This is a genomic window from Streptomyces sp. NPDC058195 (genome assembly GCF_042883525.1).
In the GTDB taxonomy this organism is placed as follows: domain Bacteria; phylum Actinomycetota; class Actinomycetes; order Streptomycetales; family Streptomycetaceae; genus Streptomyces.
The window spans coordinates 1-57,671 of sequence record NZ_JBHVVM010000039.1; the positions used below are offsets into that span (position 1 = coordinate 1).

The window sequence follows — 57,671 nt, forward strand, 5'->3', positions numbered from 1 at the left end:
GAACGGCTCTTGAACGAGTCGAACGCCACCCGCCCCGCACCGTGGAACTTCCCCTCCAACGGCGCCGCCGCCTGCACCAGCTGACGGATCAGCGTTCCCAGGTCATCACTCGACCCACGCGACTTCGACGACAGCGTCGTCAGAACCTGCGACCCCATATCGAACTTCATCCAGTCCCCCTACCGAGCCCGATCAAACAAACGTACTACGCATGCCTATCAACTCCGGGGGCGCTGAGGCAATCGAGGCCGTCGGGGCTGTGGACAGGCTGTGACATGCCCACCGCGGCAGCGCAGGGTCAACGAGGTGCGGAAACGAAGCGCTTGACCGGACGGCCGTGCGCGGGAGCCCTCCCGGCGCGACCGGGCTCCCGGGGATCTTCCGCGGATCTTCACACCGCGCACAGACAGCGGGCGGCAGGAGCCGTGCCGGTGCTGGTCTCGATGCCGGTGTCGGGCGGTCGCGGGAGCGCGGCCGAGCCGCGGGATGAACTCCCGCTCGCTCCCGCGCGACTGGGCGTCCCCGGTACCGGGCACCGGGCGCCGACGTGACCGGGCGGACCGGTCCGCCGCCGGAGCGATGCGGCAGACGGCCGTGCGGCCGTGCGCGCTGCCCGGCCGCCGGGAGAGGCCGGTGACGAACGCGTTCTCGGCGCGTGCAAGGTTCGTAACAAAGGTTCCTCTCCATATCGACCCGACGCGGCGCCCGGTTACGCTCGCCCCGCATATTCGAACTAGCGGAAATGAAAGGAAATTGAATTGAGAAAGACAGCAATAGCGTTCGCCGTATCAGTGATGGCCGTGACCGGCTTCATGTCAACTGCGGGCTCAGCAGCGGCGGTGGACTCTGAAACCCGCTGGGGCTGCAAGGCGAAGTACACGGCCCTGGACGCGGACCAGGGCGGTGGCACCGGGTATTCGTCCTGCCCGCAGCTTCCGTCCAACCGCCGCCATGCGGTCGGTCTCTACTGCAACGGCAAACATGCCGGAATCGGCCCCTGGGTAAAGGCTGGAAAGCTCTCCACTAATCATTGTCCCGGTGGAGTGAAGGCCACGGCCGCCTACGTGAGAACCATTACCGTGTAGGTGCTGCCGAGAACCGCTGACCCAGAGGCAGGCGCCGACGTCGGCGCCTGCCTCTGCCGTTGGGCGATCGGCAGGTCATGCCGTGACGCCGGACAGCACGGGGCCACCGCGCCGTGGCGGGTCCGGCCTGTACCTGGCTCGGCGCTGCTGACCGACCCGAATACTCCCGGCCGTCCCACCCGCGGTGGTGCCGAACTCACGGATCCGCCCCGCTGATACGCGCGGATCGAACCGCGGGCCACCGCTGGACACGCTGCGGATTCCCTGAGAGCCCGCGGGCCGCCCCGATCCTGGGAGAGGCTGGGCGGTACGAGGCCGCTGGCCACCGTGAGGGAGGCGGTGGCCCGCGCCCACGGGGCCGCACGGCGCATGCGCTCACGCGTCAGCGTGGTGCGCGAACGCGCGTGGACGAAGGCCGCTTTCCGGACCGTCCCGGTCGACGGCCCGCAGCCGTCCGGGAATGGCCTCCAGCGATCCGCTGTTCATCCGACATCCACCCCGGATCGCCGCCCCCGCACCGCCGACAGGCTACTGTCCCCTGCTCGCGCCCGTCGCGTGCCCGAAGCCGCGCCCCGCCGCCGGCCGGTTCCGGTCGTCGCGCCGGGCCGGAACCAGCGCTCGGCGTCAGGAAACGCCGCCCGTACGTCGGTCCGGCCGGGGCGGAGGGACTCAAGGGCAGGGACGAAACGGACACCGGGTGCGTGAACGGGGCACGTACGCACGGCAGCCGGACCGCTCCGGTACCGCAGAGGCACCGCCCGTTCACGCTCTGGGTCAGAATGCCGTGCGGCGAAAGCAGGGCCGTTATGGCCATCGAGCGCATCCCGACCTGCCGTTCGTACGTCCTTATCCATGTCCGCACGCGTTTTCCGTTTCCGATTTCCCCATCCGTTCTTCCTCCGTCCGTACCCGGTGCACGGGGCGCACGACAACCACTGGAGTGCAGATTGACTACGACGTTCCGCTCCCGTATCACCGCCCGGATCGGGCGCGGCTACCTGTCCCGTATCCAGAAGTACGGGATCGGGTCCTCCACGGTCCGGCTGCTCCCCGACGACCTGCTGATGATGCTGCGCAGGGACGGGCTCGACCCGGTGGACAAGCTCGCCAGGACCCGGGCGAAGCGGCCCGTGCACAAGGTCTCGCTGCCGTTCGGAATGGACGCCTGGGTGGTCACCGGCTACCAGGAGTCGAAGGCCGTCCTCGGTTCGGCGGACGGCTTCAGCACCGACTTCGCCCATCTCGCGACGAACGCGGGGGTGGCCGCCGAACAGAGCCCCGGCGGGCTCGGCTTCAGCGACCCGCCGGTGCACACCCGGCTGCGCCGCATCCTGACCCCGGAGTTCACGATGCGCCGGCTGCGGCGGCTGGCGCCCAGGATCGACGCCATCGTGGCGGAGCGGCTCGCCGCGATGGAGTCCGCGCCGGGCCCGGTCGACCTGGTGAAGGAGTTCGCGCTGCCTATCCCGTCGCTCACGATATGCGAGCTGCTGGGCGTGCCCTACGAGGACCGTGCGGACTTCCAGCAGCTCGCCATGGACCGCTTCGACCTCTTCGCCAGCCCCACCGCCCCGTTCGGCGCGATGTCGGAGTCGATGGAGTACTTCCGGGGTGTGGTCCGGGCCCAGCGGCGCAATCCGGGGGACGGGCTCCTGGGCATGATCGTGCGGGAGCACGGCGACGACATCGGCGACGACGAACTCGCGGGCCTCGCCGACGGGGTGCTCACCGGCGGCTTCGAGACCACCGCCAGCACGATCGCGCTCGGCTCGCTCGTACTGCTCCAGAACGCGGACGCGCGGGAGCGGATGCGGACCGACGACGCGGTGGCCGCTCCGTTCGTCGAGGAGGCGCTGCGCTACACCTCCGCGGTGCAGATCGCCTTCCCGCGGTTCGCCCGCCGGGACATCGAGATCGGCGGCGTGGTGATCCCCGAGGGCGACATGGTGCTCTGCTCGCTGAGCGGTGCCAACCGCGACGCCGGGTACGTCACGGACGACGGCCGCTTCGATCTGGACCGCGTCACCTCGGCTGGCCACCTCGCCTTCGGCCACGGCATCCACCGCTGCGTCGGCGCCGAACTGGCCCGCATGGAACTGCGCGTCGCCTACCCGGCCCTGGTCCGGCGCTTCCCGGCGATGCGGCTCGCCGTCCCGGCGCAGAACCTCGCCTTCCGCAAACTCTCCATCGTGTACGGCATCGAGGCGCTGCCCGTGCACCTGCGCTGAGGGACCGGCGGTGCGACGACCACGCCAGCCACGGTCACGAGCACGACGAGAGCCTCCCCGGCGGGCGTCCGCCGGAGGGCCCTCGGCGCGCGCGATCCCCTCCGGGGCAGGTCTTCGCCTCCCCGGCCGATGACCGGCACCGCACGGACCGTGTGCGCATGGCGACCGCGGGATGACAGAGCCGGGGCATGGGCAGTGATGAGGCGGGCGTGACGGGGTCGGTCCCCGGCTTCGCCCGGGAGCGGTGGGGCGTCGCGCTGGGCGGAACGTTCCCGGCACGGTTCGCGGAGCCGGGATGGAGCTATGAGGCGGAGCCGGGATGGAGCTAGGAGAAGGAAGTGGACCGGCGCTGACCGCGATGCGACGGCGCGCCGCACGCTCTGCGCAGACCGTATGAGTCCCAGGGCCGCACCTATCAGTACTCGGCGCTCGTCTGCCCCGGTTGCCCGGCCGCCCTCGCCCTCGCGGATCTCGGGGTGAAACGGGACGACCAGCTGGGCGGTGGCGCCGTGGCGCGCGAGGCGGCGCGGGCGGCCCCGGCCGTCAGCGTCCCGGCGTCCGGCCGCGCCCGCGGGGCCCGGCGCCTGTGGAACGGGGCGGCCACGGCCTCGTCCTCCGCCCACGGTGAGGAGACCACGCTGCCCCTTCCGCCCGCCGGACCGGCCGACCCGTCGGCGGGGCGCAGCGGTGCGGCGGTCTTCACCCGTGGCGACCGGGTGGCCTCGGGCTGGCTCGGCGCGTACGCGGCGGCGGGTTCCTGACCCCCGCTCCAGGGGGCCAGGCCCGTCCGGAACTGTCCCCGCACCGGCGGGAACGGCTGTGGACGTGCGGCGAAGAGGGTCACACGCGGGTGAGGTCCGGGGCCCTCAGCACTCGATGATGTTCACCGCGAGCCCGCCGCGCGCGGTCTCCTTGTACTTCACGCTCATGTCGGCGCCGGTCTCCTTCATGGTCTTGATGACCTTGTCGAGGGAGACCTTGTGGCTGCCGTCGCCGCGCAGCGCCATCTTCGCCGCCGTGACGGCCTTGACCGCGGCCATGCCGTTGCGTTCGATGCACGGGATCTGGACGAGACCGCCGACCGGGTCGCAGGTCAGGCCCAGGTTGTGCTCCATGCCGATCTCGGCCGCGTTCTCCACCTGCTCGGCGCTGCCGCCGAGCACCTCCGCGAGGGCCCCGGCCGCCATGGAGCAGGCGGAGCCGACCTCGCCCTGACAGCCGACCTCGGCGCCCGAGATGGAGGCGTTCTCCTTGAAGAGCATGCCGATGGCCCCGGCCGCCAGGAGGAAGCGGACGACGCCGTCCTCCTTCTCCGCCTCGGTGGCGCCGCCCGCCGCGAAGTTCATGTAGTAGTGCAGCACCGCCGGGATGATGCCCGCGGCGCCGTTGGTGGGCGCGGTGACGACCCGGCCGCCCGCCGCGTTCTCCTCGTTGACCGCCATCGCGTAGAGGGTGATCCACTCCATCGCGTGGGTCTGCGGGTCGCCCTCGGCGCGCAGCTGGCGGGCGGTGGTCGCGGCGCGGCGGCGGACCTTGAGGCCGCCGGGGAGGATGCCCTCGCGGGACATGCCGCGCGAGACACAGGCCTGCATGACGCGCCAGATGTCCAGCAGACCGGAGCGGATCTCGTCCTCGGTGCGCCAGGCCTTCTCGTTCTCCAGCATCAGCGAGGAGATGGACAGGCCGGTCTCCCTGGAGAGCCGCAGCAGCTCGTCCCCGGTGCGGAAGGGGTGCGTGAGTACGGTGTCGTCGAGGACGATCCGGTCCTCGCCCACCGCGTCCTCGTCGACGACGAAGCCGCCGCCGACCGAGTAGTAGGTCTTCTCCAGGAGCAGGGCGCCCTCGTGGCCGTAGGCGTGGATGCTCATGCCGTTGGCGTGGTACGGGAGGGCCTTGCGGCGGTGCAGGATCAGCTGCTCGTCGGCGTCGAAGCCGATCTCGTGCATGCCGAGGAGGTTGATCCGGCCGGTGGCGCGGATGCGCTCCACCCGTTCGTCGGCCGACTCGACGTCCACCGTGCGGGGCGATTCGCCCTCCAGCCCGAGCAGGACCGCCTTCGGCGTGCCGTGGCCGTGGCCGGTCGCGCCGAGTGAACCGTACAGCTCGGCACGTATCGAGGCGGTGTGGGCGATCAGGCCCTCGTTCTTGAGCCGGCGAGCGAACATACGGGCGGCGCGCATCGGGCCGACCGTATGGGAGCTGGACGGGCCGATGCCGATCGAGAACAGGTCGAAGACCGAGATGGCCACGGGGACTCCTCAGGGGCTGGTAGACGTCGTTGTCTGCCGGTGGTGCGGTGGGACAAGGACGGGGGCACCGCGCTCACGACACGTGCGCGCGGTGCCCCGCCCCCGATGATGACGAACCGCGTCCCTAGCCGAGGCCGGGGTACAGCGGGTACTTCTCGGCCAGCGCGACGACACGGGCCTTCAGCGCGTCCGCGTCGTAGGACGGCTTGAGCGCGGCGGCGATGATCTCCGCGACCTCGGTGAAGTCCTCGGTCAGGAAACCGCGGGTCGCCAGGGCGGGCGTGCCGATCCGCAGACCCGAGGTGACCATCGGCGGGCGCGGGTCGTTCGGAACGGCGTTCCGGTTGACCGTGATGCCGATCTCGTGGAGCCGGTCCTCGGCCTGCTGGCCGTCCAGCTCGGAGTCGCGCAGGTCGACCAGGACCAGGTGCACGTCCGTGCCGCCGGACAGCACGGAGACACCGGCCTCGGTGACGTCCGGCTGCACCAGGCGCTCGGCGAGGATGCGGGCGCCGTCCAGGGTGCGCTGCTGGCGCTCCTTGAACTCCTCGGACGCGGCGACCTTGAAGGAGACCGCCTTGGCCGCGATCACGTGCTCCAGCGGACCGCCCTGCTGACCCGGGAAGACCGCGGAGTTGATCTTCTTGGCCAGCTCCTGCGTCGACAGGATGACACCGCCGCGCGGACCGCCGAGGGTCTTGTGCGTGGTGGTCGTGACGACATGGGCGTGCGGCACCGGGTTGGGGTGCAGGCCCGCGGCCACCAGGCCCGCGAAGTGGGCCATGTCGACCATCAGGTACGCGCCGACCTCGTCCGCGATCCGGCGGAAGGCGGCGAAGTCCAGCTGGCGCGGGTACGCGGACCAGCCGGCGACGATCAGCTTCGGCTTGGACTCCTTGGCGAGCCGCTCCACCTCGGCCATGTCCACGACACCGGTCTCGTCGACGTGGTACGGGACCACGTTGTAGAGCTTGCCGGAGAAGTTGATCTTCATGCCGTGGGTCAGGTGACCGCCGTGGGCCAGGTTCAGGCCCATGATCGTGTCGCCCGGCTTGAGCAGCGCGAACATCGCGGCGGCGTTGGCCTGCGCACCGGAGTGCGGCTGGACGTTCGCGGCCTCGGCGCCGAAGAGCGCCTTGATCCGGTCGATGGCGATCTGCTCGACGACATCGACGTGCTCGCAGCCGCCGTAGTAGCGGCGGCCGGGGTAGCCCTCGGCGTACTTGTTGGTGAGGACGGAGCCCTGGGCCTCCATGACCGCGACCGGAGCGAAGTTCTCCGAGGCGATCATCTCGAGGGTGGACTGCTGACGGTGGAGCTCGGCGTCGACAGCGGCGGCGACGTCCGGGTCCAGCTCGTGGAGGGAGGAGTTGAGAAGCGACATCAGGTGGTCCCTTGGGGTCTCTTTAGTTGCCGGAGAACTCGGTGTACTCGTCAGCGGAGAGCAGGTCCCCCGGCTCCTCCGCGACACGTACCTTGAACAGCCAGCCGCCCTCGAAAGGAGCGGTGTTCACCAGCGACGGGTCGTCCACGACGTCCTGGTTCGCCTCGGTGACCTCACCGGTCACCGGCGAGTACAGGTCGCTCACGGACTTGGTGGACTCCAGCTCGCCGCAGGTCTCGCCCGCGGTCACCGTGTCACCGACCGCGGGGAGCTGGGCGTAGACGACGTCACCGAGAGCGTTCGCCGCGAATTCGGTGATGCCGATCGTGGCCACGCCGTCCTCGACGGCCGACAGCCACTCGTGCTCCTTGCTGTACCGCAGCTGCTGGGGGTTGCTCATGACCTGAATTCTCCTGTACGCGGGGGAGTGCTGATGAACGGTGGTCTTACGGTGTGAGACGCGACTACGTCACTTCTGCGACGCGGACGCGGCCTTTCTTCCGGGTGCCGGTGCCGGATCCCGGGGACGCCGGTGTGCCTTACGGCGCCTGACGTCGCTTCCGGGCCCGGACGTTGCTTCCGGCGCCCGACGTCACTTCTGGCGCTTGTAGAACGGCAGCGCCACGACCTCGTACGGCTCGTGGCTGCCCCGGATGTCCACGGCGACGCCCTCGGTGCCGGGCGTGGCGTGCGCGGCGTCGACGTAGGCCATGGCGATCGGCTTGCCCAGGGTGGGAGAGGGGGCGCCGGAGGTGACCTCGCCGACGACCTCGCCGCCGACGGTCACGGGGAAGCCGGCGCGCGGCACCCGGCGGCCCTCGGCGACCAGCCCGACCAGCTTGCGCGGCGGGGCGGTCTCGGCGCGCTCGGCGGCGGCCTCCAGGGCCTTGCGGCCGACGAAGTCGCCCTCCTTCTCGAACTTCACGACCCGGCCGAGACCGGCGTCGAACGGGGTCAGCGCGGTGGTCAGCTCGTGCCCGTACAGCGGCATGCCCGCCTCCAGGCGCAGCGTGTCGCGGCAGGACAGCCCGCACGGGACCAGGCCGCGCCCGGCGCCCGCCTCGGTCAGCGCCTTCCACAGCTGCTCGGCGTGCTCGGGGGCGACGAACAGCTCGAAGCCGTCCTCACCGGTGTACCCGGTACGGGCGATCAGCGCGGGAACCCCGGCGACCGTGCCCGGCAGGCCGGCGTAGTACTTCAGACCGTCCAGGTCGGCGTCGGTGACCGAGGCCAGGATCGCGGAGGACTCCGGGCCCTGGACGGCGAGCAGCGCGTACGCGGCGCGGTCGTCGCGCACCTCGACGGCGAAGCCCCCGGCCCGCGCGGTCAGCGCGTCCAGCACGGTCTGGGCGTTGCCCGCGTTGGCCACGACCATGTACTCGCTCTCTCCGAGCCGGTACACGATCAGGTCGTCCAGGATGCCGCCGTCCTCGGCGCAGATCATCGTGTAGCGGGCGCGGCCCACGGCGACGGTGCCGATGTTGCCGACCAGGGCGAAGTTCAGGAACGCCGCCGCCCCGGCGCCGGTGACGGTGATCTCGCCCATGTGCGACAGGTCGAAGAGCCCGGCCCGGGTGCGCACCGCGTGGTGCTCGTCGCGCTCACTGGCGTACCGCAGGGGCATGTCCCAGCCCGCGAAGTCGGTCATGGTCGCGCCCAGCGAACGGTGCAGGGCATCGAGGGCGGTGAGGCGGGGTGCGGTGCTCATGAGTGTGACTCCCGGAACATGACGACATGGACGAACCCTCCCCATCTGTCATCGGAACCTGAGAGGTTCGCCGAGAGCCCCGGAAGGGTTCGGCTTGCACCTTGGGTGGAGCCGCGAAGCGGCCCGCTTTTCAGATCTGCCTCATCCACGCGGTACGGGGCCTGAGAGATTCAAGGGAGGAACTTGCTCCTTCGGCGCCCGGCACGGACAGTGACCGGAACTCTCCCGCGCGGATTCAAGCGGCCTTTATGCAGTTGGCCGGGTCATCATCGCACGCATCGCGTCGGAATGGTCCCCCGGTCCCCCGGTGGAAATAACCGGCGCGGGCGGTTGTATCGCATTACCTTTTCTTTACACTTCATGGGCAGGGGGTTGGGGTGAGCCGACCATGGGGGAGGGCGATGACGTTGCAGCGGTACGCGACGACCGCGGGGGTCGCGCACGGCGCGGTGGCCGCGCGGTCCGGGGCTCCGGCGCGGGAGGCGTCCGGCGGGCTCGCGCCCGTCGTGCGGGATCTGCGCGAACGGGCCGGGCGCAGCCCGCGAGGGCTGCACTTCGCCGCGGGGGACGTGGTGGTGGTCTCCGGGCTTCCCGGCAGCGGGAAGTCCACGCTGATCCGGCGGGTGGTGAGGACGGCCCACGCCATCGACTCGCAGGACACCCGGGACCGCTGGGCGCGGGTCATGCCCCGCTTACTTCCCTACGCCCTCTACCGCCCGCTGGTCCGCGTCGCCCACTACTGGGGGCTGTGGCGGGTGCTGCGATCCGGGGAGTCGGCCGTCGTCCACGACTGCGGAACCCAGGCGTGGGTCCGCGGCTGGCTGGCGCGGTCCGTCCGGCGCCGGGGCGGGCTCCTGCACCTCGTGCTGCTCGACGTCAGCCCGCAGACCGCCCGGGAGGGCCAGCGCGAGCGCGGGCGCGGGGTGTCCGCGTACGCCTTCGCCCGGCACCGCAGAGCGGTGGGCCGGCTGCTGGCGGCGACGGCCGACGGCGTGCTCCCGGCCGGCTGCGCCTCGGCGGTACTGCTGGACCGGGAGGCGGCGGGGCGGCTCGGGCGGATCGCCTTCACGGCCGGGCGGCCCGGGGCCGGGCGCTAACCTTCTGCGCGGAAGCGCGGAAGCGTGGGTGAGAAGGGGAAGCAGGGGAAGCAGTGGACATTCCGGCGCAGGCCCAGGCGCATCCGCAGAGCGGGTGGCCGGCCAATGAGCTCGAAGAGGTGCTGATGGCCTCGGTGGGCAACCCGGAGGCGGGCGGACGCCTCGTCGAGGTGCTCGGCCGCAGCCAGGTCTGGGTGCCGCTGCCCAACGGCGGCGGACCCGACTCCCCGTCCCTCGACCTGCCCACGCTGGAGCTCGACGGCGCCGCGTACGTCCCCGTCTTCAGCTCCGAGCAGCAGTTCCTCGCCTGCGTCGGCGGCCCCATGTCCTTCACGGTCGCGCCCGCCCGCGAATTCGCCCGCGGCCTGCCGCCCCAGCTCGGCATCGTGGTGAACCCGGGCGGCGCGGTCGGGATGCCGCTGCCGTCGCCCGCCGTCGCCGAGCTCTGCCGGATCGGCCGCACCCCGCTGGACGGCCCGGCCAGTGGCGGCCGGGTCCGGCTGTACGAGCCGGACTGGCAGGAGGAGCCCGTCGACTTCCTCGCCGCGGCGGCCGGGGAGTTCGAGGAGAGCGGCGTCGTGCTCTCCGCCCGCCGGGCGCTGGCCAGCATCGAGGGCGGCGAGCCCGTTCTCTTCGTCGGCGTGGAGTTCTCCACCTGGGAGGGCGCGGGGCGCAACGCCCCGATGGACGCCCTGGGCCGCGCCCTGGGCCGGGTCGCGGTGCCCTGGCCGGTCAACCTGGTGCTGCTCGATGTCGCCCAGGACCCAGTCGGCGACTGGATGCGCGAGAAGGTCCGGCCGTTCTACCAGCGGGCAGGCCAGTAGACGGCCGGTAGACGCCCGCCGGACGGGCCGCCGGACGGTCCGCTCAGGGGTGTCATGTACGTTTCCGGCCGTGCCGGAGCCGGGTGCCGCCGCGGACCATGGCGTCAAGTCGGTGTCATGACCGGCGCATAAGCTGGTTTCATGGCGGGTGCCTCGGCACCGGCCGCGCCCGTGTGCCCGGGAGCGGCCGACCGGCACAGTGGATCGAAGAGGGGCGGGACCAGGTGAGTGCGTCAGGCACCGCGGCGGCCGGGCAGGTCGAGCACATGCTGCGCCAAGTGACGCCCGGACGCTACGACGCGTACGAGGCGCTGCTCCAGGCCCTCGCCCACGGCCGGATCTGGATGCTGCTGTGGCAGGGCCAGGCCGGATCGCCCGACGCGCAGTACGGGAACATGGAGGTCGACGGCCTCGGCTACGCCCCCTGCGTGACCTCCGCCCAGGAGCTCTCCGCCAGCGGCTGGAACCGCGCCCACGAACTGGTCGACGGCCTGGACATCGCCCGCGCCCTCTTCCCCGACCGCTGGGGCATCTGGCTCAACCCGCACGCCCCCGGCGGCGGCATCGGCATCCCCTGGCTGGACCTGCGCCGGATCGCCACGGGCCTTGACCGGATGCCCGCGGGGCCGCTGCGCCTGACCGAGCCGGCCATCGAGATCCCGCAGTTCTACGCCCTGCTCACGCAGAACGCCCACCGCACTCCCGCGGTCCGCTCGCTGCGCCGCGCCTGGGTGCAGCCCGCGCTCGGCGCCCCGTACCTCACGATCGGGCTCGACCTCTACGACACCGGCCCGTCCTCGGTGGACGCGGCGCGCACGATGATGCAGCAGTCGATCTCCGCCGTCCCGGACGGGCTGCCCGTCTCCACCGTCGCGATGTCCGACGACTACGACCCGGTCGCGATGTGGCTGCGCGCCAACGCCCGCCCGTTCTACGACCGCGAGGCGCACGCCCCGGTGGCTCCCGCCGCGGGATACGGCTACCCGCCGCAGTCCACGTACTGAGACCCGCCGCGCCCCGCGCACTGATACCCGCCGCAGTGCACGCACTGATGCCCGCCTCGGGCCGCGCACTGATGCCCGCCGCGGGCCGCGTACAGGCGAAAACGCCCCGAAGGCGAAGAAAACCGGAATGGCACGTTACGTTTCCAGATTTCCGCAACGTGCGCATAAGACGCCAACTCCTCATGATCTGATGCGTGTTCACCCCCATCCGGGCCCATCGGGCCTTCAATGTCCGGGAATTGCGCACTGCGCACCCCTGGTGACGATTGCGCCGTGATTCTGCGCGACTGCCCCCTTACGCCTCAACTGACCAGTGTTCGGCGGTCGTTCGCCCGCGTCCGGATAACGGAACACCCAGGACCGCATCACGGTTAGGCATCCATTCGCCTGCCGGTATGGCTCCCTGTAGTGACGGCAATGAAGACTCCCGCAGCAAGGGCGTCTTGCCGCTCCGCGTACGACTGACTGATCCGCGCCGCCACAGCGGCCAGTTCGGCCCGGCCACCGCCGGTTGAGAGGGGTCCTTGCCACGATGACGGCACCACTGCACGAGCCGACCAAGGAAGCGGATCCGGACGCGGTCGGCGGCCTTGCGGTCGACTCCGGGGCGAAGAAGGTCGAGGGACGGTCGCTCAAGCAGATCGCCTGGAGCCGTCTGAAGCAGGACAAGGTCGCGCTGGCCGGCGGCATCACCGTCCTCGTCCTCGTTCTGGTGGCAATCTTCGCGCCGCTGATCGTCAGCCTGTTCGGACACCCGCCGAACGAGTTCCACCAGGACATGCTCGATCCGCTGACCAACCTCCCCCAGGGCAGCCTCGGCGGGGTCAGCGGCGACTACCTCTTCGGCGTCGAGCCGAACAAGGGCCGCGACATCTTCAGCCGGATCGTCTACGGCGCCCGGATCTCCCTGCTGGTGGCCTTCCTGGCGGCGCTGGTCGCCGTCGCGCTCGGAACCCTGTTCGGGATCATCGCCGGATACTTCGGCGGCTGGGTGGACGCGGTGATCAGCCGGGTCATGGACGTGCTGCTGTCGTTCCCGCAGCTGCTCTTCATCATCTCCCTGGTGTCGGTGCTCCCCGACGACCTGCTCGGCCTCACCGGCAGCGGCGTACGCATCGCCGTGCTCATCGCCGTCATCGGCTTCTTCGGCTGGCCCTACGTGGGCCGCATCGTCCGCGGCCAGACGCTCTCGATGCGGGAACGGGAGTACGTGGAAGCGGCCCGCAGCCTCGGCGGCGGACGGACCTACATCCTCTTCCGCGAGCTCCTGCCGAACCTGGTGGCGCCGATCACCGTCTACGCGACGCTGATGATCCCCACCAACATCCTCACCGAAGCCGCGCTCAGCTTCCTCGGCGCCGGTGTCCGCCCGCCCACCGCCTCCTGGGGCGGCATGCTCCGAGACGCGCTGGAAACGTACGAGCACGACCCGATGTTCATGGTCTTCCCCGGCGTGACGATCTTCATCACCGTGCTGGCCTTCAATCTCTTCGGGGACGGGCTGCGCGACGCCCTGGACCCCAAGGGAACCCGATAGCCCACGATTTGCCCCTGCCGCATCGTCAGGTGGCTCTTCCCATGGTTCTTTGGCAAGCAACTGCCTGGGACCGCGATCTCGGAGGTTGCGAGAAAATGTCCACAGTCACCTCGAAACGACGGCTCACCGCGGGTGCGGCCCTCGTGGTCGCGGCGCTGATGACCACCTCGGCGTGCGGCGGCGGCGACAGCGAAGGCGGCGGCAAGTCGAAGGGCGCCGGTTACAACGCGGCGTTCAACAAGGTCGCCAACCCGTCCGCCAAGAAGGGCGGGACGCTGAAGTTCGTCGGCAAGCAGGACCTCGACTCCGCCGACCCCCAGCGTGCCTACTACGGCATGGCCTGGGACTTCATGCGCTTCTACACCCGTCAGCTGGTCAGCTACGACACCAAGCCGGGCGAGGCGTCCACCAAGCTGGTCGGCGACCTGGCCACCGGCCCCGGTGAGATCACGGACGGCGGCAAGACCTACACGTACAAGCTGCGTGACGGCCTGACCTGGGAGGACGGCTCCAAGCTGACCTCCAAGGACGTCAAGTACGGCATCGAGCGCATCTGGGCGACGGACACCATCACCGGTGGCCCGCAGTACCTCATGCAGACGCTGGACCCCAAGGGCGAGTACAAGGGCCCCTACAAGGACAAGTCCGCGGACAAGCTCGGCCTGAAGGCGATCGAGACGCCGGACGACAACACCATCGTCTTCAAGCTGCCCAAGCCCAACGGTGACTTCGAGCAGTTCCTCGCCATGCCGTCCGGCACGCCCGTGAAGGCGGACAAGGACACCGGCACGAAGTACACCCAGCGCCCGTTCTCCTCCGGCCCGTACAAGTTCGAGTCGTACAAGCCGGGCAAGAGCATCGTGCTCGTCCGCAACGACAAGTGGCAGAAGTCCTCGGACCCGCTGCGTGCCGCGCTGCCGGACAAGATCACCGTGACGATCTCCGCCAACCTGGAGGAGAACGACAAGAAGCTGATGGCGGGCGACTACGACGTCGACCTCAACGGCACCGGCATGACCCAGTCCGGCCGCGTCACCGCCGTCCAGGACCACAAGGACAGCGTCGACAACATGCAGACGTCCTTCGTCCGCTACGTCGCGCTGGTCCACACCGCGAAGCCGTTCGACAACGTCCACTGCCGCAAGGCCGTCTTCTACGCGACGGACTTCGCCGGTCTCCAGCAGACCCGCGGTGGCGAGCTCGCGGGCGGTGCGATCGCCAACAGCACCCTGCCGGCCTCCATCAAGGGCCACAGCGACTACGACCCGTACGGCGTCCTCGCCCGCAAGGGCAAGCCGGACCTGGCCAAGGCCAAGGACGAGCTGAAGCAGTGCAACCAGCCGAACGGCTTCTCCACCAAGCTCAGCGCCCGTAACAATAACCCGGGCGAGGTCGACACCGCCGAGGCGCTCCAGGAGCAGCTCGGCAAGGTCGGCATCAAGGTCGAGGTGGACCCGATCGACGGCGCCGAGTCGTCCAGCATCACCGGCTCGCCGTCCGTCGTGAAGAAGCGCGGCTACGGCATGACGATGAGCGGCTGGGGCCCGGACTTCCCGTCCGGCCAGGGCTTCGGCCAGCCGCTGTGGGACAGCCGCTTCCTCGCGGAGACCGGCAACTACAACGAGTCGCAGCTGAACGACCCGAAGATCGACGGGCTCTTCGACAAGGCGATCGCGGAGACCGACCCGGTCAAGGCCGGTGAGGTCTACAAGGAGCTCGACAAGCGGATCCTCGACCAGGCCGACTGGATGCCCTTCATCTACGAGAAGAACATCACCTGGCGCGGCAGCCGTCTGACGAACGCCTACATGTCCGACGCGTACAACGGCCGTTACGACTACGTCTCGCTCGGCGTCGTCAAGTAGTCGCTTCAGCCGACAGCATTCGCAGTCAACGCGGTTGACTGCACCTCCGCCGCCGAAACCCGCCAGTCCGAAGGGCAGGTGATGGCCGGGGCGGTGGCCGGGAGCCCCGCAAGGGGTTCCCGGCCACCGCCGGGCCGCGCACAGTGCTTGCTTATCTCATCCGGCGCCTGTTCGCCGTAGTCATCATGGTGCTCGTCGTACTGCTCGCGACGTTCACCATCTTCTTCATGCTGCCCAAGTGGGCGGGTCAGGACGTCGCAGTCCTCTTCGCCGGCAAGGCCACAGGGGCCGAGCAGCTCCAGGGCATCCGGATCAAACTGGGTCTCGACGACCCGCTCCTCGTCCAGTTCTGGGAGTTCGTCAAGGGCATCCCGATGGGTCGCGACTACGCGAACGGTGCCGACGTCACCCACTGCGCCGCGCCCTGCTTCGGCTACTCCTTCCGTACCGAGGTCCCGGTGTGGACCACCCTGAAGGACGCGCTGCCCGTCACCGGCGCGCTCGCCGCGGGCGCCTGTGTCCTGTGGCTCCTCGGCGGTGTCGCCACCGGCGTGGTCTCGGCGCTGCGGCGCGGCACCATCTGGGACCGGGCCGCGATGACCACGGCGCTGGCCGGTGTCTCGCTGCCGATCTTCTTCACCGGCATGGTCGCCATGGGCCTGTTCGTGCACACCTTCGGCTGGGTGCGCCTGGCCGACAACCTCTCCACCGACGACGGCATCGGCGTCTGGTTCCAGACCCTGATCCTGCCGTGGATCGTGCTCGCCTTCCTGAACGCCGCGATGTACGCCCGGCTCACCCGGGCCACCATGCTGGAAGTGCTCGGCGAGGACTACATCCGTACCGCCCGCGCCAAGGGTCTCGGCGAGGGCACCGTCATCACCCGGCACGCCCTGCGCTCCGCGATGACGCCGATCCTCACCGTCTTCGGCCTCGACATCGGCGTGCTCCTCGGGGGCGCCGTGCTCACCGAGTCCACGTTCAACCTGCCCGGTCTCGGGCTCGCCGCGGTCCAGGCGATCAGCAGCAAGGACCTGCCGGTGATTCTCGGCGTCACCCTGTTCGCGGCCCTCGCGATCGCGGTCGCCAACCTCGTCGTCGACATCATGTACGCCGTCATCGACCCGCGAGTGAGGCTGGGATGACCGAACCGAACAAGAGCGGTGCCGCGCTGGGCGAACCCACGCAGGCCGGCTCGCCCGCCCCCACCGCCTTCCTTGAGGTGCGCGACCTCAAGGTGCACTTCCCGACCGACGACGGCGTGGTCAAGTCCGTCGACGGGCTCAGCTTCCAGCTGGAGAAGGGCAAGACCCTCGGCATCGTCGGCGAGTCCGGCTCCGGCAAGTCCGTCACCTCGCTCGGCATCATGGGCCTGCACACCACCGGCCAGTACGGCAAGCGCAAGGCCCGGGTCTCCGGCGAGATCTGGCTGGACGGCAGGGAACTGCTCTCCGCCGACCCGGACGAGGTGCGCAAGCTGCGCGGCCGCGACATGGCCATGATCTTCCAGGACCCGCTGTCCGCGCTGCACCCGTACTACACGATCGGCAAGCAGATCGTGGAGGCGTACCGGGTCCACCACGACGTCGACAAGAAGACCGCCCGCAAGCGGGCCGTCGAGATGCTCGACCGGGTGGGCATCCCGCAGCCCGACAAGCGCGTCGACAGCTACCCGCACGAGTTCTCCGGCGGAATGCGCCAGCGCGCGATGATCGCCATGTCGCTGGTCAACAACCCCGAACTGCTGATCGCCGACGAGCCGACGACCGCACTGGACGTGACCGTCCAGGCGCAGATCCTCGACCTGATCCGGGACCTGCAGAAGGAGTTCGGCTCCGCGGTCATCATCATCACCCACGACCTGGGCGTGGTCGCCGAACTGGCCGACGACCTCCTGGTCATGTACGGCGGACGCTGTGTGGAGCGCGGACCGGCCGAGAAGGTGTTCTACGAGCCCCGGCACCCCTACACGTGGGGGCTGCTGGGCTCCATGCCGCGCCTCGACCGCGAGCAGACCGACCGGCTCATCCCGGTCAAGGGCTCCCCGCCGTCGCTCATCAACATCCCGTCCGGCTGCGCCTTCAACCCGCGCTGCACGTACGCGGACGTGCCCAAGGACGACGTCACCCGCACCGTACGGCCCGAGCTCCAGGAGGTCGGGAGCCGGCACTGGGCGGCCTGCCACATGTCGCAGGAGCAGCGGGAGCGTATCTGGACCGAAGAGATTGCGCCCAAGCTGTGAGCGAGGACAAGGCCGTGACGAGCGAGGACAAGGGCGCGGACGTGCCCGCGCAGAGGTCCGCCGGAACCGTTGCCCCGGCCGACGGCACCGCCTCCCGCGAGGTGCTGCTCAGGGTGACCGGGCTGCGGAAGCACTTCCCGATCAAGAAGGGGATGCTCCAGCGCACCACCAGTGCCGTGAAGGCGGTCGACGGGATCGACTTCGAGGTGCGCTCGGGCGAGACCCTGGGCGTCGTCGGGGAGTCCGGCTGCGGGAAGTCGACGATGGGCCGCCTGATCACCCGGCTGCTCGAACCCACCGCGGGAAACATCGAGTTCGAGGGCAGGGACATCACGCACCTCGGCGTGGGCGGCATGCGCCCGATGCGCCGGGACATGCAGATGATCTTCCAGGACCCGTACTCCTCGCTGAACCCCCGGCACACGATCGGCACGATCGTCGGCGCCCCCTTCAAGCTCCAGGGCGTCACGCCCGAGGGCGGTGTGAAGAAGGAGGTGCAGCGGCTGCTGGAGGTCGTGGGCCTCAACCCGGAGCACTACAACCGCTACCCGCACGAGTTCTCCGGCGGCCAGCGCCAGCGCATCGGGATCGCCCGCGCGCTCGCGCTCAAGCCCAAGCTGGTCGTGGCGGACGAACCGGTCTCCGCGCTGGACGTGTCGATCCAGGCGCAGGTGGTGAACCTGCTCGACGACCTCCAGACCGAACTGGGCCTCACCTACGTGATCATTGCCCACGACCTGTCGGTGGTCCGGCACGTCTCGGACCGGATCGCGGTGATGTACCTGGGCAAGATCGTGGAGCTGGCCGACCGGGAGTCGCTCTACAAGGCGCCCATGCACCCGTACACCAAGGCGCTGCTCTCCGCGGTCCCGATCCCGGACCCGAGGCGCCGTTCGGCCAAGAGCGAGCGCATCCTGCTCAAGGGGGACGTCCCCTCGCCGATCTCGCCGCCCAGCGGCTGCCGCTTCCACACGCGGTGCTGGAAGGCCACCGAGGTCTGCACGACGCAGGAACCGCCGCTGGCCGCGCTGAGGACCGGGCACCAGGTGGCCTGCCACCACCCGGAGGAGCAGCCGGCCGCCACCGCCGCCTCGCCCGGTACGCCGGAGGACAGCACGAAGGAGTAGTACCGGCACAATTGCCCGGTGCTCAACGAACTGTTCACGCCCTCCGTCCAGCATGCGCTCGACATCGTCGGAATCTTCGTCTTCGCGATCTCCGGCGCTCTGCTCGCCGTACGCAAGAACTTCGATGTCTTCGGCATCGCGGTCCTCGCCGAGGCGACCGCGCTGGGCGGGGGGCTGTTCCGTGACCTCGTCATCGGGGCGGTCCCGCCCGCCGCGTTCACCGATCTCGGCTACTTCACCACCCCGCTGCTCGCCGCGGCGCTGGTGTTCTTCCTCCATCCGCAGGTCGAGCGCATCCAGGTGGGCGTCAACGTCTTCGACGCGGCGGGCCTCGGCCTGTTCTGCGTCACGGGCACGGTCAAGGCGTACGACTACGGACTCGGCCTCACCGCGTCGGCGGCGCTCGGGCTCGCCACCGCGGTCGGCGGCGGTGTGCTGCGCGACGTACTGGCCAACGAGGTGCCCTCGCTGCTGCGCTGGGACCGCGACCTGTACGCGGTGCCCGCGGTCGCCGGTGCCGTGATGACCGTCCTGTGCATCCGCTTCGGCGCGCTGAACGCCGTCACCAGCGGCACCGCCGTGATCGCGGCCTTCGCGCTGCGGCTGCTGTCGATGCGCTACCACTGGCGGGCCCCGCGCGCCTACAACCGGAAGTCCGCCACGGCCGAGGAGAGCTCCGCGACCGCCTGAGCCGGTCGGCGCGGACCGCTGCGACCACGGTGATCCGCTTGGCTGCTGCTGCGACCGCCGCCACCCGTGTGACCCGTGTGAGGCGCATCAAAAAGCTACCGCTCAGTAATGCAATCGGTGTACGGTGCGGGGCATGGCACAGGCAACAGAGCAGGCGGCGCACCCCGGACCGGCGGCCGCCGGGAACCCGGCGACCATCGGCGACAGCGAGTTCGACCGCGACACCGCCGTCACCCTTCGCGAGGAGGGCGTCTACGACGCCGAACTCTCCGCGGGCTGGACGATCATCCACGCCGTCAACGGCGGCTACCTGCTCGCCATGCTCGGCCGTGCGCTGGGCCAGGCCCTGCCGCACCCCGACCCGTTCTCGGTCTCCGCGCACTACCTCACCGCGTCCGTCCCGGGCCCCGCGGTGATCCGGACCCAGGTCGTCCGTACCGGCCGCACCCTCTCCACCGGCCAGGCGTCCCTCTTCCAGTACGCGCAGGACGGCACCGAGGTCGAGCGCATCCGGGTCGTCGCCACCTACGGTGACCTGGACGCGCTGGCCGACGAGGTCCGCACCACGGCGAAGCCGCCGGCCATCCCGCCGCTGGAGCACTGCCTCGGCGCGAACGACGGCCCGGCCATGATCCCCGGCAGCTCCGCCATCACCGGCCGCCTCGACATCAGGCTCGACCCGGCGACGGCCGGCTGGGCGGTGGGCGCGCCCTCGGGCAAGGGCGAGATGCGCGGCTGGTTCGGCCTCGCCGACGGCCGCGACGCCGACGCGCTCTCGCTGCTGCTCACCGTGGACGCGCTGCCGCCCACCTCCTTCGAGCTGGGCCTCAAGGGCTGGACGCCCACCATCGAGCTCACCACCCACATCCGCTGCCGCCCGGCCCCGGGCCCGCTCCGGGTCTCCATCACCACCCGCAACCTCGCGGGCGGCTTCCTGGAGGAGGACGCGGAGGTCTGGGACAGCGCGGACCGCCTGGTCGCCCAGTCCCGTCAGCTTGCCCGCGCCCCGCGTTCCTGACGCTCCTCGGCGTGCCCGCCCGGTGAGTCCTCCCGGGCGGGCCGCCGGTCCTCGTCGTCCAGCCAGTGCGCCCGGCCGAGGGTGACCAGTCTGAGCCGGCGGCGGGCCACCTCGGCCACCTCCCGCTCGCCGTCGGGCCCCGCGTCCAGTAGTGACGAGGCGATGACCACCATGTGGTCGACGTAGAAGCCGCCCAGCATCAGCAGGTCCTCGCCGCTCCACCCCCGGGACTGCGGCTCCTCGGCGAGCGCCGCCGCCACCTCCTTCGCGAACCGCCGCAGCTCGGCCGCGATGGCTTCCCGCACCGGGCCCACCCCGCCGTGCTGCTCGCGCGCGATGAAGCGGAAGTGGGCGGGCTGCTCCGCGACGTGGCGCAGTATCAGCCCGATGCCACGCCCCAGGCGCTCCTCGCTGTCCCCGCTCTCGGCGAGGACCGCGCCGATCATCCCGTGCAGGCTGCCCAGCGCCTCCTCGACGAGCGCCACGCCGAGCGCCGCGGTGTCGGCGAAATGCCGGTAGAACGCGGTGGGCGTGACGCCCGCGGCCCGGGTCACCTCCCGCAGGCCGAGGCTGCTGAGGCTCTGGTGCTCCAGGAGGCCGAGCGCCGCGTCCAGCAGGGCCTGACGGGTTCTCATCTTCTGCGCCAGACGCGTGCCGGTGGTGTGACTCATGCCATTGAGTAAACAACTGTTCTCCGGAGCGGGGAAGCCCCGCACGGGTCTAGACTGAGCAGTCAGTGAACAGTCGTACTCTCAAGTGCTCGTGGAGAGCCCGCGGAAAGGCTGAACATGGTCGTCCTCGTTGCCGTACTGCTTCTGTTCGGGGTCGTGCTCGGAGCGGTGGCCCAGATTCCGCTGCCCCTGAGCTTCGCGCTCGCCGCCGCGATCGGCTGCTGGCTGCTCGTCTTCGCCGTACGGGAGAGGGCCGGGGCGCAGCGCCGTTCCCGCTGACCGCCCGGCCGTCCTCCGCCGCAGATCCGAAGGAGCCCGCACCATGACGCTCACGCACCGGTCCGCCGCTCCGAGGCGGGGGGCGGGCCCGCCCGGGACGCCGACGCGCTGGCCGTCGCCTCCTTCGTGCTCGGGCTCGTCGGCCTGCTGGTGATGAACGTCCTGCTCGGCCCGGCCGCGATCGGCATGGCGCTCGTCGCCCTGTCCCGCGCCACCTCGCGGCGCGGCCGTGCCTGGCTCGGCCTCGTTCTCGGGGTCGCCGATCTCGTCGTGCTGGCCTGTCTGATGACCGGCTCGGGCGCCGTGTCCTGGGGCTTCACCGGCTGACCGGGCCGCCGGTCCCGCGGGCGCGCGCGGCGCGAGCGGGCCGAGTCGCGGTGCGCCCGCCATACGCCCCGCCCGGGGCTCGTAGAATCGAGCTCACCATGGCTTACCTCGACCACGCCGCGACCACGCCGATGCTTCCGGAAGCGATCGAGGCGATGACCGCCCAGCTCGCCGTCACCGGCAACGCGTCCTCACTGCACGCCGCCGGGCGCCGGGCCCGCCGTACCGTCGAGGAGTCGCGGGAGACCCTCGCCGAAGCCCTCGGCGCGCGCCCCAGCGAGGTGGTCTTCACCTCGGGCGGCACCGAGGCCGACAACCTCGCCGTGAAGGGCCTGTACTGGGCCCGACGCGACGCCGACCCGCGCCGTACCCGGGTGCTGGCCAGCCCGGTCGAGCACCACGCGGTGCTGGACGCCGTCGACTGGCTCGCCGGGCACGAGGGCGCGCACGTCGAGTACCTCCCGGTCGACCGGCACGGACGCGTCCACCCGGACGTGCTGCGCGAGGCGGTCCTGCGTGACCCCTCCGATGTCGCGCTGATCACCGTGATGTGGGCCAACAATGAGATCGGCACCGTCCTTCCGGTTCACGAACTGGCCGCAGTGGCCCAGGAGTTCGACGTGCCCATGCACGCGGACGCGGTGCAGGCCGTCGGGCAGCTGGAGGTCGATTTCGCCGCTTCCGGGCTGGCCGCCATGACCGTCAGCGCGCACAAGATCGGCGGACCGTTCGGCATCGGCGCGCTGCTGCTCGGCCGCGAGCACACCCCCGTGCCCGTGCTCCACGGCGGCGGCCAGGAACGGCACGTCCGCTCGGGCACGCTCGACGTGCCCGCCGTCGCCTCCTTCGCCGTCGCCGGGCGGCTGGCCGCCGAACGGCGCGAGGACTTCGCCCGCGAGATCGGCGGACTCCGCGACGGCCTGGCGGACGCCGTGCTGGCGGCCGTGCCCGACGCGATCCTCGGCGGCGACCCGGCCCCCGGCGGCCGGCTCCCCGCCAACGCCCACTTCACCTTCCCGGGCTGCGAGGGCGACTCCCTGCTCCTGCTGCTGGACGCCCAGGGCATCGAGTGCTCCACCGGCTCCGCCTGCACCGCGGGGATCGCCCAGCCGAGCCACGTGCTCCTGGCCACCGGCACCGATCCGGACCTGGCCCGCGGCACCCTGCGCTTCTCGCTCGGCCACACCTCCACCAGGGAGGACGTCGACCACGTGGCCCGCGCGATCGGACCGGCCGTGGAGCGGGCCCGGACAGCCGGGCTCAGCTGACCGTCAGCGCGTGCCCGCCGCCCGGACCAGCTTCAGGTAGCGGGCCCAGTCCCAGTGCTCGCCCGGGTCGGTGTGGTCGGCGCCGGGCACCTCGGCGTGCCCGATGATGTGCGTGCGGTCCACGGGTATCCCGTACCGCGCGCAGACCGCCGCCGTGAGCCGGGCCGAGGCCCCGTACATCTGCGCCGTGAAGTCCTGCGGGCGGTCCACGAAGCCCTCGTGCTCGATGCCCACACTGCGCTCGTTGTACGACCGGTTGCCCGCGTGGAACGCCACGTCCAGCTCACGGATCATCTGGGTCACCCGGCCGTCGGCGCGCACCACGTAATGCGCCGCCGCCCCGTGCGCCGGGTCCTGGAAGACCTTCACGGCGCTCGCGTAGCTGCCCTGGGTGACATGGAGGACGACCCGGTCGATCGTGTAGTCGTCGGGGCGGTCGGCCCGCCGCCAGTTCGCCGGGGAGGCCTCTATCCAGCGGGCCCGGCCGTAGTCCACCTCGCCGGGCCTGCGGGGCTTCTCCACCCCGGGCAGCCGCCACCAGGCGCGCTCCAGATCGTCCCGCGCCAGCACCGCCGCGCCCACGGCCGTGGCGGCGGCGCCGATCAGCAGCCCGCGGCGGCCGATGCCGCGCCCGGACTTCCCGCCGCCGCTCCCGGCATCCGATGTCCCCTTGCTCCCCATGTGATCCACAACGCATATCGGAGAGCGTTCGGTTCCCGGCGCCCCGTACTCTGGTGGAGCTATGACTGAGACTTCCCAGCGCCCCCTCCGCGTGCTCGCCGCCATGTCGGGCGGTGTCGACTCCGCCGTCGCCGCGGCCCGTGCCGCCGAGGCGGGGCACGACGTGACGGGTGTGCACCTCGCCCTCTCCGCCAACCCGCAGTCCTTCCGTACCGGGGCACGCGGCTGTTGCACGATCGAGGACTCGCGCGACGCCCGCCGTGCCGCGGACGTGATCGGTATCCCGTTCTACGTCTGGGACCTGGCGGAACGGTTCCGCGAGGACGTCGTGGACGACTTCGTCGCCGAGTACGAGGCGGGCCGCACGCCCAATCCCTGCCTGCGCTGCAACGAGAAGATCAAGTTCGCCGCGCTCCTCGACAAGGCACTCGCCCTCGGCTTCGACGCCGTGTGCACCGGCCACTACGCCACGGTCGTGCTGAACACGGACGGCAGCCGCGAGCTGCACCGTGCCTCGGACATGGCCAAGGACCAGTCCTACGTCCTCGGTGTCCTGGACGAGAAGCAGCTCGCCCACGCGATGTTCCCGCTCGGCGACACCCTCACCACCAAGGACGAGATCCGCGCCGAGGCCGAACGGCGTGGGCTCGCCGTCGCCAAGAAGCCCGACAGCCACGACATCTGCTTCATCGCCGACGGTGACACCCAGGGCTTCCTGGCGAGCCGGCTCGGCACCGCCGAGGGCGACATCGTCGACGAGTCCGGCACGAAGGTCGGCAGCCACGAGGGCGCGTACGGCTTCACCATCGGCCAGCGCAAGGGACTGCGCATCGGCCACCCCGCGCCCGACGGCAAGCCGCGCTACGTCCTGGACATCTCCCCGGTGGACAACACCGTGACGGTCGGCCCGGCCGAGTCCCTCGACGTCACCGCGCTCACCGCCATCAAGCCCCGCTGGTGCGGCACCGCCCCGTCCGGACCCGGCGCCTACACCGCCCAGCTCCGCGCCCACGGCGGCGAGACCGGGGTCACCGCCGAGCTGCTCGACGGCACCCTGCACGTCACCTTCACCGAGCCGGTCCGCGGCGTGGCCCCGGGCCAGGCGGTCGTGCTCTACGACGGCACCCGGGTGGTCGGCTCCGCGACGATCGCCACGACGGCCCGCCGCCAGAAGGCGGCCGTCTCCGGCTGACCCGGGCGTACCCCGCCGCGCGCGCTCGCGTCCGACCCCCGTACGGGCGGGAGCGCGCGGCGGCGGAGCCGCGGTCTCAGCAGGCCCGGCGGGCGTACAGGTCCCGCGCGAAGAACTCCGCGAGGACCGGGGCCACGGCCTGCGGCGCCAGGTCGCGGGTCTGGCCGGTCAGGGTGCGGTGCCGGGCACGGGGCAGGGCGTCGGCCAGGGCGCGGGTGGACATCCGCGCCGGGGTCGGGCTGAAGCCGCCGCAGATCACCAGCGTGCGCGCGGTGACGGCGGCGAACCGCCCGGCGGGGATCGAGCCGTCGCCGAGCAGCGCGTCGTCGTACGCCAGGGTGTGGGCCATCGCGACCAGGCCGCTCCACAGCGGGGCGCGGCGCATCCGGGCGATCAGGTCGGCCGGTACCCCCGTCACGGACAGGTACAGCTCGACGGCTCCCGCGCGGTCCCCGCCGCTCAGCAGCTGATGCAGCCGGGAGGTGCAGCACGCCTTGTAGCGCAGACCCGCGGCGCCCGGGGTGTACGGCGGCTCGTACACCGCCAGCAGGTCCATGGGAACCCCGGCCGCCTGCGCCTCCAGGGAGAGCGCCCCACCGGCTCCCACCCCGAACACCGAGGCCTCGCCGCCGACCGAGGCGATGAGCGCCGCCAGGTCCTCGATCTCGCGCTCCCGCGCGTAGGGACCGCTGTCGCCACTGGCACCCCGGCCGCGCCGGTCGTACGTCACGACGTGGAAACGCGGCGCGAGCAGGCGCGCGAGCGGTGCCTCGGTCGCCGCCGTACCCAACGAGCCGCCGACCAGGACCACCGGCGGGCCTTCGCCCCGGTGCCGGTACGCGATCAAGGTGCCGTCGCGGGAGAGAATCTTGTCCATACGAGGGTGGACCGCCGGTCCCCGGGAAACTCATCGCTCCCGCCCAAGTTTTTTTGAGATTCCATGAACCAGCAGGTCAGGGCTTTGGAACGGGTACTGATGGCCGGTCGGGGGCAGCGGGTGCACCGGCTGTCAGCGGTGGCGCCTACGGTGGTCGCATGAAGATCTGTGTCTTTCTCTCCGCCGCCGACCTCGATGAGCGCTACACCCAGCCCGCCCGTGAATTCGCCGAGCTGCTCGGCAGAGGCGGGCACACCCTCGTCTGGGGCGGCTCGGAGAGCGGGCTGATGAAGGTCGTCGCCGACGGCGTCCAGGAAGCGGGCGGGCGGCTGGTGGGGGTCTCCGTCGACTTCCTCGCCGCGTCGGCGCGCACCAACGCGGACGAGATGGTGATCGCCCGCGATCTCGCCGAGCGCAAGGCGCTGCTCCTGGAGAAGGCGGACGCGGTCGTGATCATGGTGGGCGGCACCGGGACGCTCGACGAGGCGACCGAGATCCTGGAGCTGAAGAAGCACGGCAAGCACGCCAAGCCGGTCGTCCTGCTCAACACCGCGGGCTTCTACGACGGGCTGCGCCAGCAGTTCCAGCGGATGGAGGACGAGGGCTTCCTGCCCGTGCCCCTCACCGAGCTGGTGTTCTTCGCCAAGGACGGGGTGGGCGCTCTGGCCTATCTGGAGGAGTGGTCCGGCCTGCAGTGACGGGGCGGCGGGGTGCGATCATGAGGCGCATGTCCACTCATGTCATCACCGGCGCCGGCTCCGGCATCGGAGCCGCAGTCACCCGCCGTCTGCTGGAGCGCGGCGACGAGACCGTGCTGATCGCCCGTGACGCGGGCCGGGCCCGGGAGCTCGCCGAGCTCCACCCCGGCGCGCGCACGCTCGTCGGCGACCTCTCCAACCCCGACCGGCTCTCGTGGGCGCTCGCCCACCAGAAGATGCCCGACCGGGTCGACTCGCTGCTGCACGTCGCGGGCGTCGTGGAGCTGGGACCGGTCGGGGAGCTGACGCCCAAGGCCTGGCACCTCCAGCTCAACGCCAACCTCGTCGCCCCCGCCGAGCTGACCCGGCTCCTCCTGCCGCAACTGCGGGTCGCCCAGGGCCATGTCGTCTTCGTCAACTCGGGTGCCGGTCTCGCCGCGCACGCCGAGTGGAGCGCCTACGCCGCGAGCAAGCACGGTCTGAAGGCGCTCGCCGACGCGCTGCGTCAGGAGGAGCACGGCAACGGCGTCCGGGTGACCTCCGTCTACCCCGGCCGCACCGCCACCCCGATGCAGGTCAAGGTGCACCGCCAGGAGGGCAAGGAGTACGACGCCTCCCGCTGGATCGACCCCGAGTCGGTGGCCACCACGATCCTGATGGCCGTCGACCTGCCCCACGACGCCGAGGTCAACGACCTGACGGTCCGCCCTGGCCGCTGACCGCGATCCGCCGCGCTTAGGCTTCCCGTGTGAGCGAGAAGAGCGAGTTCAGCGGTTGCCCGGCCACCGGGATCGGGTCCATGCCCGGAGGAGACGCCCGGGAGGCGGCGAAGACCGTCACCGGTTCCCTCGCGGGCGGTGAGGGGCTGCCCCACCTGGCGGAGCTGCCCGCCCGCGGGCCCGGCGCGGACATGATCGGGCGGACGGTCGGGCTGCTCGTCGACCTGTACGGGCACGTCGAGCCCAGCGGCTGGCGGATCAGCGACCGGCCGGGCCGTGACACCCGCCGGGCCCGGTCCTGGCTGGGCGAGGACCTCGACGCCCTGGAGGAGTTCACCCAGGGGTACGAAGGCCCCCTCAAGGTCCAGGCCGTCGGGCCGTGGACGCTGGCCGCCGCGCTGGAACGCCGGGGCGGCGAGGCCGCGCTCGGCGACCCGGGGGCCTGCCGCGATCTGGCGGACTCACTCGCCGAGGGGCTGCGCGCCCATCTCGCCGAGGTGCGGCGCAGGGTGCCCGGCGCCCGGGTGATCCTCCAGCTCGACGAGCCGTCGCTGACCGCCGTACTGCGCGGGCGGATCAAGACCGCCAGCAGCTACCGCACGTACCGCGCGGTGGACCGCCAGACCGTGGAGGGCACGCTGCGCGACGTCCTCGCGGCGGCCGGGGACGGGGCGACGACGGTGCACACCTGCGCCCCCGAGGTGCCGTTCGCACTGCTGCGCCGGGCCGGGGCCGGCGGCATCTCCTTCGACTTCTCGTTGCTCACCGAGCGTGAGGAGGAGGCGGTCGGGGAGGCCGTCGAGGGCGGCACCCAGCTCTTCCTCGGAGTAGTGCCGGGCACCGACCCGGCCTCGGCCGGATTGTCGGACCCGGGCGGTAGCGTCATGGGTGTCAGGACGCTGTGGCGCAGGCTGGGGCTGAATCCGGGGACTCTGCCGGAGTCCGTGTCCCTCACCCCGTCGTGCGGGCTGGCGGGTGCCTCGCCCGCGTACGCGCGCGCCGCGCTCGCCCACTGCGTCCGGGCGGCGAGATCACTCGCGGACAACCCTGAGTAGCGGGGCAACGGGTAACGGGAGGACAGGACGATGGCCGGCGAACAGCAGACGGCGGTGCCCGCACAGGCGCAGGAGCGGCACGCGCTCCTTGCCGAGCAGGTCGAGGAGCACCGCTTCCGGTATTACGTGAACGCACAGCCGACCGTGAGCGACGCCGAGTTCGACCGGCTGCTGCGCGAGCTGGAGGCACTGGAGGAGAGGTACCCCTCGCTGCGTACGCCGGATTCGCCGACCCAGAAGGTCGCCGGGCCGTACCGCACGGAGTTCACCTCCGTCGAGCACCGCGAACGGATGCTCTCGCTGGACAACGCCTTCGACGACGCGGAACTGGCCGCCTGGGGCGAGCGGATCGTCAGGGACGTCGGCACCACCGGCTACCACTTCCTGTGCGAGCTGAAGGTCGACGGCCTGGCGGTCAACCTCACCTACGAGGACGGAAGGCTGACCCGGGCCGCCACCCGCGGCGACGGCCGCACCGGCGAGGACATCACGCCCAACGTCCGTACGATCGCCGAGATCCCGCACCGGCTGAAGGGCGACCGGGTGCCGCGGCTGGTCGAGATCCGCGGCGAGGTCTTCTTCCCGATGGAGGCCTTCGAGGAGCTGAACGCCCGGCTCGTCGAGGCCGAGGAGAAGCCGTTCTCCAACCCGCGCAACGCCGCGGCGGGCTCACTGCGCCAGAAGGACCCCAAGGTCACCGCCACCCGTCCGCTGCACATGGTGGTGCACGGCATCGGTGCCCGCGAGGGCTTCGGCATCGACCGCCTCTCGCACGCCTACGAGCTGCTCCACGCGTGGGGCCTGCCCACCGCCAAGTACAACAAGGTGGTCGGCTCCCTCGACGAGGTGCGGGAGTTCATCGCGTACTTCGGCGAGAACCGGCACTCGGTGGAGCACGAGATCGACGGTGTGGTCGTCAAGCTCGACGAGATCCCGCTCCAGGGGCGGCTCGGCTCCACCTCGCGCGCCCCGCGCTGGGCGATCGCCTGGAAGTACGCCCCGGAGGAGGTCAACACCAAGCTGGTCAACATCCGGGTCGGCGTCGGCCGGACCGGCCGGGTCACGCCGTACGCCCAGGTCGAGCCGGTCGAAGTGGCGGGCTCTGAGGTGGAGTTCGCCACCCTGCACAATCAGAACGTGGTGAAGGCGAAGGGCGTCCTCATCGGGGACACGGTGGTGCTCCGCAAGGCCGGTGATGTGATCCCGGAGATTCTCGGGCCGGTCGCCGATCTGCGCGACGGCACCGAGCGGGCGTTCGTGATGCCGACGCACTGCCCCGAGTGCGGTACGGAGCTGCGGCCCATGAAGGAGGCCGACATCGACCTCCGCTGCCCCAACGCGCGTTCCTGCCCGGCCCAGTTGCGTGAGCGCCTGGCCTATCTCGCGGGGCGCAAGTGCCTCGACATCGACCACTTCGGCTATGTCGCCGCCGCGGCCCTGACCAGGCCGCTGGAGCCCGCCGAGCCGCCGCTGGGCGACGAGGGCGACCTGTTCGGGCTGACGATCGAGGAGCTGCTGCCGATCCGGGCCTATGTCCTGGACCAGGACAGCGGGCTGCCCAAGCGCGATCCGAAGACGGGTGAGGAGAAGACCGCCTGGGTCTTCGCCAACCAGCAGGGCGAGCCGAGGAAGAACGCCCTGGCCATGCTCGACGCCATCGCCGCGGCCAAGGCCGCCCCGCTGGCCCGGGTCCTCACCGGGCTCTCCATCCGCCATGTGGGCCCGGTCGCCGCCGCGGAGCTGGCCCGTCAGTTCCGTTCCATCGACCGGATCGACGAGGCCACCGAGCAGGAGCTGGCCGACGCGGACGGGGTCGGCCCGATCATCGCCGCCTCGGTGAAGCAGTGGTTCGCCGAGGACTGGCACCGGGAGATCCTGCGCAAGTGGCGCGAGGCCGGGGTCCGGATGGAGGACGAGCGGGCCGCGGAGGACGAGGGGCCGCGCCCGCTCGAAGGGCTCACCGTCGTCGTCACGGGCACGCTGGCCGACCACACCCGGGATGGCGCGAAAGAGGCGCTCCAGAGCCGGGGCGCGAAGGTCACGGGTTCCGTTTCGAAGAAGACCTCCTTCGTGGTCGTCGGCGACAACCCCGGTTCGAAGTACGACAAGGCCATGCAGCTGAAGGTTCCGGTACTGGACGAGAGCGGCTTCGCCGTCCTGCTCGGACAGGGGCCGGACGCGGCGCGTGAGGCGGCGGTGCCCGTGGAGGAAGCGGCGCAATAGGGCAGAACCCCGCCGCCGGGCGGCAGAAGGACCGGCGCGGGGATCTCCGGCGGGTGCCGGGGGCGGTCGGCGGCCGTCCGGGACCGGCGGTCGGCGGTGGCCGGCCACCAGGGCCAAAAGGGTGGATTGAGGGCCCGTCGGGGCAGAGCGGGGCGAGTGTCCCGACAGGTGACCGGTTCACTCGATCGGTGCATAGCAGATGGTGACGGACGGTCGGTTCGCATTCGGGCAAGAGCGTCCGAGCGCTGCCCGTAAGCACCTTCCGCGCCCTACTGTTGAGACGTGCACCCGCCGTGCCCGGCCGCGGGGTGGCAGACCGGGCCGTGGCGGCGGGGGGAGCGGAACAACAGGTGACATCGGCATCGCCGGCTGTGAGAGGGACGGAATGAAACCGACCGAGAGCGCCGCACCGGTGTCGCGGCTGCAAGGTTTCACCGGCCTCACGCCGAAAGTGGGGGCCGTTCTCATCGCGATCGCTGTTGTTCAGATCGCGACCGGTTTCTATCGCACGGTGAGCGAAGGCGCCGCGCTCTTCCCCGACGGCAGGGTCGGCTGGTCCCTCGCCGTCCTGACCGGGATCATCGTCGGCCATCTCGTCGCGCTCGGCCGCGACCGCTGGTGGGGAGGGACCGGTTCCGGCGCCTCCCTGACCCTGGCCGTGCTGCTGCTCTACGGCTGGGTGTCCGCCGGTCTGGTCAGCCTGGTCGTGGTCGTCCTCGTCGGCATCGCCCGCAGACACCGCTGGTACCAGGGGCTGTTGCACGGCGCGGTGGACATCCTGGGCATCGGCGCCGCGGGCCTGGTGCTCACGGTGTTCGGCGAGACGCAGAGCGTCGAAGCGCCCTGGCACCCACTCGACTGGGGCATCGGCGCCGTCCCGGAAGTCCTCCTGGCCGCCTCCACCTACCTCCTGGTCACCCGGGTCCTGCTCTGGTACGCGCGGACTCCGCAGGGCGGCGGGCTGCCGACCATCGCCCGCACCGCCCTGCTGCGGCAGGGCCTGGTCGCGCTCGGCCTGGTCGCCATCGCGCCGCTCATCTGCGTCGTCGCGATGGCCACCCCGCTGCTCCTGCCGCTCTTCGCCGTTCCGCTGATCGCCCTGGACTCCGCGCTCTGGATCGCACGGGCCCGCGCCGAGGAACAGCTACGCGATCCGTTGACCGGGCTGCCCAACCGGCAGTGGCTGCTGGAGCGCACCTGGACGGCCCTGGAGGAAGCCGAGTCCGTCGGCGCCAGGGCCGCTCTGGTTCTGATCGATCTCGACCGTTTCCGCGCGGTCAACGACACCCTGGGGCATCTCGCGGGGGACCGGCTGCTGCTGCAGATAGCGGACCGGCTCCGGCTCGCGCTGCCCCGGGGCGCGGAGGTCGCGCGGCTCGGCGGCGACGAGTTCGCGGTGCTCCTGCCGACCGCCGACTCCACCACCAGCGCCCAGCGGGTCGCCCGCCACCTGGTCGCGGAGCTGTCCTCCCCGCTGGACCTCGACGGCCTGACCCTGGTGCTGGAGGCGAGCGCCGGAGTCGCCGTCCACCCCGATCACGCGCTGGACGCCGAGGGATTGCTCAGACGCGCCGACGTGGCGATGTACCAGGCCAAACGCGACCGTACGGGCGTCGAGGTCTACGAGTCGAAGCGGGACAGCAACACCCCGGACCGGCTCGGGCTGCTGGGCGATCTGCGCCGCGCGCTGGACGCCGGCGAGGTCGAGCTGCACTACCAGCCGAAGGTCCGCTTCGACGGCCAGGTCGCCGGGCTCGAAGCGCTGGTGCGCTGGGTGCACCCGGAGCGCGGACGAGTCCCCCCGGACGAGTTCATCGCCATCGCCGAGTCGTCCGGCCTGATGCCCCACCTCACGGAGTACGTGCTGGAGACGGCGCTGGCCCAGGTTGCCCGGTGGCGGGCCCAGGGCCTGTTCGTCCCGGTCGCGGTGAACGTCTCCCCGCGCGACGTCCACACCCCGGGCTTCGCGGGCGGCGTCGCGGCCAGGCTCGCCCGGCACGGCGTCCCGGCCGGGGCCCTCCAGCTGGAGATAACGGAGCACGTGCTGCTGGAGGACCCGCAGCGCGCCGCCGACACGCTCGCCGGGCTGACCGGGCACGGCGTGAAGATGTCCCTCGACGACTTCGGCACCGGCTACTCCTCACTCGTCCACCTGCGGCGGCTCCCGGTCAGCGAGCTGAAGATCGACCGCTCGTTCGTGGCCCGGCTCGCCGTGGACAACGAGGACGCGGAGATCGTCCGCTGCACGATCGACCTGGCCCACTCGCTCGGACTGCTGGTCGTCGCGGAAGGGGTCGAGGACGACGAGACCTGGGAGCGGCTGCGGGATCTGCGCTGCGACGCGGTGCAGGGCTGGCTGGTCGCCGCCGCGATGCCGCCGCAGGAGACCACGGCCTGGCTGCGGGCGCGCGGGCGGCACGGCTGGCGGCGTCCGGCCGAGCTGGCGGCTGCCGCCGCGGCCGCGGCGGCAGCCGCAGCAGCGGCACCGGAGCTGGAACAGCGCCCGGGTGCCCGGACGGCCGCGCCCCGTCCGGCCCCCCGCCCCGCGACGCCCCGGGGACACGCCACCACCTGAGCCGACGGGCCTGGCCGGGGCCGGGCGGGCGGCGCCCCGGGCCCGTACGCGGCGGCCGGGGCCGACCCGCGGCGGGCCGCCCCCAAGGGCCGTCCAGGGGCCCGGCCCCGTGCCGGAAATCCCTCTCCGGCCGGCACCTTCGCCCGGGTGGCGGAACCGGTGGCGAGCGACCCCATAGGATTGGGCCAAAACCACACACCAACCCCTGAGGATCGCTGCATGCCTGGCATCACGCGCGAGGAGGTCGCCCACCTCGCCCGGCTGGCGCGTCTGGAGCTGAAGGGCGAAGAGCTCGATCACTTCGCCGGTCAGCTCGACGACATCATCGGCGCGGTCGCCCGCGTCTCCGAGGTCGCCGACCAAGACGTACCGCCGACCTCCCACCCGCTGCCGCTGACCAACGTCATGCGCGCGGACGAGGTCCGTCCGTCGCTCACCCCCGAGCAGGCGCTCTCCGGCGCCCCGGCCCAGGAGCAGCAGCGTTTCAAGGTGCCGCAGATCCTGGGGGAGGACTAAGAAGCCATGACGGACAACAGCATGATCATCAAGCTCACCGCCGCCGAGATCGCCGGGAAGATCGCCTCCGGCGAGCTCACGGCCGTCCAGGTCACCGAGGCCCACCTGGCCCGGATCGACGCGGTCGACGAGAAGGTCCACGCCTTCCTGCACGTCGACCGCGAGGGTGCCCTCGCGCAGGCCCGCGCCGTCGACGCGAAGAAGGCCGCCGGTGAGAAGCTCGGCCCGCTGGCCGGCGTCCCGCTCGCGCTGAAGGACATCTTCACCACGAAGGACATGCCGACCACCGTCGGCTCCAAGATCCTTGAGGGATGGGTTCCCCCGTACGACGCGACCCTCACCCAGCGTCTGAAGGCCGCCGACGTCATCATCCTCGGCAAGACCAACATGGACGAGTTCGCCATGGGGTCCTCCACCGAGAACAGTGCCTACGGCCCGACCGGCAACCCGTGGGACCTCACCCGTATCCCCGGTGGTTCCGGCGGCGGCTCCTCGGCCGCCCTCGCGTCCTACGAGGCCCCGCTCGCCATCGGAACGGACACCGGCGGCTCCATCCGCCAGCCCGCCGCCGTCACCGGCACCGTCGGCGTCAAGCCCACCTACGGCGGGGTCTCCCGCTACGGCATGGTGGCCTTCTCCAGCTCCCTGGACCAGGGCGGCCCCTGCGCCCGTACCGTCCTGGACGCGGCCCTGCTGCACGAGGCGATCGGCGGCCACGACCCGATGGACTCCACGTCCATCGACGCCCCCGTTCCGCCGGTCGTCGAGGCCGCGCGCAACGGCAGCGTCGAGGGCATGCGCGTCGGCGTCGTCAAGCAGTTCGCCGGCGAGGGCTACCAGGCCGGTGTCGTCCAGCGCTTCAACGAGTCGGTCGAGCTGCTGAAGTCGCTCGGTGCCACGGTCGTCGAGCTGGACTGCCCGTCCTTCGACCTGGCGCTCTCGGCGTACTACCTGATCGCCCCGTCCGAGTGCTCCTCCAACCTGGCCCGCTTCGACGCCATGCGCTACGGCCTGCGGGTCGGGGACGACGGCACGAAGTCCGCCGAGGAGGTCACCGCGCTCACCCGCGAGGCCGGTTTCGGCGACGAGGTCAAGCGCCGCGTCATCCTCGGTACGTACGCGCTCAGCTCCGGCTACTACGACGCGTACTACGGCTCCGCGCAGAAGGTCCGCACACTCATCACGCAGGACTTCGCGAAGGCCTTCGAGCAGGTCGACGTCATCGTCTCGCCGACGACGCCCACCACCGCCTTCCCGATCGGCGAGCGCGCCGACGACCCGATGGCGATGTACCTCGCGGACCTGTGCACCATCCCGACCAACCTCGCGGGCAACGCGGCCATGTCGCTGCCCTGCGGTCTGGCCCCCGAGGACGGGCTGCCGGTCGGGCTGCAGATCATCGCCCCCGCCATGAAGGACGACCGGCTCTACAAGGTCGGAGCCGCCGTCGAGGCCGCCTTCGTGGAAAAGTGGGGACACCCGCTGCTGGAGGAGGCTCCGTCGTTGTGAGCGCACTGACCAAGGCCAAGGGCTTCAAGAAGTCCAAGACCGGCACGTACCTGTCCATCGGCACCACCGCCTTCGGGGCCGTCAGCGTGTTCAAGCAGGCCAAGAAGGCACGCCACGAGCACGACACACTCCGGCTGCTCGACGCCGTCGTCTCCGCCGCCGCCATCGCCACCGGCGTCGCCCTGCTGCTGCGCGAGCTCAAGCGCCTCGGCGACGACGACGTACTGCTGGGCTGAGAGGGAAGTTTCACCGTGACTGTCACCGACCTGGTGTCGTACGAGGACGCGCTCGCGTCCTACGACCCCGTCATGGGCCTGGAGGTCCATGTCGAGCTCGGCACCAAGACCAAGATGTTCTGCGGCTGCTCCACCGAGCTGAAGCAGGACGCCAACTCCCAGACCTGCCCGGTCTGCCTCGGCCTGCCCGGCGCGCTCCCGGTCGTCAACGAGATCGGCGTCGAGTCCGCGATCAAGATCGGCCTCGCGCTGAACTGCGAGATCGCCGAGTGGTGCCGCTTCGCCCGGAAGAACTACTTCTATCCGGACATGCCGAAGAACTTCCAGACCTCCCAGTACGACGAGCCGATCGCCTACGAGGGCTATCTGGACGTCCAGCTGGAGGACGGGGAGATCTTCCGGGTCCACATCGAACGCGCGCACATGGAGGAGGACACCGGCAAGTCGACGCACGTCGGCGGTGCCACCGGCCGTATCCACGGCGCGTCCCACTCCCTGCTCGACTACAACCGCGCGGGCATCCCGCTCATCGAGATCGTCACCAAGCCGATCGAGGGAGCGGGCGCCCGCGCCCCCGAGGTCGCCAAGGCGTACGTCGCCGAGCTGCGCGAGCTCATCAAGGCGCTCGGCGTCTCCGAGGCCCGCATGGAGATGGGCCAGATGCGCTGCGACGTCAACCTGTCGCTGCGTCCCCACGGCACCGAGACCTTCGGTACGCGCTCCGAGACGAAGAACGTGAACTCGCTGCGTTCTGTGGAGCGGGCCGCCCGCTTCGAGATCCAGCGTCACGCCGCGGTGCTGTCCTCCGGCGGCACGATCGTGCAGGAGACCCGGCACTTCCACGAGGAGGACGGCTCCACCACGGCCGGCCGCATCAAGGACAACGCCGAGGACTACCGCTACTTCCCCGAGCCCGACCTGGTGCCGGTCGCCCCGGCCCGCGCGTGGGTCGAGGAGCTCCGCAAGGGGCTCCCCGAGCTGCCGCGGCTGCGCCGGGCCCGGCTCAAGGAGGACTGGGGTGTCTCCGAGCACGACATGCAGTCCATTCTCAACGCCGGAGCGGTCGACCTGATCGTCGCCACGACCGACGCGGGCGCCCCCTCGGACCAGGCCCGCAAGTGGTGGATGGGCGAGCTGGCCCGTAACGCCAACGAGACCGGCCGCGGTCTCGACGAGCTGCCGATCACCCCGGCGCAGGTCGCCCGGGTCGCCGCGCTCGTCACCTCCGGCGACCTCAACGACAAGCTGGCCCGCCAGGTCATCGAGGGTGTCCTCGCGGGCGAGGGCGACCCGGACACCGTCGTCGAGAAGCGCGGCCTGAAGGTCGTCTCCGACGAGGGCGCGCTTTCCGCGGCCGTCGACGAGGCCATCGCGGGCAACGCGGCCATCGCGGACAAGATCCGCGGCGGCAAGGTCGCGGCGGCCGGCGCGCTCGTCGGCGCGGTCATGAAGGCCACCCGCGGCCAGGCGGACGCGGCCCGGGTGCGCGAGCTGATCCTGGAGAAGCTCGGCGTCGAGGGCTGATCCCGCACCACCGGCACGTCCCCGAGGGGCGGCACACCCGCGAAGCCGGGTGTGCCGCCCCTTTCGCCTGTCCGGAGGGTTCGCCGGGCACCCGCCTGTCCGGAGGGTTCGCCGGGCACCGTCACGGCCGGGACCGTCCACGCCGCCCCGCTGCTGACCGGGGTGGGAGAGGCGGGCCCGGGGCGGGGCTACTTCCTGAGGAGGGGAGTGCCGAGCGCGAGCTGTGCGCCGTTGCAGTCCTCGTCGACGCGGATGCGCAGCCGCAGCCCGTTCTCGACCTTCAGGGACAGCTTCTGCGGCTTGCCCAGGGTGAGCCTGCCGACCCACAGGGTGGTGTCGTCCACCTTGACGGTCAGCCGCCCCGACTCGTAGTTCGATCTGTCGTCGATGCCCGCGGTCAGATCGAAGGTCCGCCAGGCCCGGCCGAGGTCGAACTCCATGTAGGGCGCCTCGTCGCAGTCGGGTGAGGCCACATAGGCGTCCGTGTGCTGCTGGGTGTTGAGGGTCGCCGCCCCCACCTCGAAATTGTAGGGGTCGCTGATCGCGGTCAGCGTGGTCAGCGAGACCTCCGAGGCGTCGGCGGCGGTGCCGGGCGCCGACGGGTCGCTGTCCGCGCTGTCTCCGCTGTCTCCGCTGTCCCCGCTGTCCCCGGTGTCCGCGCTGTCCGTGCTCCCGGCATCCGGTTCGGCCGTGCCGGTGCCGGTGTCGGATTCCGGGGGTGTGGGAGTCCGGGACGAGGTACCGGCGGTGCGGTCCGTCCGGCCGCCGTCGCCGTTCTCGCGCAGGAGCGCCCACGTCCCGCCCGCGCCGAGCACGGCGGCGACGAGCACGGCCGCCACCGTCAGGGCGACGGTCGGCCGCTTCCGCTTCTTCCCGGGCTGCCGCGGGCTGGTGGCCGACGGCCCCTCAGGCGGTTCGTGCCGCTCTCCGGCCGCCGTCGTCCCCGGCCCCGGCACGGTGGCGGGCGCGGTCGCGGGTCTGACGGTGGTGGGCGGTGCCACCCCGGGATCGGCGGACGCGGTGATGGGCGGCGGGAAGGCGGGTGCCGCGCCGGGGACGGCGGGCGGTGCGCCGGGAGGCGGCAGCGGAGGAAGCGGTGGCACGGGGGGCGTTCCCGTACCCCGCGGTTCCGTGCCCGGCGCGGCCGGGACCGCGTCCCGCGCCGTGTCCGGCGCCTTCGCGCCCGGTACGGCGTCGTGGACCGGGGCCGCCAACGAACCGGTGACCGTGGTCGACACCACCGCCGAGCGCATGTCCTTCACCCAGGCCGTCAGGTTCTCCGGCCGCCGGTCCGGCTCGGCCGCGCAGATCCGCAGCAGCCGCTCCACCCGGTCCGGGGCCGCCGCGGCCACCTGGGGAAGGGCGGCCAGGGCGGCCCTCAGCTGCTCCGGGGTGCTCGGCGGGGACTGGCCGCTCAGCAGGAAGTAGGCGATCGCGCCGAACGCGTACCGGTCGGTGTGCGGTGTCCGCTTGCCCTCGAAGACCTCCGGCGCCGCGTACCCCGGGGTGAACCAGACCTCCGCCGTCCGGTGGTCGGCCGTCAGCTTGCTCAGCCCGAAGTCGACCAGCGTGGCCTGCCCGTGCACGTCGACCATCACATTGCCCGGGGACAGGTCGCCGTGCACGACGGTCCGGCCGGAGGGCGTCGCCCGCCCCGAGTGCAGCCAGTCCAGCACGTCGGCCAGCTGCTCCAGCGTCCGCAGCACCTCGCGCCGCTCGGCGTGGCTGACGAGGGTGCGCTCCTCCCGCCAGTCGCGCAGGTCGAGGCCCTCCACATGGTTCATGACCAGGACCAGCGAGCGCCCGGCCGCGGTCGAGGAGGCGCCGGGCCCGTGGATCGGCGGTCCCTCGAAGTGCTCGCGCACGCCCACCACCCCGGGACGGTTCACGAAGCGCAGCAGCTCCGCCTGCTCCTGCCACTTCGTGCTGAGCCGCTGGAACTGTTCGATGGTGATCGTGGTCTTCGAGTCCATGACCTTCACGACCACGGTCTCCGGCGCCCCGTCGAGCTCGATCTCGGCCCGGTACAGGACGGCCTCGCCGCCCCGCCCGATCGAGTTGAGCAGGCGGTATCTGTCCGGGGCGGAATCCGGCCCGATGTGGTGTGACGCACTGTTCAACTGGTCCCCCAACACAAGTAATTGACGATCCATAAGGGTGCCGTCCGGGAGGGGGCCGGTCAATGCGCGGACGTCGGCGGACCGCCCCGCCGGGCGGGGGCGCGCCGCCCCGGGCCGGCATGGACTTTCCGTCCGGCCTGTTGGACGTTCACCGCCAAGCCCCCGCCAGTCCTTCCGCCCGCCACCCGGCCGGATTAGCTTCCCGGCTGAACGACAGGACTCGGGAGGCTCACATGACCACGGACATCTCACGGCGGCGGCTCCTCGCGATCGGCGGCGGCGCGCTCGGCGCCGCGGCAGCCGGGTCGCTGCTGCCGCCCTCGCTCCAGGCCGCGATTGCCGCACAGCCCGCCCATGCCGCGGGCCCCGGCGGCCACGACGGGCTCGGCGCCATCAAGCACGTGGTGATCCTCATGCAGGAGAACCGTTCCTTCGACCACTACTTCGGCACGCTCCGCGGCGTACGCGGCTTCGGCGACCGCAACGCCGTCGAGCTTCCCGGCGGCCGGCCGGTCTTCGAGCAGCCCGCGCCGCTGGGCGCCTCCGTACTGCCGTTCCCCGTGCGGGACGCCGCCGAGACGCAGAAGAAGGACCTCCAGTACATCGGCGCGCTCGACCATTCCTGGAGCGGTGGCGGCACGGCGTGGGCCGGCGGCTGGATGAACGGCTGGATCTCCGCGAAGACCGCCGCCACCATGGCGTACTACGACCGCCGCGACCTCCCGCTGCACTACGAGCTCGCCGACACCTTCACGGTCTGCGACGCCTACCACTCCTCCATCCACTCCTCCACCAGCCCCAACCGCAACCACCTGTGGAGCGGGAAGACCGGCGACGAACCGAACGGCGAGCGGGCCGTCGGCAACGACGCGTACGACGAGGGCACCCACCCCGGCTACGACTGGGGCACCTACGCCGAGCGGCTGGAGAAGGCCGGGCGCAGCTGGCGCACGTACACCGAGTGGGAGAACTTCACCGACAACCAGATCGAGTTCTTCGCCACCTTCAAGGCCATCGCCCTCAAGGCGCTGGCACACACCGGCGGCCACACGTACATGGAGTCGTTCTACTCCGCGATACGTGACGCCGACGAGGCCGGACGGCAGCGCCTGCTCGGGCTGCTGGAGGAGGGCGTCGCCACCCTGGACAAGGCCGAGCGCAGCCTCTTCGAGCGGGCGCTGCGCCGGGTGGAGACCGGGAAGCTGGCCGAGGAGTTCGCCAGGGACGTGGCGGACGGGACGTTGCCCGAGGTCTCCTACCTGGTGCCCTCCGCCGTCGACTCCGAGCACCCGAGTGTCTCCTCGCCGGTCCACAGCGCCACCATCGTCTACAAGATCCTGGACGCGCTGGGCCAGCACCCCGACGTGTGGCGGCACACCGCGGTCTTCATCAACTACGACGAGAACGACGGCTTCTTCGACCACGTACCGCCGCCGGTGGCCCCGGTCGACGTGACCGAGGAGCAGTGGGAGGGCAAGCCGACCGGCCTCGGCATCCGGGTTCCGATGCTCGTCGTCTCCCCGTGGACCGTCGGCGGCTACGTCTGCTCCGAGGTCTTCGACCACACCTCCGTGATCCGCTTCCTGGAGCGCTGGACCGGGGTCAGGGAGCCGAACATCGGAGCCTGGCGGCGCACCGTCACCGGTGACCTGACCTCGGCCTTCGACTTCTCCCGCACCCGGCGCCGCCCCGAGGTGGAGCGGCCGGGCGCCATCCCGCCGTTCAGCGGCCGCTGGTCGCCGAGGCCGCCCGCCGTGCAGCGGATGCCCGAGCAGGAGCCCGGCCGCCGCCCGGCCCGCCCGCTGCCGTACCAGCCGGACGCGAGGGCGAGCCTGGTCAACGGCGCGGTACGGGTGGAGCTCAGCAACGCGGGCCGCTCCTCCGCCCACTTCGCCCTGTACCCGTACGCGGGCGAGTTCCCCGCCCCGCAGCACCGCGACGTGAAGGGCGAGGCGCGGTGGACGGTTCCCGTCGCCGGGGAGGCCTACCGCTTCACGGTCACCGGGCCGAACGGCTTCCGGCGAGAGTTCGCCGGGTCCGCGCGGGACGGCGCCGCGGAGGTCGCCTCCCGGATCGATGCCCGCGAACGCGATCTCCACCTCACCCTGCGCAACACCGGCCGCACCACGCTCACCTTCATCGTGCGCCCGCTCGGTTACGTCGACGACGCGGATCTGCGCGACTGGACCCGCACCGTCAAGGTGAAGCCGGGCCGCAGCCGCACGGTGGCGCACTCCGCGGCCGACGCGCACGGCTGGTACGACCTGGCCGTCACGGTGGACGGCGACGACGTCTTCCGGCGCAGGCTGATGGGCCACATCGAGAACGGCCGGGCCAGCGTCTCCGGCTGAGCCGCACCCGTACGCGTGGGGCCCGCGCCGGACGTCCGGACCCCGCCCGTACGGCCCCTCGCCGGGCCGCTGTGACGATGGCCACGAAAGGGACAAAGGATCACGTTCTCCTGCCAGAGTGGCGATTCTCAGGTCATGCGCCGCTTTACCGCTGAATCGTGTCTTGTCGCGGTGAAGAGCCACGAACCAGCAGGGAGCACGTCCGTTGGCTGCCATCGCCCGCTGGTGCATCAGGCACCGCCTCCTCACCGTCCTCGTCTGGCTGTTCGCCCTCGGTGGCACGGCCGCGGCGGCGGGTCTCGCGGGTTCCGCGTACTCCAACGACTACAACGTGCCCGGGACCGAGTCCGGCCGGGCCACCGAACTCCTCAAGAGCGGTTTCACGGACCTCGGGGGTGACACCGACACCCTCGTCTGGCACACCTCCGACTCCACCGTCCGGGCCGACGACGTCCGGCAGAAGATGACCCGCACCCTGCACGCGGTCGGGGAGCTGCCCGGGGTCGGCGCGGTCACCGGACCGTACGGGGCGGCGGGCGCGGGGCAGATCAGCGGCGACGGCCGTACCGCCTACGCCGTGGTCACCTTCGACCACCGGGTCGAGGACCTCTCCGTAGCGCAGGTCGAAGCCGTCGTCGACACCGCCCGCCAGGCCGCCACGGAGCACCTCCAGGTGGAGCTGGGCGGCCCGGCCGTCGCCCTCACCGAGGCCCCCTCCGTCCACCTCGGCGAGGCCGTCGGGCTGATCGTCGCGGCGGTCGTCCTCTTCCTGGCCTTCGGCTCGTTCGCGGCCAGCATGCTGCCCATCGCCACCGCGCTGGTCTCCGTGGGCACCGCCTACGCGGGCACCGTGCTGCTCGGCCACGCGATGACCGTCGCCGACTTCGCGCCCATGCTGGGCATGCTGATCGGGCTCGGAGTCGGCATCGACTACGCCCTGTTCATCGTCACCCGGCACCGCAGAGGACTGCGCCGGGGCCTCACCGTGGCCGAGGCCGCGGAGAACGCCGTCGCGACCACCGGCCGCGCCGTGGTCTTCGCCGGGGCCACCGTCTGCATCGCCCTGCTCGGCATGCTGATCCTGCGGCTCGGCTTCCTCAACGGGGTGGCGATCGCCGCCTCGCTGACCGTCGTCCTGACCGTGGCCGCCTCGGTGACCCTGCTCCCGGCCCTGCTGTCCTTCATCGGCACGCGGGCGCTGAGCGGGCGCGAACGCGCGCGGCTCGCCGCGCACGGTCCGCAGCCCGAGGTGCCCACCGGCTTCGCCGCCCGCTGGTCCGCCTTCGTCGAACGCCACCCCAAGCTGCTCGGGGCGGTGGCCGCCGTGGTGATGCTGGTCCTCGCGCTGCCCGCCTTCACCCTGCACCTGGGCACCTCCGACCAGGGCAACAACCCCGCCTCCTCGACCACCCGCAAGGCGTACGACCTGCTGGCCGAGGGCTTCGGCCCCGGCGTCAACGGACCGCTGACCATCGCCGCGCGGCTGGACGGGGCGGCCGACAAGCTGGCCCTGGACGGCCTGCCCGCCACGCTGCGGCACACCCCGGGCGTGGCCTCGGCGGGCCCGGTCACGTACAACAGCGGCGGGGACACCGCCTTCGTCACCGTCGTACCGACGTCCTCGCCGCAGTCCCGGGAGACCAGTGACCTCGTGGACCGGCTGCGCACCGAGGTCCTGCCGAGCACCGCGGAGAACACCTCGCTCCAGGCCCACGTCGGGGGAGTGACCGCCAGCTACGACGACTTCGCCCGGATCATCGTCGGCAAACTCCCGCTCTTCGTCGGCGTGGTCGTGGGCCTGGGCTGTCTGCTCCTGCTGCTGGCCTTCCGGTCGATCGGCATCCCGTTGAAGGCCGCGGTGATGAACGTGGCGGCCGTCGCCGCCTCCTTCGGGGTCGTCGTCGCGGTATTCCAGTGGGGATGGGGGAGCGAGGCGCTGGGACTCGGCAGCTCGGGGCCCATCGAACCCTTCCTGCCGGTGATCATGGTCTCGGTGCTCTTCGGGCTCTCCATGGACTACCAGGTGTTCCTGGTGGGGCGGATGTACGAGGAGTGGCTGGAGACCGGCGACAACCGGCGGGCCGTCCGGGTGGGCCTCGCCGAGACCGGCCGGGTGATCAACTCCGCCGCCGTGATCATGATCTCGGTCTTCCTCGCCTTCGTCCTCAGCGGGGACCGGGTCATCGCGATGTTCGGCATCGCGCTCGCCACCGCCGTCGCGCTCGACGCCTTCGTCCTGCGCACGCTGCTGGTCCCGGCGCTGATGCACCTGCTGGGCGGGGCGAACTGGTGGCTGCCGCGCCGTCTGGACCGGCTGCTGCCCCGGATCAGCATCGAAATCCGCGACGCCCCGGGCCCCGCGCGTGCGAAGATCCCGCAGACGCCGGAATCGGTACGAGAAGGAGCATGATGTTCGCGGAATCCCTGGGAGACGACGGAGCGGAGCTGCGCCCGCTGGAGATCTGGCAGGCACAGGAGTTCCTCGACCACGTGGACCGGGCCCGGGAGCTCGTCGACCCGTGGATCCCCTTCGCCTCCTTCGCCACCGACCTCGCGTCGGCCCGCGACCTGCTGCGGCGGTACGCGGAGAAGCAGGCGACCGACACGGGGCGGCTCTACGGCATCTGGCTGGACGGCACCCTGGTCGGCGGCGTGCTGTTCCGGATCTTCGACACCGATTCCGGGAACTGCGAGATCGGCTGCTGGCTGGAACCGGCGGGGCAGGGCCGCGGACTGATCACCCGCGCGTCCCGGAAGCTGATCGACTGGGCGGTGTACGAGCGCGGCATGCACCGCGTGGAGTGGGTCGCCTCCGGCGCGAACACCGCCAGCATCGCCGTCGCCCGGCGGCTCGGCATGAAGCGCGACGGGGTGCTCCGCGAGAACTACCTGTACCGGGGCACGCGGCACGACTCGGAGGTCTGGGCGGTGCTGGCACCGGAGTGGCGGTCCGGGCAGTCCTGACGGCGGACCGGATCGCAACGGCCCGCTCCTGACGGCGGACCGGATCGCGACGCCCCCGGCCCTGAGAGCGGGCCGGGCTCCTACGGCTCGGAGCCGAAGCTGGCCGGTGCGTAGCCGCGCTGGTGCTCGCGGTACGAACGGGCCAGGTGGTGCTGGAGCCGGATGTGCCGGAACTGGTACACCGCCCCGGCCTGCCGCAGCACACCCCGGCGGTACGCGTCGTCCAGGAAGGCCACCGTGTCCCAGGGCAGCCGGCCGGTCAGCGGCAGCCACACCCGCGACAGGACCAGCCAGCGCCCCCAGGCGGTGAACGAGAGCGCGTACGAGCAGGCGCCGCCGAGCCCGCCGATGGCACCGATGGACAGCGCGTCCGTCAGGGTCCAGGACAGCGGCCCGAGAATTCCGTCGAGCAGCCCGGCGAACACCCGGCCGCCCAGGGCGATCGCCAGGGTGAGCATCGGGGCCAGGACGAGCACCTGCCGGACCACCGTCGCCCGGTTCGAGGCCAGCAGACCGGCCGGGGTGGCCGCCGAGGCGACGTCCAGCGGCGCTTCGAACGCGGCCATGATCCCGAAGACCAGCCCCGCGCCCGTCCCGAAGATCAGGCCGAAGACCAGCATGTTGATGAGCACGCCCTTGATCACCAGCTCGTTGGTGAGCGGGACTCCGTAGAACAGCCAGCGCTGGACGGCGAGGGCGGAAGCGTAACCGACGCCCATGATGAACCCGCCCGGCAGCACGGCGCCGAACCGGACGGCGAACGTACGCACCGGTCCGCGGCCGGCCCCAGTACGCGTCCCGGCCAGCCGCAGCCGCACACGGGCGGGTTCGAAGGCCGTGGTGCCAGGCCGGACCAGGACCGCGTGGACGCACCCGAAGGCGAGGCCCGCGACCACCCCCATCGAACCGCCCACCAGGACGACCTCACCGTTCGGATAAGGCAGGTAGATCAGGCTGACGCCCCAGTCGGCGAGCGCGAGGCAGAGCGCCGAGGCCGTCATCACCGCCAGCAGCCGGGTGGACAGCCGCAGTGAATCGCCGATCCGCCACCACGCGAGGTCCTGCTGGTCGCGGTCGGAGCGGGCGAGGTGGTGGGCGAGATAACCGAGCCAGTGCTCGGCGCGCCCAGGGTCGCGCTGCCGCTCCCGGCGGCCACTGGCGCTCCGCTCGGCGACGCGGCGCCGGTAGACCGTCGGCACGAAGCCCGCCAGCAGATGCTCCTCCAGGGTGTTCTCGTCGGGGAACAGCTCGGTGTCCAGCAGGTCCGAGGGGTTCCGGTCAGGGGAGTCGCTGTACATCGTCCGCGCCAGCACGATCATCAGCGGGGTGCTCAGAACCCTGGCCAGAGGGGTGCTGGTGTCCTTTGGCGCGGCGCGCAGCCGGTCCAGTACGACGGTCCAGACCGCTGAGCTCCCGCCGTCGTCACGCGGGACCGGCCGGGCCGTCCGGGGCAGGTAGTCGTCGAGGTCGTCGAGGGTGAGATCGGTCAGCTCGATCCCGGCGGCCCAGACCAGCGGGGCCCGGACCTTCTCGACGGCCTCGGCGAACTCGTCGCGCCTACTGGTCAGGACGAGCGGGACCGAGGTGGCGTTGAGCACCTCCAGGGCCGCACCGCGCAGCCCTTCCGCGATCTCGTCGAAGCCGTCCAGGACCGGCAGCACGAGATCCGCGTCGACCAGCGCGGCGGCCAGCGTCGCCCCGTCAGGGGCCCGGCGGGTGAGATGCGGGTGGTCGCGGAGCAGCCGGTCGATCAGCCAGTCCCGCAGCGCGACGGCCGTGGGATCCCAGGAACCGACGCTGAAGAGCACCGGCACCCGTTCCCGCGGCTGGCGGGCCGCCAGCCGGTCCAGGACGAACCTGATCGTCAGGACCGACTTGCCGGACCCGGCCCGGCCCAGCACCACCAGCCGTCCGGACAGGATGCGCCGGTACACCTCGGCCACGCTGCCCAGGTCGCCGCTCAGATCCACGCGGCCGGGAACCGCTCCCGGTGGCAGGCGCTGGATGTTCTCCGCATGGTCGGTCAGCGAATCGGGAGCGTCCCGCCAGCGCACCGGAAGCGGAAAGGGGTCGTGCACCCGGCGGTGTTCCTCCTCGCGCTTCCAGCGCCGCCGGATTTCCTGAGCCAGTTCATCGGCGGCGGCTTTTACCTCATGGTGCATGGGGGCGGAGGCGGGGACGGAAGGATTCCGGGGTGCGGGAACGGGCGCGGAATGCGGCCCGGATGCCGTATCCGTATCCGTATCCGTATCCGTTCCGGAATTCCGCACGGAATCGGCAACGGGAGCGGGGTCCGGAGAGGGGAAGGCCGCCGCAGCGGATGGGCCGGCCGGTCCCGCGAGCGTGGCCACGAGCCGCTGCCGGTCCTCGGTCCCCGCCCCCAGCGCGTCCGCCAGCGCCTCCACCGTGCCCAGCCGGTAGTCGCCGGATCTGCCGGTCTCCAGTCTGCGGATCGTACGCACGCTCAGCCCGGACCGCTCCGCCAGCCGCTCCTGCGTCAGTCCGGCCCGATGACGCAGTCGGCGCAACAACGTGCCGAGCTGATCCGCCACTTCGACGTCCCTCCCACCCCCGTGCGCGGTCGCGACGACCCTACCGGCGGCGACCGGTCATATATGGCCGGTCGCATGTCCTGTACGCCGATTGGCGTGAACAGCACGATCGGTGGTGCCCGGCGAGGAGTGCCGACACGGGGCGGCGCACCCGCCGGGAACCCGTGGCACGAAGGGGAGCCACGGGCCCGGACCGGCCCGGCGCCGGACCTGACCACCTCTCATGGCTAAGGGCTGTCCCGTCATCCCTGGCGGGCGTGCGACGACAGCCACGGCACCTCGCCGCGTTGGCGGAGCGCCCGGATACATCCGGTATTCGGGCGTCCCCCCGCCGTGCGAGGCACCGCGTCTGACGCCGCACGCTGATCCACCAGGGATGACGGGCCAGCCCTTAGCTCCTGCCACGACTCATGAGGAGTTGACATGGCCTTCCGGTTCTGGTGCGGCGAATGCGGATTCAAGACGGCGTGGCTCGCCGAGTCCGAAGGCGCCAAGCGGCAATTGGAGCATTACGCCAAGAAGCATCCGGGAATTCTCGCCGGTGGCCATGTGGAGACTAACCGGAGGAACCCGCAGGGAAGTTCCGGCTGTCTCCAGGCCGCGGGAATTCTCGTCCTCCTGCTGATCCTCGCGGCCGCGTGCCGTCACTGAGACGCGGCCACCTCCCACCGGACAGGCGCGGAACGGCCACCGGTCCGAAGAGAAAGGAAAGGGAATGGGGAAGCTCAACGCATGCGGTACAGCCACGGCGACCGCGGCCCGCCCGCTGGTCACCGGGGCCGGCCCGGCCACCGCCGCGGCCCCGGCCGTCGGCTTCCCGACCACCGCCGACGCGCGGAGCCCGGACGGCATCCTCCTGGCGGGAGCCCCGGCAGGGCGTCACCGACGGATACCCGGGCGCGACCGGCCTGGTCAGGCAGGGCGACAGCGCCCCGTACGTGCACGCGGGCGTCGGCGACCTCGTCGACAAGGTCCCGCCGACCCGAAGGCCGCGTACCAGGTCTGCGGCAATACCCAGGCGTGCATCTCCCCCTTCTCCTCCTTCAGCTGGAGGAGGAGAAGAAGCTCTCGCTGGACGACACCGTGGCCCGCGGGCTGCCAGCGGCGGCCCGCACCAACGGCTACGACGGTTCGGGGATCACGATCCGTCAGCTGCTCGACCACGCCTCGGGCCTGCCCGACTGCTTCCAGGCCCTCCAGATCAGCGGACCGTACGTCCTCACCACCAGTCCGAGGGAGGTTTTCCCGCCGCAGAACCTCGTCGATGTCGCCCTCGGCAGGCACGCGCCGACGTCCGAGCCGGGCGAGAGACGCGGCTGTGCCACCACCGGCTACCTGCTCGCCGGCGGGGTGATCAAGGCTGTCACCGGCTCGGAACCGGCCACGGAGGTCCAGCGGCGCGTCATCGGACCGCCCGGTCCGCGCGACACCGCCCTCCCCGCCTCCGACCCCGCGCTCCGCGGCAACCACCTGCACGGGTACGTGATCCGGACGCTGTTCATCCACGACGGCACGGCGTCCAACGTGCAGGTATGCGGCAGCGCCGGGGCGTTGGCGCCGACCCTGGACGACATGGCCAGGTTCTCCCGGGCGCTTATGGCCGGAAAGCTACTGAAGCCCGCCCAGATGGCAGAGCTCAAGACTACGGTTCCCGTATCCGACGGCGTCACCTACGGGTTGGGCACCTCACACACGAAGCTGCCCTGCGGCACGTGGGCCTGGAGACACAACGGCGCGGTGCTCGGCTGCTTCGCCGGCTGGCTGGGCAACGAGCACGGCACCGAGCAGGTGCTGCACGCGAACAACGAGTACCACCTGGTCAGCGGTACGCCTGGGCGGATCCGCGCGGACCGGGCCAGGAGCGACGCGTTCTGCGCGCTCTGAACCACCGCACCGCCACCCGCTCGTCCACGAGAGCTCCCGAGCATCCGCGAGCGCACCCGCTCACCCGTTCCCGAGAGGACACCCGATGAGAATGCCGCTTCCCGCCACCTGGCGCGCACGGACGAGGACGGCCGTGGCCGCCGCCGCGCTGACCGTGACCGCGACCCTCACCGCCCCGCTCGCCCACGCCGACGGCGCCGCCCCTCCCGTGCTGACCGACGGGTTCGGCCTGACCCAGGTCGCCGGAGGCACCCAGGTGCACTCGGACACCGACTTCACCATCACCGTCACCACCCCGCAGCTCTCCGGACAGCACAAGATCCGTATCTTCCTGCCCAGCGGCTACCGCACCCAGCCGGACAAACGCTGGCCGGTGACGTACTTCCTGCACGGCGGCCCGGGAAGCCCGGACGACGCCGCGGCCGTCCCCGCGCTGCGCTCGGACTCGATGATCACCGTCGTACCGGACGGCGGCCGGAAGGGCTGGTACGCCGACTGGCTCATGCAGAACACCGCCGAGGGCAAGGCGAACTGGGAGTCCTTCCACCTGAAGCAGGTCGTCCCCTTCATCGACGCGAACCTGCGTACCCTCGCCGACCGGGGCCACCGGGCCGTCACCGGTCTGTCGATGGGCGGTTTCGGTGCCCTGCGCTACGCCGAGGCCCGCCCCGACCTCTTCGGCCACGCCGCCGCGCTCTCCGGCGGCATCGACTTCGGCATGGCGGAAGTACGCGCGGCCGTCCTGGCCACGGAACTCAACATCACCGGTGCCTGGTGCGCCGTGAGCACCTCCGGTACCGGCGAGTGCACCGGTTACGGGCCCGTCGTCGACAGCGACGCGATCTTCGGATCCCCGTACCCGGTGTTCGACGCGGACCGGATCTGGAAGGCGGTCGACCCGGCCGCCCCGGTCAACCTGGCCAGGCTCGCCGCCACCGACGTCACCCTCTACACCGGTGACAACGACCTGATCGACCACTACACCGCGATCGCCTCCAGGAACGTCAAGTCCCGCATGGACGCGCTCGGTCTGAAGAGCCGGCTCGTCGACTACGGCGACGGCGCGTCGCTCTCGCCCCAGTGCAACGGCGGCCACAACTACGGCTGCTGGGCCGCCGCCTTCGCCGACTACGTACCCCGGCTCACGGCCGCCTTCGAGGCCGGAGCCGGTGTCACCCGCGGCACGAAGGGGAGCGGAGCATGACGGAGGAAACAGCGGCGAACGGCCCGCGCACGGGGAACGGGCGCGGGAGGGACGGGCGACCGGTCCCGCGCGACAGCGGCGCGAAGCGCCAGGGAGCCGCGCCGTACGAGGGGATGCGCAGCGACGCCACACGGCTGCTGTGCGCGGGGGTCCATCTCGACAGCGACTTCCGGGGGCGCGTGATCCAGGAGCTCGTCCTGCACGAGGAGCGCCCGGTCGCTCCCTCACTGGGCATCGACGCGGTGCCGGTCCTCGCCCACGCGCTGCGCGCCCGCCGCGCGGAGGTGCGGACCGCACTCATGCTGCTGGTCGTGTGGGTCCTGTTCATCGTGCTGGGATTCGCGGGCGTCGGTTCAGAGCAGCTGCTGCCCCTGCCCTGGTGGCTGGCCTACGCACTGGTCTGCGCCCTTCTGGGAGCCGTGCGCGTCGCGACCGGACTGGGGGTCGCGCTCTTCACCCTGGACCGGCGGATGGTCGAGCAGGCCACCCGCGGCCGGCTGAAGATGCTGCTCCCGGTCGTGCCCGCCGTCGCGGCGCTCGGGTACTGGGCCGCCGCGCTGTTCGCCCTGCTCGGCGGGGCCGACGCCTGGGCGGCGGTGCTCTTCCCCGCCCTGCTGACGCTGCCGGTGTGGGCGTACCGCAGCCATGTCACGGCGGTCATGCGTACGGAGCTGGGTGCCGAGTCCTTCCCTGAGATGCCGCGCGAGGAACTGCCCGACACCGTCCGCTACCGGCGCATCGGCGGGGCCATCGCACGCGAGCAGTACGCGGCCCTCACGATCTATGACCCCTTCCGTCCCTTCATCGGCGCCGGGAAGCCCTACGAAGAGCCGTGGTCGCTGGTGATGGAGCTGAAGAAGCGGGGCGGCGAACAGGCGGGCGGGGTGCCCGGCCCGCGGCCGGGGCCGGGGCCGGACATGGCGGCCGGTCCGCTCACCGGCCGCGAGGTCATCGACCTCATCAAGCCGCAGCTGGAAGCCCTGCGCACCTCCGCCGCGGCCTCCGGACGGGACCGGCTGCGCGCGCTGGAGGTCGCGGAGTTCGTCTACCTCCCGACCGGTGCGGCCCGCTGGGACGTCGACTACAGCCCGCAGACCGCCGACCGGCACGTCGCCCAGGCGGTGGGCGAGGGCGCGGAGGGGCGCCGCCACTTCCTGCGCATCCGGGTCGGGGCATGGGACGAGCAGGTCGTGGTCTCGGTGCTCGTACGCGTCCACACCCAGGGCGGCATGCTCGTCCTGGAGGTCGTCCCGCACGTCCTCACCCCGGTACGGCCCGAGTTCCGGGCCGTCGACGTGATCGAGGCGCGCGGCGAGCCCGACTCGCTCCGCGACGCGGTCCGCGCCGTGCTCGCGACACCCACCGCCAACTTCGCCGCGGCGACCTCCCTGACGGGAACGGTCGTGGCGGAGTTCCGCACCTGGCTGGCCAACCCGCGCCGCGCGTTCCCCGACGGACCGGTCGCCTCCGTACGGGAGCTGGGCAGCACCGCCGAACTGTCGGTGTTCCAGGAGATGGACGTCAAGCGGTACGTGCGGACGGTGCAGGACCGGATCGCCAGCGGGGTGCGCGAGGCGCTGCGGGCGAAGGACTACGAGACCGGTGACTTCGAACGCCAGGTCGTCACCGTCAGCGGGGGCGGGGTGTTCATCGGAACGATGCACGGAGGCGCGGTCGCCACGGGCGAAGGTGCCTCGGCGAGCCATAAGAAGGGAGACATCCGGTGACGGAGAACAGCAGGGACGGCGGCCACGGCGACGGCACGGAGGACCAGGACGGCCGGGGGGACCGCGCGGTGGCGGCGGGCCCGGCGCCCGGCGGGATCTCCATCGGCCTGATGACCGGCGGCGCCGCGGCGGCCGGCGCCCGCGCACACGCGGAGGACCAGGGACAGCGCGTCGGGGAACCCGCGGCGGCCCACCCGCCCGCCGCGGCGCCCGCCCCGCCCGTCGTCGCGGGCGGCATCGGCATCGGCACGATGACGGGCGGGGCGGTGGCCTCGGGGGACGACTCACGGGCGGTGGACTCCTCCCGGCAACTGGTCGCCGTGCCGCCCGAACTGCTCGCGGCCGTCGCCGCCCTGAGGGGACACCTGGGGGTGCTCACCCGGACCGACGAGATCGCGGAACTCGACGCGGGACTCGCGGAGGTCGAGGAGGGGACGGACCGTGACGGCCGGGTGAGCCGGGACCGGCTGCGCTGGCTCCGGGACCGGCTGGAGGCCGGTGCGACCGCGGCGGCGGGGCTCGCCTCGGCCGCCGCCGTGGTCCAGGCGATCGCCCAGCTGAGCGGATGAGGAGCGGCTCGCGATGAATCAGTGGGACGCGGAGGGGCAGCGCTGGGTACCGGGGACGGGCAGCGGACAGCCGTCCCCCGGCAGCGGACAGCCGCCGCCCGACAGTGACCTCTCCCGCGTGCTGATCGTGGGGGTCCTCGTCCTCCTCCTGCTCGCGGTGGCGGGGGCGGCGGTCTGGATGCGGTCGCGCGACGACGGTGCCGGGGGCGGGGGGACCACCTTCACCACGTCGTCCGAGCCGCCCTCGTCAGCCACCGGCGACGCGGACCCCAGCACCGCGGACCCGTACGGGAGCGGCACGTACGATCCCGGCACGTACGATCCCGATCCGTACACGAGCGACCCGTACGACCCGCCGGCCCAGGAGGAGGATCCGCCCGCCGAAGGCCCGGCGGAGACGGTGCGGAGCTACTACGGCGCGATCAACAGCGGGGACTACTCCACGGCCTGGGACCTCGGAGGCAAGAACCTCAGCGCGAGCTACTCCGCGTTCGAGTCCGGCTTCGCGGGGACGCAGAGCGACACCGTCTCCGTGACGGCCACCGACGGGGACACCGTCTACGTGGAGATCACCGCGGACCAGACGGACGGTGCCCGGCACACGTACACCGGCACCTACACGGTGCGCGACGGAACGATCACCGGAGCCAGGATCAGACGGACGAGCTGATGTACGACGGCCGGGCGCCCGCGGTGCTCACCCCTGAACGCCGGGGGCGCCCGGCCCCTCGCCGGGAGCGTCCGGCGCCGCGTGCGGACCGGACTCCAGGTCCGCGCCGGGCGCCCTGACCACCGCCTTCCCGCAGGCCAGGTCCATCGGACCGGGCCTGCGGGCCTCGGGCCGCCGACGCCGAGAGCCGCCCGGGACAGCTCCGGCCGCTTCTGCTCGCCGGAGGTGTGCTCGCCGCCCGGCGCGAGGAGTTCCCCGAAGAGGCAGGCCGAACACCCGGCGCACTCCCTCCCGCCGTCCGGCTACCGCACCGTCAGCAGCAGGATCCTGTCGTCCCCCGGCTTCGGGGTGCCCCGGGTGTCCGTGTTGCTGGTGACCAGCCAGAGCGAGTCGTCACCCGCGGCGAGCACGGTGCGCAGGCGGCCGTACGTTCCTTTCAGGAACGACTGCGGCGCGGCGAAGGGTTCCCGCTCGCCGCCGGAGAGCGGGATCCGCCAGAGCCGCTCACCGCGCAGCCCGGCCATCCAGACCGACCCCTGGGCGAAGGCGATCCCGCTGGGGGACGCCTGGGACGTCTTCCACTGCGCCACGGGACCGACGAACCCCTTCTCCCGCGTCCTGCCCTCGGCCTTCGGCCAGCCGTAGTCGCCGTCCGGAACGATCCGGTTCAGTTCGTCCCAGGTGTCCTGGCCGAACTCGGACGCCCACAGCCGTCCTTCCCCGTCCCAGGCCAGCCCCTGCACATTGCGGTGCCCGTACGAATACACCACGGAGTCGGCCGCCGGATTGCCGTGCACCGGCTGTCCGTCCGGGCTCATCCGCAGGATCTTCCCGGCCAGTGACTCCTTGTCCTGCGCGAGCCCGGTGTCCCCCGTCTCACCGGTCCCCGCGTACAGCATCCGGTCCGGGCCGAAGGCGATCCGTCCGCCGTTGTGGACCGACCCCTTCGGGATGCCGCGCAGAATCGTGTCCGGCGCGCCGAGCAGCTGACCCGGTGTCCCGCCGTCCTCGTCGTACTGCATCCGGGCGATGCGGTTGTCGGACTCGGTCGTGAAGTACGCGTACACCATGTGGTCCGCACCGTACGTAGGGGCGACGGCGATCCCCAGCAGCCCGCCCTCTCCGGCGGGCGACACTCCCGGCACCGAACCCAGCAGGGTCTTCTTGCCGCTCTCGCCGTCGATCCGGGTGATCGTGCCCTTGACGCGGGAGGAGACCAGCAGATCGCCGTCGGGGAGTGCCGCGAGACCCCAGGGCGAGTCCAGGCCCCCGGTGAGCGTCGACACCACCTTCACCGAACCCTTCGCGGGCGGTGTCCGGGGCGAGGCGGAGGGAGAGGGCGGGGCCGAAGCCGGGTGTGAGGCGGGCGGCGGGCTCGCCGTGCCCGCCGCGCCAGGGCCCCCGTCCGGGGAGCAGCCCGCGGTCAGCACCAGTGACCCGGCCGCCAGCGCGGTCATCACCGCGCCGACCGGCCCCCGGCGCCCCCTCCGCCCGGCAGGGTTGCGTACAGATCCGAACAGAACACCGCGCACTGCGAGCACCGATCCCTTCGACGGACACCTGACCACCGTTCCTACCCCGCGCACCCGCCCCAGGTCCGGGGAACCGGTCACCGGGAGCCGGAAGGCCGGGCCTCAGTCCCACGATCTCCGCGCCCGGGGCAGCGCGGCGATCTCCGCCATGTCCCGGGGGGTCAGCGTCAGCCGGGACGCCCCCGCGTTCTCCACCGCCCAGCGTTCCCGCTTGGTCCCCGGCACCGGCACCACGTGCGGCCCCTGCCGCAGCACCCAGGCCAGCGCCACCTGCGCGGCAGTCGCCCCGTGCCGCTCGGCGATCCGCCGCAGCCCCACGACCACCGGCTGGTTCGCCGCCATCATCTCCGCCGTGAACCGGGGGTGCCGGGCCCGCAGGTCCTCCGGCTCGAAGCCCTGTCCCGGCGTCAGCGTGCCCGTCAGATAGCCGCTCCCCAGCGGCATCGCCGCCAGCAGTCCCACCCCGCGCGAGGCACACCACGGCAGCAGGGACTCCAGCGGCTCCGGTGACCAGACCGACAGCTCCGCCTCCACCGCGCTCACCGGGAAGACCTGCTGCACCCGCTCCAGCTGACGGATCGTTTCGTCATACATGCGCGATCCGGGCCGCCGTGAGGCTCGCGCTCCGACCGCGCAGAGCCCCAGTGCCCGCACCTTCCCGGCGGTCACCAGATCCGCCATCGCGCCCCAGGTCTCCTCGACCGGCACCTCGGGATCGGCCCGGTGCAGCTGGTACAGATCGATCACATCGGTCTGGAGCCGGCGCAGCGACGCATCGCAGGCCCGCCGCACATAGCCGGGACGGCCATTGGCCACGATGTGCTGATCACCCACCAGCAGACCGCACTTGGTGGAGATGAACGCGTCCGGCCTGCGGCCCTTCAACGCCCGGCCGACCAGCAGCTCGTTGGTGAACGGTCCGTACATGTCGGCCGTGTCGAGCAGTTGGACGCCCGCGTCGAGCGCGGCGTGCACCGTACGCAACGCACGGTCACCGCGCTGCTGCGAGGCGCTGTACGCCCAGCTCATCGGCATGCAGCCGAGACCGACCGCCCCCACGGCGAGCGCCGCCGCACCGAGACTCCTGCGCTCCAACTCCCCGATCCTCCCCGGGCCCACCGCCGAACCGGGCCGATGCCCCGCCGTCGCGGGACCGCACCGCACACCCCAAAGTAACCTCTGCCGTCCACCGCTCCTCGCACGGCCTCCGGCGATCACCCTCCCGGCGGCGATTAGCCTCCTGACCATGACTTCGACGAACACTCCCGACGGCCCCGCCCCGGCGAAGACGCCCGAGGTGTGGCTGCCGTTCCCGGCCGGTGAGATCGACGGGCTCCCCGGGGGGCTCACGTACCGGTTCTGGGACGGCGGACCGGACTTCCCGGCCGATCCCGCCGACTGCGCCTTCTACGTCGTGCCGTACATGAAGGGGTCCGCCGTCTCGGTGCGGCCGCTCGCCGGGATGACGGGCGTCCAGGTCGTGCAGACGCTGACCGCGGGCATCGACCACGTCGAGCCGGGGCTCGGCGTGCTGCCCGCCGGGGTGAGGCTCTGCAACGCCAAGGGGGTCCACGAGGCGTCCACCGCGGAGCTCGCCCTCACCCTGATCCTCTCCTCCCTGCGCGGCGTTGCGGGTTTCGTGCGCGGCCAGGACGCGGAGGAGTGGCGGTCCGGCTTCTACCCGGCGCTCGCCGACAGATCCGTACTGATCGTGGGGTACGGGTCGATCGGCGCCGCCATCGAGGACCGGCTCGCGCCCTTCGAGTGCGCGCGGGTGGTGCGCGTCGCACGCTCCGCGCGGGCATCCGCACGCGGCCCCGTGCACGCGCTCGGCGAACTGCCGGGGCTGCTGCCCGAGGCCGATGTCGTCGTGCTGTCCACCCCGCTGAACCCGTCCACGCAAGGGCTGGTCGACGCAGGGTTCCTCGCCGCGATGCGGGACGGGGCCCTGCTGGTGAACGTCGCCCGGGGCGGCGTCGTCGACACCGAGGCCCTGCTGGCCGAACTGGAGTCCGGCCGACTGCGTGCCGCGCTCGACGTCACCGACCCGGAACCCCTGCCGCCCGGCCACCCGCTCTGGCATGCTCCCCACGTCCTGATCACCCCGCACGTGGGCGGCAGCTCCTCGGCCTTCCTCCCGCGCGCCAGGCGTCTGCTGGCCGCGCAACTGGGGCGGTTCGCGGCGGGGGAGCCGGTGCGGAACCTGGTGCTCACCACCGGCTGACCACGCAGTGAAGGGCCGCGGTCGCGCACCGTACAGGACAACCTCCCTGGTCGTCACGGAGAGTAGAGGAACTATGTCCCTGCGTGACGAGTCTGGTGTATCGTCCCGAAAGGGGCGCTGAGCCGCGGAGTGGAGGGACGGCGCCGGGGAGGACGCGACGACGCGAGGGGGCGACGGGCGATGCACGGGCGATGGGCGCACGATCCGACACCACCAGACAGCCGACGGGGGCCGGCGTACGAGGCGATGCCGGGGGCGCCCCGGTGAGCGCGCCGGCCGACGCCCTCGGGGCGCTGCTCTCCCGGAGGTCGGCCGCGGGCAGCGTGTCCCCGCTGCTCTGGCAGATCCTTCTCGGTGTCGTCTGGGCCGGGTACGCCGTGGGCTCGGCCTTCGGCTGGGGCTCTTCGCAACTGGCCCTGTTCATGGGGGACTTCGGTCTCAGCGCGGCCGCGCTGGTGGCCGCCGTCTCCTGCTACCGCTACGCGCGGGAGGGCAGCAGCCGGTTCCGGCCCGCCTGGCTGCTCTTCGCGCTCTCCTCGTTCATGGCCTCCGCGGGCAACGCGGTCTGGGGCTGGTACGAGGTGGTGCTCGGGCTCCCGGTGCCCACACCCTCCCTGGCCGACCTGCTGTTCCTCTGTTTCGCGCCGCCCGCCATCGTCGGGCTGCTCGTCCTCGCCAAACGCCCCGTCACCCGAGCCGGCTGGCTCTGCCTCGCGCTGGACGCCTGGCTGATCGGCGGATCGCTCCTCACGCTCTCCTGGAGCCTCGCCCTCGCCCACACCGCGCATCTGGTGGACGCCGAGGGCGTGAGCGTCGCCCGGGTGGCACTCGCGCTGGCCTATCCGCTCCTCGACATCGTGCTGGTCTCCATGGTGCTGGCCCTGCACTTCCGCCGCTCCAGCGTGAACCGCTCCGCGGTGAACACCGCCGTCGCCGCACTCGCCCTGACCGTACTGTCCGACGCCCTGTTCACCTCGCCACTGCTGCGCCAGACCTACCATTCCGGCCAGATGCTCGACGCGGGATGGTTCGCCGGCTCGCTGCTCCTCGCCTACGCCCCCTGGGGCGCCAACCGGGCCGCGGACAGCATCGTCCCGCCGCCCCGCGGCACCCCGTCCGTCAGCCGCCCCATCGCGGGCTCCCTGGCCGCGCTGACGCCCTACCTCGCCGCAGCCGTCTGCACCCTCGGCATCCTCTACAACGCCATCGAGGGCCGCCGGGTGGACCGCGTCGTGATCTTCACCGGCTGCACGGTGGTGCTCGCCCTGGTCGTCCGGCAGGGCATCATGCTCGTCGACAACATCGCCCTCACCCAGGAACTGGCGCAGAAGGAGAACCACTTCCGCTCCCTGGTGCAGGGCTCCAGCGACGTCATCATGATCGCCGCCCCCACCGGGGTGCTGCGCTACGTCAGCCCCGCCGCCGCCGGGGTCTACGGGCGCGAGGCCGAGGAGCTGGTCGGGGCC

49 protein-coding genes and 1 riboswitch (1 of these 50 running past the window's edge) are annotated in these 57,671 nt (G+C 71.8%); of the genes, 38 read left to right on the plus strand and 11 right to left on the minus strand.

Annotation, left to right across the window (positions count from 1 at the left end; all coding sequences use genetic code 11):
• The first annotated feature begins 758 nt into the window (after positions 1-758).
• From ACFVWY_RS32480 to ACFVWY_RS32495, 4 genes are all read left to right on the plus strand, one after another.
• Positions 759-1,085, plus strand: a complete 327-nt coding sequence (locus tag ACFVWY_RS32480) for a hypothetical protein (RefSeq protein WP_389878496.1) — start codon at positions 759-761, stop codon at positions 1,083-1,085.
• Between the two features lie 947 nt (positions 1,086-2,032).
• Entirely contained in the window at positions 2,033-3,313 is a 1,281-nt protein-coding gene (locus ACFVWY_RS32485) for a cytochrome P450 (RefSeq protein WP_389878497.1), read from the plus strand.
• Between the two features lie 188 nt (positions 3,314-3,501).
• On the plus strand, positions 3,502-3,642 hold the full coding sequence (locus ACFVWY_RS32490; protein WP_389878498.1) for a hypothetical protein: 141 nt from the start codon (positions 3,502-3,504) through the stop codon (positions 3,640-3,642).
• A 147-nt stretch (positions 3,643-3,789) separates the two neighbouring features.
• Positions 3,790-4,074 carry a hypothetical protein gene (locus ACFVWY_RS32495; protein ID WP_389878499.1) on the plus strand — a complete coding sequence of 95 codons (285 nt, stop codon included), beginning with the start codon at positions 3,790-3,792 and terminating at the stop codon, positions 4,072-4,074.
• Between the two features lie 105 nt (positions 4,075-4,179).
• Here the strand turns inward: ACFVWY_RS32495 and ACFVWY_RS32500 are convergent, their stop codons facing one another.
• The 4 genes from ACFVWY_RS32500 to gcvT all read right to left on the minus strand — a co-directional run bounded on the left by ACFVWY_RS32500 (position 4,180) and on the right by gcvT (position 8,654).
• Positions 4,180-5,562, minus strand: coding sequence for an L-serine ammonia-lyase (locus ACFVWY_RS32500; protein WP_389878500.1), 1,383 nt, complete (start codon positions 5,560-5,562; stop codon positions 4,180-4,182).
• A gap of 124 nt (positions 5,563-5,686) precedes the next feature.
• Positions 5,687-6,946 carry a serine hydroxymethyltransferase gene (gene glyA / locus ACFVWY_RS32505; RefSeq protein WP_389878501.1) on the minus strand — a complete coding sequence of 420 codons (1,260 nt, stop codon included), beginning with the start codon at positions 6,944-6,946 and terminating at the stop codon, positions 5,687-5,689.
• Positions 6,947-6,968: 22 nt separating this feature from the next.
• Complete coding sequence (gene gcvH, locus ACFVWY_RS32510; RefSeq protein ID WP_389878502.1) at positions 6,969-7,346, minus strand: glycine cleavage system protein GcvH; 378 nt, start codon at positions 7,344-7,346, stop codon at positions 6,969-6,971.
• 192 nt (positions 7,347-7,538) lie between these two features.
• The gene (gene gcvT, locus ACFVWY_RS32515; protein ID WP_389878503.1) at positions 7,539-8,654 is read right to left on the minus strand and encodes a glycine cleavage system aminomethyltransferase GcvT; all 1,116 of its coding nucleotides are present in this window, start codon (positions 8,652-8,654) and stop codon (positions 7,539-7,541) included.
• A gap of 140 nt (positions 8,655-8,794) precedes the next feature.
• A riboswitch (glycine riboswitch) is annotated at positions 8,795-8,892 on the minus strand.
• 163 nt (positions 8,893-9,055) lie between these two features.
• Here gcvT and ACFVWY_RS32520 point away from each other — a divergent pair.
• The 10 genes from ACFVWY_RS32520 (at position 9,056) to ACFVWY_RS32565 (ending at position 20,058) form a co-directional block, all read left to right on the plus strand.
• Entirely contained in the window at positions 9,056-9,751 is a 696-nt protein-coding gene (locus ACFVWY_RS32520) for an AAA family ATPase (protein WP_389878504.1), read from the plus strand.
• A gap of 53 nt (positions 9,752-9,804) precedes the next feature.
• Complete coding sequence (locus tag ACFVWY_RS32525) at positions 9,805-10,575, plus strand: enhanced serine sensitivity protein SseB (RefSeq protein WP_389878505.1); 771 nt, start codon at positions 9,805-9,807, stop codon at positions 10,573-10,575.
• 224 nt (positions 10,576-10,799) lie between these two features.
• Positions 10,800-11,579, plus strand: a complete 780-nt coding sequence (locus ACFVWY_RS32530; protein ID WP_389878506.1) for an enhanced serine sensitivity protein SseB C-terminal domain-containing protein — start codon at positions 10,800-10,802, stop codon at positions 11,577-11,579.
• A 532-nt stretch (positions 11,580-12,111) separates the two neighbouring features.
• Positions 12,112-13,116 (plus strand): ABC transporter permease, encoded by a 1,005-nt coding sequence (locus ACFVWY_RS32535; protein ID WP_389878507.1) that lies wholly within the window; start codon positions 12,112-12,114, stop codon positions 13,114-13,116.
• 95 nt (positions 13,117-13,211) lie between these two features.
• Entirely contained in the window at positions 13,212-14,981 is a 1,770-nt protein-coding gene (locus ACFVWY_RS32540; RefSeq protein WP_389878508.1) for an ABC transporter substrate-binding protein, read from the plus strand.
• Between the two features lie 143 nt (positions 14,982-15,124).
• Positions 15,125-16,126: an ABC transporter permease gene (locus tag ACFVWY_RS32545; RefSeq protein WP_389878509.1), complete on the plus strand. Its 1,002-nt coding sequence runs from the start codon at positions 15,125-15,127 to the stop codon at positions 16,124-16,126.
• Positions 16,123-17,223, plus strand: a complete 1,101-nt coding sequence (locus ACFVWY_RS32550; protein ID WP_389878510.1) for an ABC transporter ATP-binding protein — start codon at positions 16,123-16,125, stop codon at positions 17,221-17,223. The genes ACFVWY_RS32545 and ACFVWY_RS32550 overlap by 4 nt, the downstream gene beginning before the upstream one ends.
• A gap of 41 nt (positions 17,224-17,264) precedes the next feature.
• Positions 17,265-18,350 carry an ABC transporter ATP-binding protein gene (locus tag ACFVWY_RS32555; protein ID WP_389878544.1) on the plus strand — a complete coding sequence of 362 codons (1,086 nt, stop codon included), beginning with the start codon at positions 17,265-17,267 and terminating at the stop codon, positions 18,348-18,350.
• 18 nt (positions 18,351-18,368) lie between these two features.
• Complete coding sequence (locus ACFVWY_RS32560) at positions 18,369-19,040, plus strand: trimeric intracellular cation channel family protein (RefSeq protein ID WP_389878511.1); 672 nt, start codon at positions 18,369-18,371, stop codon at positions 19,038-19,040.
• A gap of 133 nt (positions 19,041-19,173) precedes the next feature.
• Positions 19,174-20,058, plus strand: coding sequence for a thioesterase family protein (locus ACFVWY_RS32565; RefSeq protein WP_389878513.1), 885 nt, complete (start codon positions 19,174-19,176; stop codon positions 20,056-20,058).
• On the opposite strand, the gene ACFVWY_RS32570 is transcribed toward ACFVWY_RS32565, so the two are convergent.
• Positions 20,031-20,729 (minus strand): TetR family transcriptional regulator, encoded by a 699-nt coding sequence (locus tag ACFVWY_RS32570; protein WP_389878514.1) that lies wholly within the window; start codon positions 20,727-20,729, stop codon positions 20,031-20,033. The two genes, ACFVWY_RS32565 and ACFVWY_RS32570, sit on opposite strands and share 28 nt — an antisense overlap.
• A gap of 117 nt (positions 20,730-20,846) precedes the next feature.
• On the opposite strand from ACFVWY_RS32570, the gene ACFVWY_RS32575 reads away from it, so the two are divergent.
• From ACFVWY_RS32575 to ACFVWY_RS32585, 3 genes are all read left to right on the plus strand, one after another.
• The gene (locus tag ACFVWY_RS32575; protein ID WP_389878515.1) at positions 20,847-21,008 is read left to right on the plus strand and encodes a hypothetical protein; all 162 of its coding nucleotides are present in this window, start codon (positions 20,847-20,849) and stop codon (positions 21,006-21,008) included.
• A 24-nt stretch (positions 21,009-21,032) separates the two neighbouring features.
• On the plus strand, positions 21,033-21,335 hold the full coding sequence (locus ACFVWY_RS32580) for a DUF4190 domain-containing protein (protein WP_389878545.1): 303 nt from the start codon (positions 21,033-21,035) through the stop codon (positions 21,333-21,335).
• 98 nt (positions 21,336-21,433) lie between these two features.
• Positions 21,434-22,603 (plus strand): cysteine desulfurase family protein, encoded by a 1,170-nt coding sequence (locus ACFVWY_RS32585; protein ID WP_389878516.1) that lies wholly within the window; start codon positions 21,434-21,436, stop codon positions 22,601-22,603.
• A 3-nt stretch (positions 22,604-22,606) separates the two neighbouring features.
• Here the strand turns inward: ACFVWY_RS32585 and ACFVWY_RS32590 are convergent, their stop codons facing one another.
• Positions 22,607-23,284 carry an N-acetylmuramoyl-L-alanine amidase gene (locus ACFVWY_RS32590; RefSeq protein ID WP_389878546.1) on the minus strand — a complete coding sequence of 226 codons (678 nt, stop codon included), beginning with the start codon at positions 23,282-23,284 and terminating at the stop codon, positions 22,607-22,609.
• Positions 23,285-23,345: 61 nt separating this feature from the next.
• Between ACFVWY_RS32590 and mnmA the strand changes: the two genes are divergently transcribed.
• On the plus strand, positions 23,346-24,476 hold the full coding sequence (gene mnmA / locus ACFVWY_RS32595; protein WP_389878517.1) for a tRNA 2-thiouridine(34) synthase MnmA: 1,131 nt from the start codon (positions 23,346-23,348) through the stop codon (positions 24,474-24,476).
• Between the two features lie 76 nt (positions 24,477-24,552).
• Here the strand turns inward: mnmA and ACFVWY_RS32600 are convergent, their stop codons facing one another.
• On the minus strand, positions 24,553-25,353 hold the full coding sequence (locus tag ACFVWY_RS32600; RefSeq protein ID WP_389878518.1) for an alpha/beta fold hydrolase: 801 nt from the start codon (positions 25,351-25,353) through the stop codon (positions 24,553-24,555).
• A 158-nt stretch (positions 25,354-25,511) separates the two neighbouring features.
• On the opposite strand from ACFVWY_RS32600, the gene ACFVWY_RS32605 reads away from it, so the two are divergent.
• The 9 genes from ACFVWY_RS32605 to gatB all read left to right on the plus strand — a co-directional run bounded on the left by ACFVWY_RS32605 (position 25,512) and on the right by gatB (position 36,408).
• On the plus strand, positions 25,512-26,051 hold the full coding sequence (locus ACFVWY_RS32605) for a TIGR00730 family Rossman fold protein (protein WP_389878519.1): 540 nt from the start codon (positions 25,512-25,514) through the stop codon (positions 26,049-26,051).
• A gap of 29 nt (positions 26,052-26,080) precedes the next feature.
• The gene (locus ACFVWY_RS32610) at positions 26,081-26,770 is read left to right on the plus strand and encodes an SDR family oxidoreductase (protein WP_389878520.1); all 690 of its coding nucleotides are present in this window, start codon (positions 26,081-26,083) and stop codon (positions 26,768-26,770) included.
• Positions 26,771-26,799: 29 nt separating this feature from the next.
• Positions 26,800-27,825, plus strand: a complete 1,026-nt coding sequence (locus tag ACFVWY_RS32615) for a methionine synthase (protein ID WP_389878521.1) — start codon at positions 26,800-26,802, stop codon at positions 27,823-27,825.
• A 30-nt stretch (positions 27,826-27,855) separates the two neighbouring features.
• A complete protein-coding gene (gene ligA, locus ACFVWY_RS32620) occupies positions 27,856-30,048 on the plus strand; it encodes an NAD-dependent DNA ligase LigA (RefSeq protein ID WP_389878522.1) in 2,193 nt (730 codons plus the stop codon).
• 385 nt (positions 30,049-30,433) lie between these two features.
• Complete coding sequence (locus tag ACFVWY_RS32625; RefSeq protein ID WP_389878523.1) at positions 30,434-32,623, plus strand: putative bifunctional diguanylate cyclase/phosphodiesterase; 2,190 nt, start codon at positions 30,434-30,436, stop codon at positions 32,621-32,623.
• A 219-nt stretch (positions 32,624-32,842) separates the two neighbouring features.
• Positions 32,843-33,139: an Asp-tRNA(Asn)/Glu-tRNA(Gln) amidotransferase subunit GatC gene (gatC, locus tag ACFVWY_RS32630; RefSeq protein WP_015036350.1), complete on the plus strand. Its 297-nt coding sequence runs from the start codon at positions 32,843-32,845 to the stop codon at positions 33,137-33,139.
• Between the two features lie 6 nt (positions 33,140-33,145).
• Entirely contained in the window at positions 33,146-34,648 is a 1,503-nt protein-coding gene (gatA, locus tag ACFVWY_RS32635) for an Asp-tRNA(Asn)/Glu-tRNA(Gln) amidotransferase subunit GatA (protein WP_389878524.1), read from the plus strand.
• On the plus strand, positions 34,645-34,884 hold the full coding sequence (locus ACFVWY_RS32640; protein WP_389878525.1) for a hypothetical protein: 240 nt from the start codon (positions 34,645-34,647) through the stop codon (positions 34,882-34,884). The genes gatA and ACFVWY_RS32640 overlap by 4 nt, the downstream gene beginning before the upstream one ends.
• A gap of 15 nt (positions 34,885-34,899) precedes the next feature.
• Positions 34,900-36,408 carry an Asp-tRNA(Asn)/Glu-tRNA(Gln) amidotransferase subunit GatB gene (gene gatB, locus ACFVWY_RS32645; RefSeq protein ID WP_389878526.1) on the plus strand — a complete coding sequence of 503 codons (1,509 nt, stop codon included), beginning with the start codon at positions 34,900-34,902 and terminating at the stop codon, positions 36,406-36,408.
• Positions 36,409-36,596: 188 nt separating this feature from the next.
• Here gatB and ACFVWY_RS32650 read toward each other — a convergent pair whose 3' ends face one another.
• Positions 36,597-38,528 carry a protein kinase gene (locus tag ACFVWY_RS32650; protein WP_389878527.1) on the minus strand — a complete coding sequence of 644 codons (1,932 nt, stop codon included), beginning with the start codon at positions 38,526-38,528 and terminating at the stop codon, positions 36,597-36,599.
• Between the two features lie 233 nt (positions 38,529-38,761).
• Between ACFVWY_RS32650 and ACFVWY_RS32655 the strand changes: the two genes are divergently transcribed.
• The 3 genes from ACFVWY_RS32655 to ACFVWY_RS32665 all read left to right on the plus strand — a co-directional run bounded on the left by ACFVWY_RS32655 (position 38,762) and on the right by ACFVWY_RS32665 (position 43,843).
• Positions 38,762-40,879: a phosphocholine-specific phospholipase C gene (locus ACFVWY_RS32655; RefSeq protein WP_389878528.1), complete on the plus strand. Its 2,118-nt coding sequence runs from the start codon at positions 38,762-38,764 to the stop codon at positions 40,877-40,879.
• Between the two features lie 205 nt (positions 40,880-41,084).
• The gene (locus ACFVWY_RS32660; protein ID WP_389878529.1) at positions 41,085-43,289 is read left to right on the plus strand and encodes an MMPL family transporter; all 2,205 of its coding nucleotides are present in this window, start codon (positions 41,085-41,087) and stop codon (positions 43,287-43,289) included.
• Positions 43,289-43,843 (plus strand): GNAT family N-acetyltransferase, encoded by a 555-nt coding sequence (locus tag ACFVWY_RS32665; protein WP_389878530.1) that lies wholly within the window; start codon positions 43,289-43,291, stop codon positions 43,841-43,843. The genes ACFVWY_RS32660 and ACFVWY_RS32665 overlap by 1 nt, the downstream gene beginning before the upstream one ends.
• Before the next feature lie 80 nt (positions 43,844-43,923).
• On the opposite strand, the gene ACFVWY_RS32670 is transcribed toward ACFVWY_RS32665, so the two are convergent.
• A complete protein-coding gene (locus ACFVWY_RS32670; protein ID WP_389878531.1) occupies positions 43,924-46,395 on the minus strand; it encodes a helix-turn-helix domain-containing protein in 2,472 nt (823 codons plus the stop codon).
• A gap of 423 nt (positions 46,396-46,818) precedes the next feature.
• On the opposite strand from ACFVWY_RS32670, the gene ACFVWY_RS32675 reads away from it, so the two are divergent.
• From ACFVWY_RS32675 to ACFVWY_RS32700, 6 genes are all read left to right on the plus strand, one after another.
• Entirely contained in the window at positions 46,819-47,046 is a 228-nt protein-coding gene (locus ACFVWY_RS32675) for a hypothetical protein (protein WP_389878532.1), read from the plus strand.
• Between the two features lie 369 nt (positions 47,047-47,415).
• Complete coding sequence (locus tag ACFVWY_RS32680) at positions 47,416-48,279, plus strand: serine hydrolase domain-containing protein (protein ID WP_389878533.1); 864 nt, start codon at positions 47,416-47,418, stop codon at positions 48,277-48,279.
• Positions 48,280-48,364: 85 nt separating this feature from the next.
• A complete protein-coding gene (locus ACFVWY_RS32685) occupies positions 48,365-49,483 on the plus strand; it encodes an alpha/beta hydrolase (protein ID WP_389878534.1) in 1,119 nt (372 codons plus the stop codon).
• Complete coding sequence (locus ACFVWY_RS32690) at positions 49,480-51,210, plus strand: hypothetical protein (protein ID WP_389878535.1); 1,731 nt, start codon at positions 49,480-49,482, stop codon at positions 51,208-51,210. The genes ACFVWY_RS32685 and ACFVWY_RS32690 overlap by 4 nt, the downstream gene beginning before the upstream one ends.
• On the plus strand, positions 51,207-51,779 hold the full coding sequence (locus ACFVWY_RS32695) for a hypothetical protein (RefSeq protein WP_389878536.1): 573 nt from the start codon (positions 51,207-51,209) through the stop codon (positions 51,777-51,779). Before ACFVWY_RS32690 ends, ACFVWY_RS32695 begins: the two co-directional genes overlap by 4 nt.
• A gap of 13 nt (positions 51,780-51,792) precedes the next feature.
• Positions 51,793-52,449, plus strand: coding sequence for a hypothetical protein (locus tag ACFVWY_RS32700; RefSeq protein ID WP_389878537.1), 657 nt, complete (start codon positions 51,793-51,795; stop codon positions 52,447-52,449).
• A gap of 302 nt (positions 52,450-52,751) precedes the next feature.
• On the opposite strand, the gene ACFVWY_RS32705 is transcribed toward ACFVWY_RS32700, so the two are convergent.
• Together ACFVWY_RS32705 and ACFVWY_RS32710 are read right to left on the minus strand one after the other, a co-directional pair.
• Positions 52,752-53,906: a PQQ-dependent sugar dehydrogenase gene (locus ACFVWY_RS32705; RefSeq protein ID WP_389878547.1), complete on the minus strand. Its 1,155-nt coding sequence runs from the start codon at positions 53,904-53,906 to the stop codon at positions 52,752-52,754.
• Positions 53,907-54,083: 177 nt separating this feature from the next.
• A complete protein-coding gene (locus tag ACFVWY_RS32710) occupies positions 54,084-55,040 on the minus strand; it encodes an aldo/keto reductase (protein ID WP_389878548.1) in 957 nt (318 codons plus the stop codon).
• A gap of 187 nt (positions 55,041-55,227) precedes the next feature.
• On the opposite strand from ACFVWY_RS32710, the gene ACFVWY_RS32715 reads away from it, so the two are divergent.
• Both ACFVWY_RS32715 and ACFVWY_RS32720 read left to right on the plus strand, forming a co-directional pair.
• A complete protein-coding gene (locus ACFVWY_RS32715) occupies positions 55,228-56,205 on the plus strand; it encodes a 2-hydroxyacid dehydrogenase (RefSeq protein ID WP_389878538.1) in 978 nt (325 codons plus the stop codon).
• A gap of 263 nt (positions 56,206-56,468) precedes the next feature.
• Positions 56,469-57,671: the beginning of a putative bifunctional diguanylate cyclase/phosphodiesterase gene (locus ACFVWY_RS32720; RefSeq protein WP_389878539.1), read on the plus strand. The gene runs 1,635 nt beyond the window's last position; only the first 1,203 of its 2,838 coding nucleotides appear in the window; it begins with the start codon at positions 56,469-56,471; the stop codon falls past the right edge of the window.

What these genes read in the sequence shown, in the direction of transcription:
- mnmA (WP_389878517.1), top strand. Translation starts at nt 23,346, where the DNA reads ATGACTGAGACTTCCCAGCGCCCCCTCCGCGTGCTCGCCGCCATGTCG.
- glyA (WP_389878501.1), bottom strand. Translation starts at nt 6,946, where the DNA reads ATGTCGCTTCTCAACTCCTCCCTCCACGAGCTGGACCCGGACGTCGCC.
- ACFVWY_RS32690 (WP_389878535.1), top strand. Translation starts at nt 49,480, where the DNA reads ATGACGGAGGAAACAGCGGCGAACGGCCCGCGCACGGGGAACGGGCGC.
- gcvT (WP_389878503.1), bottom strand. Translation starts at nt 8,654, where the DNA reads ATGAGCACCGCACCCCGCCTCACCGCCCTCGATGCCCTGCACCGTTCG.
- gatA (WP_389878524.1), top strand. Translation starts at nt 33,146, where the DNA reads ATGACGGACAACAGCATGATCATCAAGCTCACCGCCGCCGAGATCGCC.
- ACFVWY_RS32575 (WP_389878515.1), top strand. Translation starts at nt 20,847, where the DNA reads ATGGTCGTCCTCGTTGCCGTACTGCTTCTGTTCGGGGTCGTGCTCGGA.
- ACFVWY_RS32605 (WP_389878519.1), top strand. Translation starts at nt 25,512, where the DNA reads ATGAAGATCTGTGTCTTTCTCTCCGCCGCCGACCTCGATGAGCGCTAC.
- ACFVWY_RS32540 (WP_389878508.1), top strand. Translation starts at nt 13,212, where the DNA reads ATGTCCACAGTCACCTCGAAACGACGGCTCACCGCGGGTGCGGCCCTC.
- ACFVWY_RS32715 (WP_389878538.1), top strand. Translation starts at nt 55,228, where the DNA reads ATGACTTCGACGAACACTCCCGACGGCCCCGCCCCGGCGAAGACGCCC.
- ACFVWY_RS32705 (WP_389878547.1), bottom strand. Translation starts at nt 53,906, where the DNA reads ATGACCGCGCTGGCGGCCGGGTCACTGGTGCTGACCGCGGGCTGCTCC.
- ACFVWY_RS32490 (WP_389878498.1), top strand. Translation starts at nt 3,502, where the DNA reads ATGGGCAGTGATGAGGCGGGCGTGACGGGGTCGGTCCCCGGCTTCGCC.
- gatC (WP_015036350.1), top strand. Translation starts at nt 32,843, where the DNA reads ATGCCTGGCATCACGCGCGAGGAGGTCGCCCACCTCGCCCGGCTGGCG.
- ACFVWY_RS32585 (WP_389878516.1), top strand. Translation starts at nt 21,434, where the DNA reads ATGGCTTACCTCGACCACGCCGCGACCACGCCGATGCTTCCGGAAGCG.
- ACFVWY_RS32665 (WP_389878530.1), top strand. Translation starts at nt 43,289, where the DNA reads ATGTTCGCGGAATCCCTGGGAGACGACGGAGCGGAGCTGCGCCCGCTG.
- ACFVWY_RS32550 (WP_389878510.1), top strand. Translation starts at nt 16,123, where the DNA reads ATGACCGAACCGAACAAGAGCGGTGCCGCGCTGGGCGAACCCACGCAG.
- ACFVWY_RS32590 (WP_389878546.1), bottom strand. Translation starts at nt 23,284, where the DNA reads ATGGGGAGCAAGGGGACATCGGATGCCGGGAGCGGCGGCGGGAAGTCC.
- gcvH (WP_389878502.1), bottom strand. Translation starts at nt 7,346, where the DNA reads ATGAGCAACCCCCAGCAGCTGCGGTACAGCAAGGAGCACGAGTGGCTG.
- ACFVWY_RS32535 (WP_389878507.1), top strand. Translation starts at nt 12,112, where the DNA reads ATGACGGCACCACTGCACGAGCCGACCAAGGAAGCGGATCCGGACGCG.
- ACFVWY_RS32565 (WP_389878513.1), top strand. Translation starts at nt 19,174, where the DNA reads ATGGCACAGGCAACAGAGCAGGCGGCGCACCCCGGACCGGCGGCCGCC.
- ACFVWY_RS32520 (WP_389878504.1), top strand. Translation starts at nt 9,056, where the DNA reads ATGACGTTGCAGCGGTACGCGACGACCGCGGGGGTCGCGCACGGCGCG.
- ACFVWY_RS32655 (WP_389878528.1), top strand. Translation starts at nt 38,762, where the DNA reads ATGACCACGGACATCTCACGGCGGCGGCTCCTCGCGATCGGCGGCGGC.
- ACFVWY_RS32570 (WP_389878514.1), bottom strand. Translation starts at nt 20,729, where the DNA reads ATGAGTCACACCACCGGCACGCGTCTGGCGCAGAAGATGAGAACCCGT.
- ACFVWY_RS32700 (WP_389878537.1), top strand. Translation starts at nt 51,793, where the DNA reads ATGAATCAGTGGGACGCGGAGGGGCAGCGCTGGGTACCGGGGACGGGC.
- ACFVWY_RS32675 (WP_389878532.1), top strand. Translation starts at nt 46,819, where the DNA reads ATGGCCTTCCGGTTCTGGTGCGGCGAATGCGGATTCAAGACGGCGTGG.
- ACFVWY_RS32625 (WP_389878523.1), top strand. Translation starts at nt 30,434, where the DNA reads ATGAAACCGACCGAGAGCGCCGCACCGGTGTCGCGGCTGCAAGGTTTC.
- ACFVWY_RS32685 (WP_389878534.1), top strand. Translation starts at nt 48,365, where the DNA reads ATGAGAATGCCGCTTCCCGCCACCTGGCGCGCACGGACGAGGACGGCC.
- ACFVWY_RS32600 (WP_389878518.1), bottom strand. Translation starts at nt 25,353, where the DNA reads ATGGACAAGATTCTCTCCCGCGACGGCACCTTGATCGCGTACCGGCAC.
- ligA (WP_389878522.1), top strand. Translation starts at nt 27,856, where the DNA reads ATGGCCGGCGAACAGCAGACGGCGGTGCCCGCACAGGCGCAGGAGCGG.
- ACFVWY_RS32610 (WP_389878520.1), top strand. Translation starts at nt 26,081, where the DNA reads ATGTCCACTCATGTCATCACCGGCGCCGGCTCCGGCATCGGAGCCGCA.